Source organism: Pandoraea sp. PE-S2R-1, assembly GCF_002179865.1.
Lineage (GTDB): Bacteria > Pseudomonadota > Gammaproteobacteria > Burkholderiales > Burkholderiaceae > Pandoraea.
Genome location: NZ_NGUR01000009.1, coordinates 288,358 through 345,836 on the forward strand (window position 1 = coordinate 288,358; position 57,479 = coordinate 345,836).

Annotated in this window: 52 protein-coding genes (2 of these 52 only partly in view); 15 read left to right on the forward strand and 37 right to left on the reverse strand. The window is 62.7% G+C overall.

Features of this window, described 5'->3' with window-relative positions:
* The 19 genes from CDV44_RS27995 to CDV44_RS08440 all read right to left on the reverse strand — a co-directional run.
* Nucleotides 1-1,554, reverse strand: partial view of a contractile injection system tape measure protein gene (locus tag CDV44_RS27995; protein ID WP_087687608.1) — the start only. The gene continues 3,453 nt to the left of window position 1, outside the view; 1,554 of the gene's 5,007 nt are visible here — the first part of the coding sequence; its start codon is at nt 1,552-1,554; the stop codon falls past the left edge of the window.
* Nucleotides 1,555-1,556: 2 nt separating this feature from the next.
* Nucleotides 1,557-4,127, reverse strand: coding sequence for a hypothetical protein (locus CDV44_RS08355; RefSeq protein WP_087687609.1), 2,571 nt, complete (start codon nt 4,125-4,127; stop codon nt 1,557-1,559).
* A complete protein-coding gene (locus tag CDV44_RS08360) occupies nt 4,124-4,465 on the reverse strand; it encodes a hypothetical protein (protein ID WP_087687610.1) in 342 nt (113 codons plus the stop codon). The genes CDV44_RS08355 and CDV44_RS08360 overlap by 4 nt, the downstream gene beginning before the upstream one ends.
* Nucleotides 4,462-5,280, reverse strand: a complete 819-nt coding sequence (locus CDV44_RS08365) for a hypothetical protein (protein WP_087687611.1) — start codon at nt 5,278-5,280, stop codon at nt 4,462-4,464. The genes CDV44_RS08360 and CDV44_RS08365 overlap by 4 nt, the downstream gene beginning before the upstream one ends.
* On the reverse strand, nt 5,270-9,169 hold the full coding sequence (locus tag CDV44_RS08370) for a baseplate J/gp47 family protein (protein ID WP_087687612.1): 3,900 nt from the start codon (nt 9,167-9,169) through the stop codon (nt 5,270-5,272). Before CDV44_RS08370 ends, CDV44_RS08365 begins: the two co-directional genes overlap by 11 nt.
* A 61-nt stretch (nt 9,170-9,230) precedes the next feature.
* Nucleotides 9,231-9,668 carry a GPW/gp25 family protein gene (locus tag CDV44_RS08375; protein WP_087687613.1) on the reverse strand — a complete coding sequence of 146 codons (438 nt, stop codon included), beginning with the start codon at nt 9,666-9,668 and terminating at the stop codon, nt 9,231-9,233.
* 67 nt (nt 9,669-9,735) lie between these two features.
* Nucleotides 9,736-10,038: a PAAR domain-containing protein gene (locus CDV44_RS08380; protein ID WP_087687614.1), complete on the reverse strand. Its 303-nt coding sequence runs from the start codon at nt 10,036-10,038 to the stop codon at nt 9,736-9,738.
* Between the two features lie 58 nt (nt 10,039-10,096).
* Nucleotides 10,097-11,887, reverse strand: a complete 1,791-nt coding sequence (gene vgrG / locus CDV44_RS08385; protein WP_087687615.1) for a type VI secretion system tip protein VgrG — start codon at nt 11,885-11,887, stop codon at nt 10,097-10,099.
* 4 nt (nt 11,888-11,891) lie between these two features.
* Nucleotides 11,892-12,575 carry a peptidoglycan-binding protein gene (locus CDV44_RS08390; RefSeq protein WP_087687616.1) on the reverse strand — a complete coding sequence of 228 codons (684 nt, stop codon included), beginning with the start codon at nt 12,573-12,575 and terminating at the stop codon, nt 11,892-11,894.
* Nucleotides 12,576-12,578: 3 nt separating this feature from the next.
* Nucleotides 12,579-12,773: a DUF5908 family protein gene (locus CDV44_RS08395; protein ID WP_087687617.1), complete on the reverse strand. Its 195-nt coding sequence runs from the start codon at nt 12,771-12,773 to the stop codon at nt 12,579-12,581.
* 4 nt (nt 12,774-12,777) lie between these two features.
* Nucleotides 12,778-13,242 carry a phage tail protein gene (locus tag CDV44_RS08400; RefSeq protein WP_087687618.1) on the reverse strand — a complete coding sequence of 155 codons (465 nt, stop codon included), beginning with the start codon at nt 13,240-13,242 and terminating at the stop codon, nt 12,778-12,780.
* A gap of 66 nt (nt 13,243-13,308) precedes the next feature.
* A complete protein-coding gene (locus tag CDV44_RS08405; protein WP_039398341.1) occupies nt 13,309-13,767 on the reverse strand; it encodes a phage tail protein in 459 nt (152 codons plus the stop codon).
* A gap of 118 nt (nt 13,768-13,885) precedes the next feature.
* Nucleotides 13,886-15,655 (reverse strand): phage tail sheath C-terminal domain-containing protein, encoded by a 1,770-nt coding sequence (locus CDV44_RS28415; RefSeq protein WP_087687619.1) that lies wholly within the window; start codon nt 15,653-15,655, stop codon nt 13,886-13,888.
* A gap of 21 nt (nt 15,656-15,676) precedes the next feature.
* A complete protein-coding gene (locus CDV44_RS08415; RefSeq protein ID WP_087687620.1) occupies nt 15,677-16,612 on the reverse strand; it encodes a hypothetical protein in 936 nt (311 codons plus the stop codon).
* Between the two features lie 20 nt (nt 16,613-16,632).
* Nucleotides 16,633-17,208 (reverse strand): DUF4255 domain-containing protein, encoded by a 576-nt coding sequence (locus CDV44_RS08420; RefSeq protein WP_058378602.1) that lies wholly within the window; start codon nt 17,206-17,208, stop codon nt 16,633-16,635.
* A 275-nt stretch (nt 17,209-17,483) separates the two neighbouring features.
* On the reverse strand, nt 17,484-18,221 hold the full coding sequence (locus CDV44_RS08425; protein ID WP_087687621.1) for an aspartate/glutamate racemase family protein: 738 nt from the start codon (nt 18,219-18,221) through the stop codon (nt 17,484-17,486).
* A 23-nt stretch (nt 18,222-18,244) separates the two neighbouring features.
* Entirely contained in the window at nt 18,245-19,678 is a 1,434-nt protein-coding gene (hydA, locus tag CDV44_RS08430; protein WP_087687622.1) for a dihydropyrimidinase, read from the reverse strand.
* 4 nt (nt 19,679-19,682) lie between these two features.
* Nucleotides 19,683-20,417: an aspartate/glutamate racemase family protein gene (locus tag CDV44_RS08435; protein ID WP_087687623.1), complete on the reverse strand. Its 735-nt coding sequence runs from the start codon at nt 20,415-20,417 to the stop codon at nt 19,683-19,685.
* Between the two features lie 75 nt (nt 20,418-20,492).
* The gene (locus CDV44_RS08440) at nt 20,493-21,791 is read right to left on the reverse strand and encodes an MFS transporter (RefSeq protein WP_087687624.1); all 1,299 of its coding nucleotides are present in this window, start codon (nt 21,789-21,791) and stop codon (nt 20,493-20,495) included.
* A 221-nt stretch (nt 21,792-22,012) separates the two neighbouring features.
* On the opposite strand from CDV44_RS08440, the gene CDV44_RS08445 reads away from it, so the two are divergent.
* On the forward strand, nt 22,013-22,657 hold the full coding sequence (locus CDV44_RS08445; RefSeq protein ID WP_087687625.1) for a GntR family transcriptional regulator: 645 nt from the start codon (nt 22,013-22,015) through the stop codon (nt 22,655-22,657).
* A gap of 27 nt (nt 22,658-22,684) precedes the next feature.
* Here the strand turns inward: CDV44_RS08445 and CDV44_RS08450 are convergent, their stop codons facing one another.
* Entirely contained in the window at nt 22,685-23,464 is a 780-nt protein-coding gene (locus CDV44_RS08450; protein ID WP_087687626.1) for an IclR family transcriptional regulator, read from the reverse strand.
* A gap of 201 nt (nt 23,465-23,665) precedes the next feature.
* Here CDV44_RS08450 and CDV44_RS08455 point away from each other — a divergent pair, with 201 nt between their 5' ends.
* The 5 genes from CDV44_RS08455 to CDV44_RS08475 all read left to right on the forward strand — a co-directional run bounded on the left by CDV44_RS08455 (nt 23,666) and on the right by CDV44_RS08475 (nt 29,382).
* Entirely contained in the window at nt 23,666-24,652 is a 987-nt protein-coding gene (locus CDV44_RS08455; RefSeq protein ID WP_087687627.1) for a hydroxymethylglutaryl-CoA lyase, read from the forward strand.
* Complete coding sequence (locus CDV44_RS08460) at nt 24,649-25,929, forward strand: CaiB/BaiF CoA-transferase family protein (RefSeq protein WP_087687628.1); 1,281 nt, start codon at nt 24,649-24,651, stop codon at nt 25,927-25,929. The genes CDV44_RS08455 and CDV44_RS08460 overlap by 4 nt, the downstream gene beginning before the upstream one ends.
* A 91-nt stretch (nt 25,930-26,020) precedes the next feature.
* The gene (locus CDV44_RS08465) at nt 26,021-27,331 is read left to right on the forward strand and encodes an MFS transporter (protein ID WP_087687629.1); all 1,311 of its coding nucleotides are present in this window, start codon (nt 26,021-26,023) and stop codon (nt 27,329-27,331) included.
* Entirely contained in the window at nt 27,331-28,452 is a 1,122-nt protein-coding gene (locus tag CDV44_RS08470; protein WP_170935910.1) for an amidohydrolase, read from the forward strand. The genes CDV44_RS08465 and CDV44_RS08470 overlap by 1 nt, the downstream gene beginning before the upstream one ends.
* A gap of 210 nt (nt 28,453-28,662) precedes the next feature.
* A complete protein-coding gene (locus CDV44_RS08475; protein WP_087687630.1) occupies nt 28,663-29,382 on the forward strand; it encodes a Crp/Fnr family transcriptional regulator in 720 nt (239 codons plus the stop codon).
* 20 nt (nt 29,383-29,402) lie between these two features.
* Here CDV44_RS08475 and CDV44_RS08480 read toward each other — a convergent pair whose 3' ends face one another.
* Nucleotides 29,403-30,272 (reverse strand): slipin family protein, encoded by an 870-nt coding sequence (locus CDV44_RS08480; RefSeq protein ID WP_087687631.1) that lies wholly within the window; start codon nt 30,270-30,272, stop codon nt 29,403-29,405.
* 141 nt (nt 30,273-30,413) lie between these two features.
* Complete coding sequence (locus tag CDV44_RS08485; RefSeq protein WP_087687632.1) at nt 30,414-30,863, reverse strand: MerR family transcriptional regulator; 450 nt, start codon at nt 30,861-30,863, stop codon at nt 30,414-30,416.
* 78 nt (nt 30,864-30,941) lie between these two features.
* Between CDV44_RS08485 and CDV44_RS08490 the strand changes: the two genes are divergently transcribed.
* A complete protein-coding gene (locus CDV44_RS08490; RefSeq protein ID WP_087687633.1) occupies nt 30,942-32,177 on the forward strand; it encodes an NADH:flavin oxidoreductase/NADH oxidase family protein in 1,236 nt (411 codons plus the stop codon).
* 4 nt (nt 32,178-32,181) lie between these two features.
* On the opposite strand, the gene CDV44_RS08495 is transcribed toward CDV44_RS08490, so the two are convergent.
* Nucleotides 32,182-32,583, reverse strand: a complete 402-nt coding sequence (locus tag CDV44_RS08495) for a carboxymuconolactone decarboxylase family protein (protein ID WP_087687634.1) — start codon at nt 32,581-32,583, stop codon at nt 32,182-32,184.
* Between the two features lie 244 nt (nt 32,584-32,827).
* Between CDV44_RS08495 and CDV44_RS08500 the strand changes: the two genes are divergently transcribed.
* The 3 genes from CDV44_RS08500 to CDV44_RS08510 all read left to right on the forward strand — a co-directional run bounded on the left by CDV44_RS08500 (nt 32,828) and on the right by CDV44_RS08510 (nt 36,691).
* Nucleotides 32,828-33,445 carry a nitroreductase gene (locus CDV44_RS08500; protein ID WP_058378587.1) on the forward strand — a complete coding sequence of 206 codons (618 nt, stop codon included), beginning with the start codon at nt 32,828-32,830 and terminating at the stop codon, nt 33,443-33,445.
* Between the two features lie 135 nt (nt 33,446-33,580).
* On the forward strand, nt 33,581-34,150 hold the full coding sequence (locus tag CDV44_RS08505) for an isochorismatase family cysteine hydrolase (protein WP_087687635.1): 570 nt from the start codon (nt 33,581-33,583) through the stop codon (nt 34,148-34,150).
* 333 nt (nt 34,151-34,483) lie between these two features.
* Nucleotides 34,484-36,691, forward strand: coding sequence for a bifunctional diguanylate cyclase/phosphodiesterase (locus CDV44_RS08510; RefSeq protein WP_087687636.1), 2,208 nt, complete (start codon nt 34,484-34,486; stop codon nt 36,689-36,691).
* A 51-nt stretch (nt 36,692-36,742) separates the two neighbouring features.
* Here the strand turns inward: CDV44_RS08510 and CDV44_RS28655 are convergent, their stop codons facing one another.
* Nucleotides 36,743-38,377: a methyl-accepting chemotaxis protein gene (locus CDV44_RS28655; RefSeq protein ID WP_087687637.1), complete on the reverse strand. Its 1,635-nt coding sequence runs from the start codon at nt 38,375-38,377 to the stop codon at nt 36,743-36,745.
* A 254-nt stretch (nt 38,378-38,631) separates the two neighbouring features.
* The gene (locus CDV44_RS08520; protein WP_087687638.1) at nt 38,632-39,561 is read right to left on the reverse strand and encodes a LysR family transcriptional regulator; all 930 of its coding nucleotides are present in this window, start codon (nt 39,559-39,561) and stop codon (nt 38,632-38,634) included.
* A gap of 165 nt (nt 39,562-39,726) precedes the next feature.
* Between CDV44_RS08520 and CDV44_RS08525 the strand changes: the two genes are divergently transcribed.
* Nucleotides 39,727-40,122, forward strand: a complete 396-nt coding sequence (locus CDV44_RS08525) for a RidA family protein (protein ID WP_087687639.1) — start codon at nt 39,727-39,729, stop codon at nt 40,120-40,122.
* A gap of 64 nt (nt 40,123-40,186) precedes the next feature.
* On the opposite strand, the gene CDV44_RS08530 is transcribed toward CDV44_RS08525, so the two are convergent.
* The 4 genes from CDV44_RS08530 to CDV44_RS08545 form a co-directional block, all read right to left on the reverse strand.
* Complete coding sequence (locus CDV44_RS08530) at nt 40,187-41,290, reverse strand: porin (protein WP_087687640.1); 1,104 nt, start codon at nt 41,288-41,290, stop codon at nt 40,187-40,189.
* 226 nt (nt 41,291-41,516) lie between these two features.
* A complete protein-coding gene (locus CDV44_RS08535) occupies nt 41,517-42,602 on the reverse strand; it encodes an ABC transporter ATP-binding protein (RefSeq protein WP_087687641.1) in 1,086 nt (361 codons plus the stop codon).
* A 1-nt stretch (nt 42,603) separates the two neighbouring features.
* On the reverse strand, nt 42,604-44,319 hold the full coding sequence (locus CDV44_RS08540; RefSeq protein WP_087687642.1) for an iron ABC transporter permease: 1,716 nt from the start codon (nt 44,317-44,319) through the stop codon (nt 42,604-42,606).
* 2 nt (nt 44,320-44,321) lie between these two features.
* Entirely contained in the window at nt 44,322-45,497 is a 1,176-nt protein-coding gene (locus CDV44_RS08545; RefSeq protein WP_170935911.1) for an ABC transporter substrate-binding protein, read from the reverse strand.
* A gap of 235 nt (nt 45,498-45,732) precedes the next feature.
* Between CDV44_RS08545 and CDV44_RS08550 the strand changes: the two genes are divergently transcribed.
* Nucleotides 45,733-46,542 (forward strand): hydrolase, encoded by an 810-nt coding sequence (locus CDV44_RS08550; RefSeq protein WP_087687644.1) that lies wholly within the window; start codon nt 45,733-45,735, stop codon nt 46,540-46,542.
* A 77-nt stretch (nt 46,543-46,619) separates the two neighbouring features.
* Here the strand turns inward: CDV44_RS08550 and CDV44_RS08555 are convergent, their stop codons facing one another.
* The gene (locus CDV44_RS08555) at nt 46,620-47,513 is read right to left on the reverse strand and encodes a proline iminopeptidase-family hydrolase (RefSeq protein WP_087687645.1); all 894 of its coding nucleotides are present in this window, start codon (nt 47,511-47,513) and stop codon (nt 46,620-46,622) included.
* Nucleotides 47,510-48,385 carry a carbon-nitrogen hydrolase family protein gene (locus CDV44_RS08560; protein ID WP_087687646.1) on the reverse strand — a complete coding sequence of 292 codons (876 nt, stop codon included), beginning with the start codon at nt 48,383-48,385 and terminating at the stop codon, nt 47,510-47,512. The genes CDV44_RS08555 and CDV44_RS08560 overlap by 4 nt, the downstream gene beginning before the upstream one ends.
* Before the next feature lie 95 nt (nt 48,386-48,480).
* Between CDV44_RS08560 and CDV44_RS08565 the strand changes: the two genes are divergently transcribed.
* Both CDV44_RS08565 and CDV44_RS08570 read left to right on the forward strand, forming a co-directional pair.
* Nucleotides 48,481-49,248, forward strand: a complete 768-nt coding sequence (locus CDV44_RS08565) for an HpcH/HpaI aldolase/citrate lyase family protein (RefSeq protein ID WP_087687647.1) — start codon at nt 48,481-48,483, stop codon at nt 49,246-49,248.
* A gap of 65 nt (nt 49,249-49,313) precedes the next feature.
* Entirely contained in the window at nt 49,314-49,967 is a 654-nt protein-coding gene (locus CDV44_RS08570; protein WP_087687648.1) for a GntR family transcriptional regulator, read from the forward strand.
* 48 nt (nt 49,968-50,015) lie between these two features.
* Here CDV44_RS08570 and CDV44_RS08575 read toward each other — a convergent pair whose 3' ends face one another.
* A complete protein-coding gene (locus CDV44_RS08575) occupies nt 50,016-51,050 on the reverse strand; it encodes a D-cysteine desulfhydrase family protein (protein WP_087687649.1) in 1,035 nt (344 codons plus the stop codon).
* A gap of 43 nt (nt 51,051-51,093) precedes the next feature.
* Entirely contained in the window at nt 51,094-53,499 is a 2,406-nt protein-coding gene (locus tag CDV44_RS08580; protein ID WP_087687650.1) for a penicillin-binding protein 1A, read from the reverse strand.
* A 213-nt stretch (nt 53,500-53,712) separates the two neighbouring features.
* Between CDV44_RS08580 and CDV44_RS08585 the strand changes: the two genes are divergently transcribed.
* Nucleotides 53,713-54,690 (forward strand): LysR family transcriptional regulator, encoded by a 978-nt coding sequence (locus tag CDV44_RS08585; RefSeq protein WP_087687651.1) that lies wholly within the window; start codon nt 53,713-53,715, stop codon nt 54,688-54,690.
* Nucleotides 54,691-54,753: 63 nt separating this feature from the next.
* Here the strand turns inward: CDV44_RS08585 and CDV44_RS08590 are convergent, their stop codons facing one another.
* The 4 genes in view from CDV44_RS08590 to CDV44_RS08605 are tightly spaced (at most 43 nt apart) and all read right to left on the reverse strand, a layout consistent with a single transcriptional unit that may run on beyond the window.
* The gene (locus CDV44_RS08590; protein WP_087687652.1) at nt 54,754-55,647 is read right to left on the reverse strand and encodes a sulfurtransferase; all 894 of its coding nucleotides are present in this window, start codon (nt 55,645-55,647) and stop codon (nt 54,754-54,756) included.
* A gap of 43 nt (nt 55,648-55,690) precedes the next feature.
* A complete protein-coding gene (locus CDV44_RS08595; RefSeq protein ID WP_170935912.1) occupies nt 55,691-56,530 on the reverse strand; it encodes an ABC transporter permease in 840 nt (279 codons plus the stop codon).
* Entirely contained in the window at nt 56,523-57,329 is an 807-nt protein-coding gene (locus CDV44_RS08600) for an ABC transporter permease (RefSeq protein ID WP_087687654.1), read from the reverse strand. Before CDV44_RS08600 ends, CDV44_RS08595 begins: the two co-directional genes overlap by 8 nt.
* A protein-coding gene (locus CDV44_RS08605) for an ABC transporter ATP-binding protein (RefSeq protein ID WP_212677087.1) crosses the window boundary here: on the reverse strand, nt 57,326-57,479 show its 3' portion. The gene runs 662 nt beyond the window's last position; only the last 154 of its 816 coding nucleotides appear in the window; its start codon lies off the right edge, out of view — the gene reads right to left on this strand; it ends in the stop codon at nt 57,326-57,328. Before CDV44_RS08605 ends, CDV44_RS08600 begins: the two co-directional genes overlap by 4 nt.

The window sequence follows — 57,479 nt, forward strand, 5'->3', positions numbered from 1 at the left end:
GTCCCGAAGCAATGCGGGCGCGTCGGACATCAACTGCGGCCAAATGTCGTAAAGCGCTTGCGCTTGTCCTCGCGCCAACGCGTTCGCCAACAGCGTTCGTACGCGGGCAAGCGAGCGTGCTGCCGGTGGGCCGTATGGCAGCAACGTCTCGGCGTTCTCATCCATTGGACGCACTGCGTCGGTCTTGGTCGGCAAGACGTCGTGCGCTGCGAGATTGTCTCTGGCAATAGCGATGTCGGTGTCGGTGTCGGTGTCGATGTCGGTGTCGGTGTCGGTGTCGGCGTCAGTGTGGGTGGCCGCAGCCTCACGGCGCGTGTCTGATTTTCCCCAAGCCGTAGCGCTTCGCGATGATGGTTCCGTTTCCGCAACGGCCCGCACCACACGTGCCGGGTCGACAACACCATCGTGAAGTGAGCCACCCGGAGCATCGGTTGCTTCAGTCGCACCAGCTTGAGCTAGCGTTTCGCGGGGACGACGTTTCCCGCCCTCTGCGGCTCGCTGAATCTCCCCCTCCCGACGCGCCATAGCGTCGCGAGCAGCACTCTCCCTCTCGCCAGCTCGCGCCAATCGTCGCAGCACCGTCAGCATGGCGGGGGCATCCGAGATAGGCCTCTCACTCACCAACTGCCAGACGTACATAGCTCGCGTGCCAACGCCATCGTTCAGGCCACCGCTGTCCATCGCTCCGGTTCCGGTGACGGAAAACCCCAACACGGCCTGCCACACGTCGTGCCAAGGCATTTGCAGTGTCCCGGCGTCCAGCGGCGTCAGGCCGACCGTCAACAGCTTCTCGCTCGCAGCAACCCGTGCAGAAGCCCGCGCATCCCGCCCCCAGCCTGCGACGGCAAGCGCGCGGTCCAGTGCGTTCAAGTCCGCTAACCAGCGCTGGGCATCCGCAGGCCTTAATGCATGGAGTAGCGCTTCGATCTGCGCAGCAGGGAACTGCCGCGCCAACCGCGCCATCTGCACATCGCGGTCCCCACTGGCCCACAACAAGCGTCGTACCGCCTCCACGTCGCCCGACAGTACCCTCGCGAGCAGCGCCTCCAACGAAACGCCCGCCGCATCAGGTCTTGCCTTTCGTTGCTCAGTGCCCTGCCCGCCTGACACCGGGTCGTGCAAAGATGCCTCGCGTCCGTCGTGCGCCAGTGCGGTTGCCGTCGCCGCATGCGCCGGCAACCGGCCGTCCCTCAAGAACTGAACCAGTTCCGCAGCGTCGGCTTCCACGGCAGACGAAAAGTGTGTCACCACGGAATTGCGCTGCCCGCGCGTGGAAAATTCACGCCCCGCCAGCACCTGCTCAAGCGCGTCGGACAAGCCTTCCGCCAGCGCTTCGGGCAAGTCAGCCATCGCCACATCACCAAGATCAACTTCGAGCTGGTCAATGCGAACGACAGCATCGCCGGGCGCACGCGTGTCAAACACAGACGCCACCACCGGTAATAGCCGGTCAACCACCAGTGCGCGCAGCGCATCGCTTTGCGACATGTCCAGCCCGCCTGCCGTGAAGGTCAGGTCGAACGCCAGATGATCGATGCGATGTCGCATATTCATCGCTACACCCACAACGTCAGACTTTGATCACGCCGCTCATGCCGCTGACGCATGAGCAACGACGCGAGACTCGCGCTGGTGGCATCGAGGCGGCGTGAGTCGGTGCGGGTAATGTCTTCGCGCAGGCGCGTCCGCCACAAGTCGTAGCGATGCTCGAAGTCGCGCATCGTCACGAAATCCATCCAGTGGAATTCCGGCAGCAAGTGCGCCGGCAGATTGCGGCAAACCGTCTCCTGCGCAAGGTTTCGAAAGTCGGGATCGCTGAACCTTGCCGACCACGCCGGGAACACGATGCTCACGCGGGCATCGAAGAACGCCGCATCGGGCACCTGCCCCCGCTCAGCTGCCGCTGCCGCCGCCGCCTCAGCGTTGCGATAGCGCGGGCGAAGCAACACATGCTCGACCAGATAAAACCCCTCGGATTGCACATTCAATTTGCACAGAAAACTGCGCAACGTCTGCACATATCGATCGGCGTGCGTGACGGCCCCCGCGCGTTTGAACTTCGCCAGTCGCACGTCACCCAAGCGCTCGTCATGCGTGCGGAAATGCACATGCACTTCCTCGCCATGCTGCTCAAGCACGTAGTTTTCCAGCCGTACGCCATGCACGAGAAGCCCCACAGGCAGCAAATCTTCTTGCCGGGACTCTTCCTTTGATGGTTCCGCACCGGGAGCGCCCCGCCCCGCCAGTACCACCAACCGGGCAGCTGCGCGCTCGTAGTCGTCGGCCGTGGCCACGTTGTCGGCCCGCAGGCGCAGCCGCCATTGCAACAGTGTCACGCTCAGCGGATGTTCTGACGGCTCGGCAGGCAACCCCAGCAGAATCGCGATCTTGGCGTGGACCCCGGCAACGTTGGGCCGGCCATCAACGCGCCGCTCGGGCACGCCCACGTCGAACGCCGTTGCCCGGTCGCGCGAGAGCGTTGCGATATGGCGCAGGAATTCGAGCTTGTTGTTCACCAGCCAGTGCGTCGCGTGCTTGTCCTGATAGTCGTCGAAGCGGCGCAGCGACTTCTGCGAGAACGTTTCGCCATACATCGCGAGCAACACATCCAGCAACCGGCTGCGCCGGTCCTCCGCCCGGTCCTTGCGCGACACGATATGCGTGAGGGCTTTGCGCACGTCCTCCGGCGCCTCGACATACAACGATTCAATATCCGGCAGTGCGTCGTCGCCGATCAACTGCGAGAAGTAGGTCTGGTGCAGATCGTCAACGGAGAACATCCGTCCGACCGATTGCAGGTTCTCCAGATAGTTGGCCATCAACTGCTCGGCCAGATACAGATAGGCCTTCAGTTGCTTCGCGCTGACCTTATGCGCCAGCGGTGCGGACGGCGGCACGCCGAAATGGTTGATGCCGTAGATCGCCGGAAACTGATGCTGAATCGAGAAATAGTCGCTCAGCTCGCGCGTCTCGCCCTGCGGTGCGGGTACGATCCCCACCACCGATTGCGGCGTGTTACGCAAGGTATCGAACTCGAAGCGCGCCTTCGCCAGTGCCACGCGCGCATCGTCCAGCACCACACGTGCCTTGTCTTCGCGCCGTTGCTCGACGGCATCCGCGGCGGGTGCCGTATCGGTGCCGACGGCACTGCTGGCAAAGTGCAAACGCAGAAATGCACTCTGGGCATCCCCCGGGAATCGCAGGCGCAGCACGGCGTCCGCCGCCATGTCCGTGCCAATCGGGTGCCCGTGGGCATCGCACAGGGCGAGCCGCTGCACGTGCGCCACGCCTTCGACCTCCTGCACCAGTCCGACCAGTTTCGAGATCGCAATCGGTGAGCCGGGCGCCTGCGCCCCGGTACTCGCGATGAATCCGTGCACCGTGCGCGGACCGGAAAACAGGATATCGAGCGGTACCCCTGCCGCAAAGGCCTTGACGTAGCGCTCGACCTGAAACCCCGAGAGCACCGCCTGCGCACATCGGAAGTAGATATCTGCGAAGATCGACGCCGGGTCGCGCTCGCTGTGAATCTGCACGTCACCACTCAGGTAGACCGCCTGCGCGGGCACGACGCGCACGCCGGCCAAGTCTTCGCCAAGGTTGCGATGCGCGTTGAAGACCTCGAAGATGCGCTTGCGCACGTCGGCCTCCATCGCGGCCTGCGCCTCTCCCGACAGTTCCCCTGTCAAGGTTTCGCTGAGCTTGACCAGTACCCGGTACAGTCCGCGAGCCCCGCCCGCGCCGGCCGACGCATCGGGCTCACAACTCAGCCAGACATCCTCCAGCTCGGGAATCGAGTCGTAGAACAGCTTGCGGTAATCGTCGACCGTGAGCACCTGACTCGGCAGAATCTCGTCTGCCGGGTGCAAGGCGTGCCGCCGGTAATCGATTTCGCCCGTCGGACCGACCAGATAATCCTCAGGTGCGAAGTCCGAGCGATAGCCGAGTTCGGTGATCGCGTAGCAAAGCTGCTCGAGAATCGTGACGCCCGGATCGTGCAGGTTGTAGTCAGTCCAGCGATCCCCGCACAAGGCTTGCAGCGTGGCAATGCCTGCGCGGCGCAGCGCATCGAAATCGAGCCCATGGGGATCGGGGGCGAATCGGGCGATGGACTCAGGCGCGTTCATCGGCTGACCACACCCCGAATGCCGCGTGCGCGCGTGGCGTCGTCGCCAGCCTCGTCCAACGCGATGCGGGCGCTGTTCAATTGCGCCTTCATCGCATCGATCAGTGTATGCACCCGGTGATACGGCAGGTGCCCCAATGCTTCAACGATCAGCGCGAAGGCAGGCGCGCTCAGTGCACACGCAATGGCTTCCCCCGCGCCCGCCTCGTTGGCTTGCCGGTTCAGTGTGCCGATCAGTTCGTATACGCGCTTGAACGGCAACTCTGCCAACGCCGCCATGACCAATTGCGCGTCGTCGGCCGCAAGCACGATGTCGAAGGTGGTGGACGGCGTACTCATGCCTGCACCTTCGGTTCGGGGTCGACGGCGCTCGTCTGCATGTCCGGGTCGAACCACAGATTGGTCAGGTAGTAGGTCACCCACGTCCGGTCAGCGCCTGCACTGTCGCGCGTACTGTCGTAAGGACAGCCGACACGCATTTGCAAAATGTAGTTGTGCTTGGCCCCATCGGGCGCATCGATCCACTGCAATTGCAGCCGGTTGCACTTGCTGCCGAAGTGCGATTGACGGTAATCGATGTCGCCTTTGCCATTGAAGGCCATGACGGCATACGCGTGCATCAGCGCATATTTGCCGCTGCCTCGCTTGCCCACGCCCGCCATGATCTCGAACGCATTACAGCCGGTGAGCGTATCGGTGATGTCGTGCCACTTGCCGTCGGCGGGCACGCTGCGGCTGCCCGGGCGGCCGCGCCGTCCGTCAGCGACAATCCGCCCGGCCATATCGAGTTCAAAGTCCGGCGCATCGCTGGCCTGCCCCGCCGACTGCGCGTCCGATGCGCCCGGCAACTGGCGCAATGTCAGCACGGCGGGATTGCGGGCGTTCCCGAAGGCAAGCCCCCCGCCCGGCCCGTCCAGTTGCACCGACCAGATAGGGCTCTTCACGTCGATGTTTTGATAGAAGCTGAGCAGCTTGCCCTGATTGAGTTGCGAGACCTTGAGGCCATCCACGGGCGTCTTGTCGAACCCTTCATCGACGATGTTGAGCATCGAGTCGATCAGTTCCGAGAACGCCGTCGCGGACGGCATCTCGCCGTTGCCGAACTTGCTCCGGAGCGTGTCGCGATTACGGCGGGCCATGGGCTTATTGGTCATGGGGGTCGTCCGAGATGATGAAAGTGGTGCCGATTTCGAGGCGGCTGAGCGCAGTGGGTACGCCCGGGTAGTCAACGCCATCGTCGACCGCTTCGATGGCGTGACGGGCGACCGGAATGGCAATGCTCCACGGGTAGAGCGGCGTGATATCGGTCTGGCCCTTCGTGCTGCCGGTGTTGGCGGGGTCTGCCGTATCGAACAGCGAATACGTTTGCACATCTGCCGAGGTCCACACGACAGGCGCGGCCGGTGACGTAGCTGACGCCGGCGGTACGGCAGACGGTTTGGCGGCAATACGCAGCATCGAAAAGCCGGAGACGTTCTGCACGTAAGGCAACGAGCCGATAAACGCCTCCAGATCGTGCTGCCGGATACGCCAGCCGAAGTGCGTGCGATAGCCCACGTCGTCCTGCCACGGTGTGAGGTAGTGCGAGATCGCCGCGTTGAGCATGGCGATATAGCGCCCATTGCCCGACACGTCCGAAAAGCGCACCTTGCAACGCACCTGAATGCGTTCGTAGACGGGGTTCTCTACCGACACATGGGCCCACGGCGAGGACAGCGTGTTCACGAACGCCGCGATCTCCTGCATGAGGTTGCCGTCGAGCATCGGCATCTGCTCGTCGGCCGGTAACGCGGGCCAGTAAGGCAACGGCACGACCAGCGCACGACCGGGTCGCACGCAGTCGAACGGGCCGTGCGCCGTGGTGAGATTCGCAAAACACTTGACCTTGAACACATCGGCAAACGCTTCGAGAATCATCGACTCGTAATCGGCCGGCGAGATCGCGCGTTGCTTGTGCCGCAGGCGCTCGCTGATGCGTGTGCGCATCTGCTCACGCGTCTCGGCTGCCCGGCCGCCGCAGGATGGCAGCGGTTGCACGATGCCCGTGATGCCCGGCAACGGACGGCGGCCGCGCACGATACTGCCGGCAGGCAAAACCATCGGCACTTCGGGCGGTACATCCTGCCCACGGTGCACCTGCACGGCCTGCGCATGGATGGCATACAGGCTGCAATACTTCTCCATGTCGCGATCGGCGCTGACACGCAGCCAGTAAAGCCCATCCGGCATGACGGTGTTGTGGCAGTCGATGTCGCCCGGCACCCGCAGCGTCACGATGCCTGAGGTCATGAAGTGATGCGTGCCGTCGGCCACGATGTAGCGACGCGGCAAGGGCTTCCACACGTTGTTCGTCAGGTAACTCCAACGCAGTCCTGCGGTGTCGGCAGATCCGTCTTCGGTGTCTTCGTTGGTCGGCGGCACCGGTTGCGAGTCTTCGCGAAGCTCGAAGAGCAGCGTCAGCGTCTTGCCGAGGTCACCGGCGGCAATGCCGACGTAAAGATTACCGGCCGCCTCGAAACGCGGCAGCAGTGCGGGCGCCGGATAGCTCTTGAGGCCAAGCGTCTCCCATCCCGACGGAAACAGATGCAGGAAGCGGCCGTCGTCGTCGCCATTCGGCAACCGGTCGACACGAATCGTCCCCGTCGCGCAATAGTCGATCGAGATCGCATTGATCAACGGCGTATAGGGCGCGCGCGGCACAGCGCGCTGCCCACGCCAGCGCCGGCGGCGTGCGTTGGCCATCATCGTCGCCGACAGCGCCTGCGCATAGGTCTCATGACCGAAGGCGAAGGCCGGTGCGGCAAACGTGAATTTGAAGAAACCGTTCTTCGCGCCCGGCCCCCACGTCAGCGGCTGGGCCGCGCTCACGCCTGCGTCCGGTTCGAACAAATGTGCCAGTTGACCGGCGCGCCAGACGATCCGCGTGTCGATACGTTCACCCTGCCCCGGCTGTACCCGCGTGCGGAACATCGGCACGCTCGGACGGGACAATTCGCTGGCGGGCGTCCACACCCCCTTGGCCAATACGGCGACCGTAGCCAGATAATCCTCGTTGGCGAGGCGCACGTCGTAGCCGTCGTACCAAGCGCCGAACCCGCCCGTGACGCGCGGCAGGTCGGCCCACTCGATTTCCACGCGAAAGTCGGTGATGCGCTTCGACGCCATCTCGGTACTGCCGACGATCAGGTAGCTGCCCAGCCGGGCCAATGGCCCGAACGGTGCGAATGGCGTTGCGGCGCTGAGTTGCCCGATGTTGTTTTGCAGAACGAGGTCGCGGCAGCCTCGCGCTTCCACATCGACACGCGCCCCGGTCACTGCCAGATCGCGCAGCATGCCGTACGGGAACAGATACGCCCCCGGGTTGATCACGCAACGCAGCAACGGCGTATCGACGTCGAACTGCTCGCCATGCAGCGCCGGCGAGTACGCCACCACGCTCGGCGATTCGGGCGGCAACTCGAAGCTCAGCCTAAGCACGTCGCCGTCGAAAAACGGCACGTAGCCCGGAATGTCGATCCAGCCGAATTCGCCCGTCAGCCCGACCACGAAGATGCTGCGGAAGATTTTCAGGAAGATGTCGTTGCGGCGCAGCTCCACCGCGACCGGGCTGTTGTCGACGTCGTCTGCCGTCTGCCCCGGCGCAACACCCTCCGGGCTCACCGGCGTCATGCCGAGCATCGCGTCGGCCACCCGGTCCAGCCGCTGCATCAGCGTGTCGTCGGCGAACGTGACCGTCACCGTGATACGGCGATCGCCTTCCTTGAGTAAAAGCACCTTGCTCGACAGCGCGAAGCCAATGCGAGCGTCCCGATGGGGGCCACTTCCCATGCCGGCTTTGGGTGCACCCAGCACCGGCCAGGCTTGCGTGTGATCGGCACCGGGCGGTGCGACCGGCACCGGCTGGAACCACGCCGCCGTGGGCCACGTCCGCCCGGTTACCGGAGCGCCTCTTGGCACAGCGTCGTCGTCGGCGAGCAGGTTTTCCGGCGCGCTGTAGCCGTTGTGATCGAGGTAAAGCGTTTGCACCTGCGCCACGCGGCCGTCGGACACCTGCAACTCGTTCTCGGCAACATAGAGAATGTCGCGACTCTGGGCATCGACCCCGGCCGGGAATTCGGTGCCCGCCGGCACGACGACGTCGCGCGCGTCCGGGATACGTTTGAAAACCAGCCACGTGTGATCGGGGATGGTGGCGCGCGGCGTGCTGCCGAGCATGCGGTCGTAGTAGAAGTCGATGAAACGGCGTGTATATCCGTTGAGCTTGCCTTGCAGCTTCTGGAATTGCTGCACGAAGGCAATCAGCAGGCCGATGGCCGGATCGTGGATGCCGTTATGCAACGATGCGGGCAGCCGTGCCAGGGCCTCCCTGCGGACCATTTCAATCGCCTTCATGTACGCGTGAAAGTCGGTGCGGACATCGGCTTTGGTGAGCTGCGCCCCCGCACGTGCGATGCGGTCGGCGTCGAGGCCACCGGTATCGCTGCCGGAGAGCGTGATCGGCGTCGCCAACCCGGCCGACCAGATCGGATCGAGCGGTACGTGTCCCCCCACTGCCCGTAAGGCGCCAAGAATGCCGGACCGATCGACGCTCAACTGCACGATCACGGCGCGCAGCACCGTGCGCAAGCCCAGTCCGTTGTCGCTCTGCGCCTGCGCCAGCGCGGCATACCAGTCGTTGAGCGTGATCACCAGTTCGGTGACGGGCGAGGCTTGCAGCGTCCAGCCCGAACTGTCTCCGTTGGCGCTGACGCCGACATGCTCGGGCGTATTGCGCCACCATTGGGCGAAGCGCGCCGTCTCACGCGACAGATCGAACGCCAGAATGCGGCTCATGACCACGGTTTCGTCGGCGCGGAAGAACGGTGTCCAGTCCCCTTCCGGCACATTCTCCGCGTTGTGAAAGTGCACCAGTGAAGCAAACTCCGTCACGATCGCGAGCAACTCGTGGAACGACAGCTCATCGAGATGGAAATAGCCGTCCTGCAACGCGGGCAGTGCCCGCATCGCCTGACTGGTGCCATCGCGAATGATGAGGTTGTACATCGGGTGGTCGGCTCGTTCTTTCTGTCGGTATCAGTGCCAAGTGCAGGTCTCAGCGCAGGTTTCAGCGATCCATCTGCTTGTCCGGCAAGTTGGTCCCTTCAAGGAAGTAGAACGGGTAGACCATGTTGCTGCGCGTGTTCGTCCCGCGCACCGTGTAGTCGATGAGCACGTCGATACGCCCTTCCATGGCCGCCGACGAGTCAATGACGATCTGTTCGACAGTAATCCGCGGCTCGAAGAACAGAATGGCGCGCTCGATCGCATCGCGTATCTCGGTGAGCACGCTCTCGTTGATCTCGTCGAACACGTAGGCCTTGATGCCGCATCCGAAGGTCGGCTGCATGATCCGCTCGCCCGGCACCGTCGACAGGATGATGCGCAGGCTTTCATGGATGTCAGCTTCGGCCTCCACCATCTGCGTGCGCCCCCGGGTGGCGCTGTCGCCGAATCGCGGCGGAAACGCCCAGCCAGTGCCGAGAAACGATTTGTCGGTGCTCACGCGTGCTTTCCCCCGATCCGTTTTGTTTTGACTTTCGTTCTTGCTTGCGTTGTCTGCGCCGCCAGCCTTAGCCGCCGATCAGCACCGTTGGACAGCCCATCGAAATCGCACCGCCATGCGCACAGGTATCGCCGACGCGTGCGGCCGGTTTCCCGCCGATCAGCACGCTCGTCGACCCCATGACAATGGAATCCGGCGGCCCGACGCAGAGGCAGTTGTCGGTCACGACAGCGGCCGGCAGTTTGCCGACGAGCACCGTCGGCACGCACGGACCGAGAATCGGGCCGCCCACGTGCGGAATGGGCACCGGTACGGCCGGCGTCTGCATGGGACACACGTGCATGTCAGTCAGTCGTGCGGCGAGTGGCATGTTCCTGTCTCCTTGTGATCGCGCTATTTATCGAGCGAATGAACGCAAACGCGTCGCTTCAGTTGATCATGACCAGCGCGCCTTTGACGGTCGTCTGGCCGCTGGCCGAAAGCTCTGCCGTGGCCGAACCCTTTGCGGTAAAGCCCACCTTCGCCGTGCCGGTGATGTTGAGCGCCTCGCTCTTGATATCCGCCTGTGCGGTCTGTTCGATGTTCGATACCGCGCTGATGCTGACTTTGCCCTTGGCGTTGATCACGATGTCCTTCGGGCTGTCGAGCGTGATGCCGTCGGGCGTCATCTGGATCTTGTTGTTGTTCTGATCGGTCAGGCAGATCGACTTGGCGTCGTCGCTCATCTCGATGGTGTTCTTCTGCGGCGTGATGACGGTGATGACCTTCTTGTCGTCATCGAAAATGATCTTGAGCAGCCCCTTCGTCCACAACGCCTTGGTGTAGTTTTCAGCCGTCAGTTCGTAGGGCATCTTGCGTTGGCTGCTGTACAGACTGCCCAGCACGACCGGATGCGACGGGTCGCCATTGAGGTAGCCCAGTATCACTTCGTCACCGATCTCGGGAATGAAGAATGCCCCCACGCCCGATGAGCCGTAAAAACTCGCCAGCCGCGCCCACACACCGGCCGTCTCGGCTTGCAAGACCTGCACCGCCACCTGAATCCGGTACTGCCCCTCGGGGTCGGCATCGAGCTTCGTGACCACACCGATTTGCAGCCCGCCGACGCCCGGCACCAGCCCCGATGCCTGAACGTTGCCCGCTCCGTGACGCTCGCTAAAGCTCTCCGGCGACAGGCCGAATTCAACATCCGAAATCCAGTTGCCGTCGGCAATGCGGTGCTGCACGGCGCTCACGTAGACGTTGCCGCTAAAACGCTTGCCCACACCCACCAACTCGATCATCACGCCCGGTTTGGCGGCTGCATTGCCCTGAAACGACATGCGGCCGCGAATACACGCGAGGGCGGCGCGCATCTGACGCGCCTCGCTCCATGATTTCAATTCGTCGCTTTGCAGCGGCACCGTCGATTGCAGCCGGAAGGTGCTCGGACTGGCCACCTGAGCAAGCTTCGCCGGAGTGAGGTCGCCCTGCTCGTAGAGCGCTTTCGCAGGCGCGCTTTGCTGCACCATCGCCTGCGTTGCCGGGTCCCACGCGGCCGCTACCACGCTCTGCAACTGCGTGCGCGCGTCGACATCGGCGGAGAACGACATCATGTCGATGCCATAGGTCACCTTGAGGACCGCTGCCGTGCTGGTCTGCGGCGGTTTGACGCTCACCGTACCGTTATCGTCGGCGATCACGAGTGCCCCGTTGGCTTCCGCACGCAATGCCATGAAGTCCCAGTCGGTGCTGTAGAACTGCACAATCTCCTGATGCTGGGTCTGCGTGGTAGTCACATCTGCCGTGAGACCGGCATCGGAAATCAGTTGACTGAGGATCGCGCTGTCCTGTTTCTGGACATAGTTGGCGTTCTTGCAGCCGATCGTCATGGCCACCGCCTTGTGCCGGCACTCTACGATCAGCCGCGCGTCGTTATTGCCCGCGATCTTGATGCCGTGCCGCACGACGATGCCGTCGAAGATTTGCGCGGTCGTGCCGCCATAGCCCGCTTTGATGACAATCGCGCTGCCGGGTGCGAAGACCTCCGTGTCGCTCACCGGGAAGTCGTCGTTAGGCATATCGCCGTCGCGCAACACAAGGCGTGCGCTGCTGACGCGTCCCACCGCGCGATCGATCTCCACGGAGATCACGCCCGCCGTATCGGGAATGGGGCTGCCCGCGCTCGTGATCGAGAGCGTCAGGACACCATTGGCGTTAGCGGCGGGAGACGTGGCCATAGCGTCAGACGAGCGGCGGAAAGCGCAGCATCATGCCGGGCACCAGCTTGCGAAAGCCGGTCAGGTTGTTAATGCGCGCGACCTCGCGGTAGTACGACGGGTCGTTGTAGATGCGGTTGCACAGCAACGGCAGCGTGTCGCCCGCCGTCACTTCGACGAGATGGCTCAGATCCGGCGAACTCAGGTTGGCCCGCAGCGCGCTCTCGGTCGCGCTCATCCAGCCGACGATGCCGAGCGTCACGCGAGCGCGCAACGGCTCGCCAGTCGGCTTGAACATCGTGTAGTCGAGCGCGATCGATTCGACCCGGCCGAAAAAGATGAACGTGCCCCACAGCAGGCGGATGTAATTCGGTTCGTGCTTCTTGCCGTCGTACTTGTAGATGACCGCCAGCAGCGCGTCGATCATGTCTTTCACGCTGCGCGAGCCGGTGCCGTCGACCACGCCGGTGCCGTCGAGCACCAGGTTCTCGATGGTGATGTTCTCGGGGCGAATGGCGCTGAAACGCGGCGTCGCACTCGGCTGCCCGAGCGTCTGCTTCTTGTTGTACTCGATGCTCAGCTTGCGCTTGTAGCCAACCGGATTGATCAGCGCCTCGAACGCCGTGCGGCTGGTGTCGACCGAAATCTGACCGCCCGAGACCTTGCACGGGGCGATGTTGAATTTTCTGCGGTTCAGGCTGGTCGCCACGGATCAACGCTCCTTCGCGCGCTCGAGCAGGTCGAGCACGAGCGCACGGCACTCCGCGAGCAGCTCTGCGCGCGCCTGAGCGTCGAGTACTGGCAAGGCCTCTGTCATATCGTCGGCCGGCGGCGCGACGTCACTCTCACCGGCGGCTCGCTGTACCACGTTCGATTTGATGCTCAACTGGCCGATTTCAATCGACATCGTGTCACTCCATGCGGTTCGCGTAGGTGTAGCTCAGAACGATCTTCTCGATCGCCACCTGATTCTTCGTCGAGCCGAAACCTTCAATTTCCCATTTCACCGGATACGCATTGGCAAAGGTCCAGATGCGAATCGGAATATGCATTTCGTCGAGCAACTGCACCATCAGCGACTGCGGCCGTATCGGCACGATGAACTCGCCTTCGAACACCGAGCGGCACCACATGACGAGCGGCGACGTGAACGACGCAATACCCCGCTTGAGCTCGAGATGCGGGTGTTTGACGCCCTTCGGCAACGTGTGCACAAAGCGGTTCTCCCCGCCCTCGGGGACCGATTCGGTATCGAGTTCGGTACTGATGCCGGAGACTTCCTGAAACGACGCGTCGACCGCACCGCCGGTCGTGGCGAACATCACGCGAAAGTGGAAAGCAGCAGGCGGGTACGGATCGAAAGGCGATGACGGCATGTCGGGCGCGCGCGGGCCAGCACCGGGACGCCGTACTGCTCGCGACCCGGTGCCGGTGGCCGATGGTTAGCTGTTGGCGATGGTCAACCCTTCGTGCACGATCTCGATGGTCTCGATGGCGACTTCGTTGCCTTCGGACTTCAGATCGGTGCCCGTGATCTTGGTCGGCCACGCGTTGGCGAGCGTCCACACCATCGTCGGCTTGCCGGCCTCGTCGAGCAGGCTGATCGTCACCGGCACCCGCTTGATGGTGTTCATCTTGATCTGGTTGAACCAGTCCCAGAACTTGTTATCGGACTTGAACACGCCCTTCTTCATGGTCACGTTGCCGTACTTCTTCATGCCCGGCATCTTGATCACCGAGAACTCCGGGCTGTCGCCGTGGCGATACTTGATTTCTTCGGACTGCACGTCCAGCCCGCTCACTTCCTGAAACGACATGACCTGCGAATCCCACTTCACCTGAAAGTAGAACTTGGGAAGCGGCCAAACTGTGGTGGATTGTTTCGAACCGTCGTCTGCCATCACATACCTCGTCTAAAGATTGCATGCGAAAAATGCCGTGCCGGGCCAGCGCACTCTGCGGCGCGCCGCAACATCGTCACGAACCTGCCAAGCGGGTGATGTACCCCGATGCCCGGCCTCAGGACTTCTGCATTTGTTGTTCGAACGTCAGTTCGATGAATTCGGCCGGACGGCTCACCGCCACCAGCACCGACACCTTGAGCAGACCTTCGAGAATGTCGTCGCCGGTCATGGTTTCGCCAAGGCCGACAAAGACCTGAAACGCGTCGTCCGGGCTTGCCCCTGCCAGACCGCCACGCTTCCACACGCTGGTGAGGAAGTTGCGAACCATGCTCTTGATCGTGACCCACGTGTTGGCCGTGTTCGGTTCGAACACATAGGCCTTACACGCGAGCCGCAGCGATTCTTCGATCATGATCATCGTGCGGCGCACGCTCAGATATCGCCAGTCGAGGCTGTTGCCGTCGAGCGTGCGGGCACCCCACACCATCACGCCTTCGCCGATGAAGCTGCGAATGGCGTTGACCGACTTGCCGTTGGTCGGTGCGTTGAGGTCTTCCTGATCGGCATTCGAGATGCTCACGCTGGGCGATACCACGCCGTTCAGGCTGACGTTGGCCGGTGCCTTCCATACGCCGCGCGTGTTGTCGACGAGCGTGTACAGCCCAGCCATGCCCGCCGACGGCGGCAGCAAGTTGAGCTTCTTTTGCAGCGATTGCAGCACCTGCACGTACACATTGCTCAGTGCCGCCAGCGTCTTGTGCAGCGTTTCGATGTCGTTCGGCGACATGACCGCCGGCTTGGCGGCAGGCTTCGCTGCTGCGGCCGCATCACCACCGCCCGCATCGGCAGCGGGCTTTGCGTCGGCACCACCGGCGTCAGCGGCGGCGTCCGGTTTCGCCGCAGCGGCATCGCCCCCGGCAGGCGCTGCCGGGGCGGCCGTACCGCCGAGTTGCGTCAGCACTTCCTGAATCTGCTTGGCCTTCGCCGTCGCGGCGGGCGATGCGGGCACGGGATTGAGCACAGCCGCCAGTTCTGCCGTGATCAACGTTTGCAGCTGTGCCGGGTTCGAAATCCGCGTGAAGTCGAGATCCTTCTCGGTCACGATCGACGTGTTGACCCACGGGTAATAGCCCGCGCCGAAGTCCAGAAACTCCGAGCCCACCGAATCTCGGAATGCCGTGATGGCATCGCCACCGGGCGCCTGACGGTCCCAAGATCCGTCGAATACATCGACGATCGCGAAGCGGTTGCGCATCGTGTAACCGCAGTGCATGAGCATCGCGCGCTGCACGGTCGTGCAGTCCTGACTCGACAGGCGCACGGCTTCGGGCACCACCACCATGGTGGGTTCCTGCTCCTTGACGAGCGTATCGATACCAGCGGTCAGTTTGCCCGGGTCGATTTCGCCGTCGGCGTACGTGCCGACCGACACGATGTAGCACGGGCCGCCGCCGTTCTGGAAGAACAGCAGCATGCTGTAGTACAGCAGGTATTCCGTGCCCTGCGGTGTGAACTTGAACGGCTTGCGCGCGCCGGTCGCGCCGATGAAGAGATCGGTCACCACCGGGCGTGCCGGCTTGGCGTCGCCACCCGCATCGGCAGCCGCTGCGTCGCCGCCGTCCGCCTTCTTGGCAGCCACCGGTGCGCTCGGTGCTGCCGGCACCGCGTCGAGCGAGTAGCTCGTAGCGGGTGCGCCACCGAAGTACGTCACGAATTCCGCCATCGAGCTGATACGCCACGGCGTATTGGCCAGCGGCGTGCCCTTGTTATCGGCGAACTGGGTATAGCCGATGAATGCCGGGACGGCCGTGGCGACTTCCACCACGGAGTTGGGAAACGCATTTTGTTCGACTACGTATACGCCTGGTGTTTTGTATTGCGCCATGGTTCACCTCGGTCAACGATATCAATTGATGTAGATCTCGGACACCCGAACTGCCGGGCTCATTGCCGCCTTCTGCCGCGCCTGCCCTTCCTGCCGTTGCTTTGTCTCCATCCCCTGCTGAATCACGCTGCCAACTTCGGCATTGGGCAGTCTCCGGATCAACACGCGTTCACCCGACCGGCCCCGTTCCCGCAACTGAAAACGCTGCGGGTATTGCTGCTGCATTGCAATTTCCTGTTCGCTCTCGAACACCAGCGCACGACGGCCGCCACTGCGCGGCTCGCTACCGGTGGCCACAAAACTGACTTTCTCGTCGAGATCGACAATAGCCAACGCGTCGTTCTCGGCATCGCAAACGTAGTAGTAGCGCCAGCGGGTCGAGCGCGCGGCGAAGTTGGCGATGTAGTCGACCCCGGCCTTGTTGACAGAAGTATTCGCCACCTGATCGGCGAGATCGATCTGTACGACCAGCACCGGAGGACTGAGTCTGTCGGCGCGTTCCAGATGGGGGGCCAGCGACGGCGCGCTGACCGGCAAGGCGTTCGTCGCATCGACGGTCTCGCCGGCATGCAGCCGCTGCGTGAGTGCACCGTCGATTCGCACACTCGCCGCGCTTTGCAGGAAATAGACGGCTGCGCCGCCGGTCAACGCCGGTGCTGTGTAGCGGGAAAAGTGTTCGTCTTTCGCATACCACTTGACGGTGGCGACGGCCTCGCCGGGCTTCAGACCGCCCAGCAGAACGTCGCGGCGGCGAGTTTCGCAAAAGAACGCAACGCCGTGCCGGTGTGGAATCACGAGCAGGTCGCGGCGACGCACCCAATCGGTGGTCTCGGGTGTGAGGGCAAAACGCGCCCATGGTAGCGAAGCGTTAGGCTCCGGCCAGTAGGCGTGGGCGAGATCAACGGTGAACAAGCGCGCATACGGTAACGCGGCTGTCCCGGTGGACGTAGCGGACATAGGGCGCTCTCCGGGCCGGGTCAGTGATTGAGCGCCGGTACAGGCGTGCGCACCGTCGGCACGGTACCGACGACATCGCCGGTATCGGGGGCCATCAGGCGCACCTTGTACAGCACCGACGGCAGATATTTGCCGCCAAGCATCGTCCACAGATTGCTGAGTTCGCGAATATTGAGGTTCTCGATCTCGAGCACCAGCCGGTCGATACGCGCATCGAGCGATGGCGACGACTGATGGTCAAAGACCGGATAACGCTGGAAGAACTGGATCGCGCCGGAGATCAGTTTGAGCGAATCTTCGTAATTGCCGCCGGTGTAATTGGCGGCCACCATCACGTAGAGATTCAGATAGAGCGGCGCGACGGTGGTCGTCACGCGCGACGCGCCGGCGTCACCCGGCAAAGACTGGCGATAGGGGCCCGTGTCTCGTTCGATATGCGTGAGGAACACGACCAAACGGTTGTTCGTGTCGGCAATGGCATGCCCGTGCATATCCACAAGACCGGACATCGTCACGATGTCTTCGGTGAGTGTGTAGGCTTGTTTTAAATATTCGTTGAGCCGCCCCGCCAGGTGGCCCACAGCAGCGTTAATCATGGTTCCCCGATACCGTTCGCAATCCAGTTGCTTATCTGATTCGGTACAACACTTACGACTACCGGCACTGCTTTGTCGTTATTTTTCCTACACCGTCTTGGTTAGCGAAACGAAATATCCGATATGTTCGGCATTCCTGAGCGTTTCAGCGTCTCGCTTTCATTTTTTGCTGCGGAACTGTAGCACATGAGCACGGCGTTTTGCTCGGCGATAGAAAAACGAAGGCCGGCTACGTTTGCGCGCCGGCCTTTCACTTCCTTCCCGTCCTCTTCCTGTCACTCGAGTAACGCCCGCAATGCCGGTGGCAATCCGGCATTGTCTTTTCTCGGCGGGCGCTGGAAGCTGCCGCCCGTCGCCGTCCCCGGTTGCAGCGCCATCAACGATTCGCAGTGCCTGACCGCGCTGGAGACGCCATCGACAACGGGCACCGGAATCTGCCCGCGCAACTGGCGTGCCAGCCCGGCCAGCGGTGCCCCGGCGACGATGATGACGTCGGCCCCGTCTTGCTCCACCGCCATCTGGCTCAGCTCGATGAGCCGGGCCGCATGATCTTCCTGAACCGTGGCAATGTCGCGCAGCGGTGACGTGAGACTGCGAATGCTCGCCAGCCGCGACGACAAACCGTTTGCTGCCACGCACTCGCGGTACCACGCCTGAATGCGGTGAGAAATGGCAATGATCGAGAACCGGTTGCCGAGCAGGCAGGCACTCGCCAGCGCGGCTTCGGTCATGCCGACGACCGGTACATCGAACAACTCCTTGATGCCGCCCAAGCCGGGATCGCCGAAGGCCGCCACGACGAGGCCATCGAACTCCCCGGCACGCTCTGCTGCGGCACATGCCGTCGCATAACCGCCGGTCAGCGCCTCGAAGCGCGTTTCGATATACGCCACGCCGAATTGCGCGGTGGCAAACGACAGCGCCGTGTCAGGTGAAGCTGCCCGGCGGGCTTCCGCCTCAATCAGCGCCGTGACGCTGGTGGAAATATTGGGGTTGATCACGAGCAAGCGCATCGCGTCGTCTCCTTGTCTGTGCGTCACACCAGCGACGGGGCGTCGGCCGGCAAAAACTGCCCGCGTCCCGGCGTCGGTTCAAGGTATTGGCGATTGGCAACCAGTTGCTCGCCCCGCGAGAAACAATGCACCGGCCAGCCGGTCACTTCCCTGCCCTCGTACGGCGTGTAGTCGACGGCGTGATGCAATGCGCCGTTCGTGATCTGCACGCGGGCCTCCGGATCCCACAACACGATGTCGGCATCCGCCCCGATGGCAATCGTGCCTTTGCGCGGGTACAGGCCATACAGCCGTGCCGGACGATACGATGTCAACTCGACGAACTTGTGTAGCGACAATCGCCCCTGACGTACGCCGTCGAACAGCAGCGGCAACCGCGTTTCAATGCCGGGAATGCCGTTGGGAATGTGTTCGAACGACTGCGCGTTGCCGCCCGGCTTCTTGCCCTGCGGATCGTCGTAGTTGAACGGTGCGTGGTCTGATGAAAACACCGAGAACACGCCCTGTTTCAACGCTTTCCAGACCGCTTCCTGATTGTCGGAATCTCGCGGCGGCGGGCTGCACACGCATTTCGCACCGGCATAGCCGTCGTCGCCCGGATGCCCCATATCGTCAGCCGTGAGGTAGAGATACTGCGGACACGTCTCGGCGAGAATCGGCATGCCACGCCCTTGCGCCCAGCGAATTTGCCCGATCGCATCCTTTCCGGACACATGCACGATCAGAATCGGCACATCGACCAGCTCGGCAAATGTGATCGCCCGATGGGTGGCTTCGCGCTCGACCGCGGCGGGGCGCGCGAGCCCGTGAAACTTCGGCGCGATACGGCCTTGCCCGACCAACTTGTCCGTCAACCACGCGATGCAATCCGAGTTCTCCGCGTGCACCATCACCAGCGCACCATGCTCGCGGGCCACCGAGAGCACCTCCAGAATTTCTCGATCCGATAGCTTCAGATCGTCGTAAGTCATGTAGATCTTGAACGAGGTGTAGCCTTCCTGAATCAGCTGCGGAAGTTCTTCGCGCAGTACCTTCTCCGTGGGGTCAGCAACGATCAGGTGGAAGCCGTAATCCACCACAGCGCGCCCGTTCGCCCGCTTGTGATAGTCGTCAACGGCGGCCCGTAGCGAACCACCCTTCTCCTGCGCGGCGAACGGAATCACTGTGGTCGTGCCGCCGCAAACGGCCGCCCGCGTCCCGGTGAAAAAGTCATCGGCCATGCGTAGGCCGTCGGGCATCGGTTGATCAAGGTGGCAGTGCCCGTCGACACCACCCGGCATGGCAAGCAAGCCCGTCGCATCGACTTCACGCTTGCCCGGGCCGAGTCGACGGCCGAGGGCAACGATAACGCCGTCGCTCACGCCGATGTCAGTCTGGAAGCGATCGGACGCGGTCACCACGTCGGCATTGCGAATGACCAGATCAAAGGGTTGGTCGCCTGAATACGCATTCGTCATCGCATCACTCCCCTGTGGCGAACAGTTGTCCCCACTCGGACAACGCACGGGTATCGAGGCCGGCGATCTTCATCGATTTCCAGATCACCGTCGAAATCGTGTCGTACACCGGAATGCCGGTCTGCGCTTCGAGTGCGCGTGCCAGCGGCGCGGCATGCAGATTGGTGCAGAACGTGGTGATGGCCTGCGGACGTTGCCCGGCCACTTCATTCACGAGGCGGGTGAGCGTGTCGCCGTCGACTTCGGAGAATTCGAAATTCTTGCGCAGGTTCAGGTGGCGCTCCGCCGTGCACTGAATACCCTTGCGCGCGTAGTTGGCGATGATCCGTTGCTGCACGTCCTCCAGATACGGCGTGACGAGGCCGAGTTCCTTGACACCGGTTTGTTCGAGAATCTCGTTGAGCGCCAGCACGGACGTCGTCGCAGGAATGCCGGTCGCCTCGGTGATCTGACGGCACAGGGCCTCATCGGTCTCGAACCCGAGCCAGCCCGCCGACGTGCCGTTCCAGGCGATGACGTCGACTTCGGCATCGGCAAGCAACTTCGCTGCGTCGAGAATCTTGTCGAGATCGAACTGACCGAGCGCCGTCGACCCCAGCGAAATCTCGGTCACACGAAAGCGTGAAAAATGGACACTGACATCGGGCAGCCCGGCAACCATGGCACTGGTGATGGGTTCCAGCGCGGTGTTGGAGGACGGCGTAAGCATGCCAAGCAAAGTGCGGGAGTTTTTTGTCATTGTCGTTTCAAAGCAAAAAGCGGAAAGGCAAAGATCGGCCGCTACAAGCGCGAGCCGATCCGGCAAACCGGTGAATCAGACAGGGAGTTTTCTTTCGTAATCGATCAACGTGGAGCACACGAGCAAGCCCACGCCGGCGGCCGCAAAGAACATCAGCGCGAGAAAGTACGAGCCGGTGGTCTGCACGATCAGGCCGACGATCAGCGGCACGCTGATACCGCCGATGTTGCCGCCGAGATTCATCACGCCGCCGAGGAAACCAATCTTGTTGCGGGTGCCGAGAATCGACGGAATGCACCAGTACAAGCCGCACCAGCGAAGGAAGAAGAGCGTCGAGGACAGCAACACGACGGTCACCACGTCGCTGGTGACGTATGCCACCGAGAAGATCGATGCGGTGGCGATGACAGCGGCAATACCGAAGAGCGTGCGCATCACCTTGTTGGGCGAGCCGCCGGCCGCTTTCCACTTGTCGCCGATCCAGCCGCCGATCAACTCACCAACGAAACCGCAGAAGAAGATGATGAAACTCGCGCTGCCCATCTGCTTGATGTCGAAGCCGTGCACCTTGTGCAGATAGTTCGGCATCCACGTCAGCAAGCCGTAGAACACAGTGTTGAAGCACATCCAGCCGAGGGCCATGCACCAGACCGAGCGGTATTTGAAGAAATCCATCGAGCGGCCCGACAGGTTCTCCGGCTCGGCGCGGTGCTCGGACGCCTGCGCCATCTCGATGTAGTTGGCCTCTTCTTCGTTCACGGCCGGGTGTTCACGCGGTGAATTGCGGATGTAGCGCCATGCCAGATACCCCGCGAGCATCGTGCCGACACCAGCCACGACAAACGCGAGACGCCATGAGCCCAGCACGGTGATCAGCCACGTGATGATGATCGCGCCCAGTGCCGCCCCCAGCGGCGCGCCGCCGTCGAGCAAGGTGGCGCCGCGTCCGCGCTCGTTCTGGGTCATCCAGATGGCATTGAGCTTGCCGCCCGCCGGATAGATCGGCGCTTCGGCGGCGCCCAGCCCGAAGCGGGTCAGCAGCAGCGTGGTGGCGCTGGTGCAAAACGCCGCAGCGGCCTGAAACAGCCCCCAGAAGACGGTCGCCAGCGCAATGACGATGCGCGGCTTGTACTTGTCGGCGAGCATGCCGCCCGGAATCTGCATGACGGCATACGTCCAGAAGAAGCCGCTCAGAATCAGCCCCTCCATCGCCGGCGTGAGGTCGAATTCTTTCGAGATCAACGGCATCGCCACCGACAACGACGCGCGGTCGATGTAGTTCACGGCGATGAGGAACAGCATCAGAAAAAAGATCTTCCAGCGAACCGTGCTCTTCGCGCCGGTCAGCGTTGCGGCCCTGCTTGTCGACTGCATGGTGAATCTCCCGATTAGATGACTTGAGTACCGTCGTCGCGCAACTTGGGAGTGAGTATAGAATCTGTAATCTGTAATTACAACGTCGGTAAATAATTGATTTTATTGAGATGATACGTAGGGATTTCCCTATATGGTAGGATCTTTTCGACACTGATAATTGATAACGAGACACCGTGGCCCTCCCGCTCCAGCACTCCCCCAGACTTCGCACGCTCGGTATGTCCGCCGAGATCGCTGCCCGCCTTCGCGTGATGATTGAAGAAGGCGAACTCCCGCCCGGCGAACGCATCGATGAGAAGGCGCTTTGCGAGCTTTTCGATGTTTCGAAGACGCCCTTGCGCGAGGCGTTGAAGACATTGGTGTCGGAGGGACTGGTACTGCACCGGCAGTACATCGGCTACCGCGTGGCACCGCTCGATCTGGAGGAGTTGCGCGCCACCTTCGAGACGCTGCATGGACTGGAGCGCACCGCGGGCGAATTGGCCGCGATACGCCTGACGGATGTGGCGCTACGGACGCTTGAAAAGAAGCATCTTCAGATGCTCGACGCGCACAGCAAGGGGAATCGCACCGACTACTTCCGCATCAATCAGGAGATTCATCAACTGATCGTCGACGGTGCGGCCAACCCGGTGCTGTCATCGATTTACGCGGCGTTGATGAGCAAGGTTCACCGCGCGCGTGGCGCGGCAAATGCCGATCATTTGCGTTGGCAGGAATCGCACGAAGAGCATGAGCAGATCATGCGTGCGCTGAGAGAGGATGGCCGCCCGCGTCTGGGTGCAGTGCTCAAGGCGCACTCCGAGAATACGGCCACGGAGGTGCTCACCGTCGTGGCGGAGGCGATTCGCAAGGGCGATTAACATCGCCGGCCGTTCAGGGGCAGGCGCTCAGGCGTTTGCGCCCTGCCCCGGCACCGTAAATCCCGATTGGCGCGTCGCCGCAAGACTTGCGTCGTAGCGCTCGCCCATGCCACCCAGCGCGACCGTTGCGCGACGTGCCCCATCGAGTAACGCCGTCAGCGCCTGTTTAACCGCTGACGCCATGTCGAAGCGCGCTTTCGGTCCCGAGAGCGTCAGCGCACCGACGAACTCACCGCTCGCCCCAAACACCGGCACCGACACCGAGGCTGTTTCCGGATCGCGTTCGCCGAACGAGACGGCCCAGAGACGCTCGCGCACGTCGTCCCAACGCGGATCGTCGCTCGCCGTGAACGCGAGCAACACCTTCCCCGAAGCGCCTTTCGAAATCGGAAACTCTTCGCCGATTCGGATCGACACGCGCACCGCGCGCGTCGGCTCCACCCGGTACAGCACCAATCGTTGGTCGCCCTGACGGACATACAACGAAGCGGTTTCGCCCAGTTCGCGGCTCAACTGCTGAAGGACCGGCTCGATCACCGGCCCGACTTGAAACGACCGCTGATAGCGCGCTGCGAGGCGCAGCGGCTGTGGCCCGATGGCATAGCGCCCGTCGCCGAGCTTGCGAATGAAACCACCGTGTTCAAGCGCACCGAGCAATCGCAACACCGTGCTCTTGTAGAGATCGGTGCGCAGCGAGATTTCGGTGAGCGTCAAACCATCCTCAGATGGGCCGAACGCGTTGAGGATCGCGAATGCTCGATCCAGCACGGCCACCCCGCTGCCACCGTCCGACGCTTGCGCCGTCATGTCCGATTCCTCGTGTGCCACTCGCGTCCCCTGTCATGAATTCGTTGAATGCGGCCACTCTACAGTTCTACCGGATAGAACACAAGTTCCATAAAATGAGGAAAATACGGGTTTACCCAACTTAAACGCCGCCGATGATGCCCGTATAGTTCTATCAAATAGAACGTAGTTCTTTCTGATAGAACTAACAGGAGTCTCCGAATGACACAATCTTCCGCCCCGCGAGTCCTCGTGAGCGAAGTCGGCCCTCGCGACGGACTGCAAAGTTTGAAGCGCGTGATGCCGACCGCCGCCAAGCTGCGCTGGATTTCCGCGCTTGCCGCCGCCGGTCTCAAAGAAATCGAAGTCGGCTCGTTCGTGCCGGCCAAGTTGTTGCCGCAGATGGCCGACATCCACGACGTCGTCGCCCATGCCCTGTCGATTCCGGGCCTTCGCGTGGCCGTGCTCGCCCCAAACCTGCGTGGCTCCCAAGCGGCATTCGAAGCCGGCGTGCATAAGTTGACGTTGCCCGTCTCGGTCACCGACGAGCATTCGATGGCCAACATTCGCAAGACCACGGCGCAGATGATCGAAGAAGTGCGCGAAATCGTGGCGCTGCGCGACGCGCGTTTCCCCGGCATCGAAATCGAAGCCGGGGTTTCGGTGGCATTTGGTTGCACGATTGCGGGCAACGTCACCGATGACCAGACCCTGCGCATGTGTCTCGCCATGGCCGAGTGCGGTGTCGACGAAGTGGGCTTGTCGGATACCAGCGGATACGCCAACCCGGTGCAGGTCCGCCGGCTGTTCCGTCGCTTGCAGGCCGAAGTGGGCAGCAAGGCGGGCGGCGCGCATTTTCACAACACGCGCGGCCAAGGGCTGGCCAACGTGGTTGCCGCACTCGATGCCGGCGTGACGACCATCGACGCGAGTCAGGCCGGGCTTGGCGGATGTCCGTACGCGCCCGGCGCGACCGGCAACATCGTGACGGAGGATCTGGTGTTTCTGCTCGAAGCGATGGGCTACGACACCGGTATCGACGTCGACGCCCTTGCCGCAGCGCGTGCCGTGCTGGCCGAATCCCTGCCGGGTGAAGCGTTGTACGGCCACGTGCAGGATGCCGGGCTGCCGAAGGGTTTCCACTACGCCGACGGACGCGCCCCCAGCGCACCGCAACCGGAAGGCTGCTTGCTCGGAGACGCGCAATGAGCGGTGTAAAAAGCGAACAATCGCTGCCGTACAGCGGCGTGCGCGTCGTCGAGATGACGCACATGGTGATGGGCCCGACGTGTGGCATGGTGCTGGCCGACCTCGGCGCGGAAGTCATCAAGGTCGAGCCGATCACCGGGGACAGCACGCGCAATCTGCGCGGGTCCGGCGCGGGATTCTTCAGCACGTTCAATCGCAACAAGAAGAGTCTGGCCGTCGATCTGAAAGACCCTCGCGGCGTCGAGATCGTGCACCGGTTGCTCGCCAACGCGGATGTCTTCAGCGAGAACTTCAAGAGCGGGACGATGGACAAGCTCGGGCTGGGTTACGACACGCTCTCCCGGCTCAATCCGCGACTCGTCTACGTATCGCACAAAGGCTTTTTGCCGGGCCCGTACGACCACCGCACGGCGCTCGACGAAGTCGTGCAGATGATGGGCGGCCTGGCGTACATGACGGGGCCGGAAGGCAAGCCGTTGCGAGCCGGTGCGAGCGTCAACGATGTCATGGGCGGCATGTTCGGTGCCATCGGCGCGATGGCAGCACTGGCGCAGCGCGAGCGCACTGGCCAAGGACAGGAAGTGCAGAGCGCGCTGTTCGAGAACAACGTCTTCCTGATGGCGCAGCACATGATGCAGTTCGCCGTGACGGGGCGCCCCGCCGCACCGATGCCGAGCCGGATCTCCGCGTGGGCCGTGTACGACGTCTTCACCGTCAAGGATGGCGAACAGATCTTTCTGGCGGTGGTCTCCGATACGCAGTGGGCACTGTTCTGCGACGCGTTCGGCTTGCCTGCGTTCAAGGCGGACGAACGGCTCGCCACGAACAACCAGCGTGTGCAGGCGCGTGAGTGGCTGATGCCGCAACTTCGCCAGCATATGGAAGCGTTCAGCGCGGCACATATTGGCGCCGTCTTCGAGCGTGCCGGGCTGCCTTATGCGCCGATCACGAAGCCGCAGGCGTTGTTCGACGATCCGCATTTGCTGGCCACCGGCGGTCTGGCTGAAGTCACGTTGCCCCCTGACGCCAGTGCCGCAGGGGAATCGGTCACAACGCGCACCGCGCTGCTGCCGATCACGCTGGCGGGCGAGCGGTTGCCACTGCGCGCCGCGCCGCCTTCGCTTGGGCAAGACACACAGGCTTTGCTGACCCAACTGGGCTACTCGCCGGACGACATCGGGCGTCTTGCCGATGCCGGTGTCGTCCGATGCGCGGCATCACACGCCGACGCAGTGTCGGCAGCGCCGCCATCACCGACTGAACTTGCCAGCGCCTGAACCCCTGATTTCGTGAAGTGACACACAAGAACGCCGGGCCGTGCCGACCGCAATAGCGGCACGCACGCCCGGCAATATGCAGGAGACAACCATGACCTCGTTATCACGTACGACACCGGCGGCTATGCCGCTGGGCGACTCCCTGGAGCAGAGCGCGGTGCAAAAAGCCGCGTGGCGCTTCATTCCGTTGCTTGCCCTCGCCTATTTCTTCAACTATCTGGACCGCACCAGCGTCGGGTTCGCCGCGCTCACGATGAATCGCGATCTCGGCCTGACGGCCACGCAATTCGGTTGGGGTGCGGGCATCATGTTTGCGGGTTATTGCCTGTGCGAAGTGCCGAGCAATCTCGCGCTCTATCGCTTCGGCGCGCGCCGCTGGCTGGCGCGAATCATGATCACGTGGGGCATCTTCGCGGCGGCCACGGCGCTCGCTACCGGCCCGATGAGCTTCTATGTGATTCGGCTGTTGCTGGGCATTGGCGAAGCCGGCTTCTTCCCCGGCGTGATTTTCTTCCTTGCGGTCTGGTTTCCCGCGAACTACCGCACGCGGGTGCTGGCGTGGTTCACGGTGTCCACACCGTTGTCGTCGCTGGTCGGCGGCCCGTTGTCGACGTGGTTGCTGCAAATGGACGGGATGCTCGGTCTCGCGGGCTGGAAGTGGATGTTCATCATCGAGGGCTTGCCGGCATGTTTGCTCGGCTATCTCGTGTTGAAGCTTCTCGCGGACAAGCCTGCCGACGCTAAGTGGCTCACACCCGACGAGCGGCAGGCGCTGCAACAAGCCTTCGAACGTGAGGGCTCGGCCAGCAAGAAAAAGAAGGACTTTGGCGCGGCGCTCAAAGACGTGCGTGTCTATCTGCTCGCCTCGATCTCGTTCGGCTTCACGATGGGTTCGTACGGCATCGGTATCTGGCTGCCGCAGATGCTCAAGGCGCACGGTATGAGCGTCACGCAGACGGGCTGGCTCTCGGCGGTGCCGTACTTCTTCGCCACGATTGCGCTGCTGTGGTGGGCCAAGCGTGTGGACCGTCGCGGCGGGCACATCGCGAATCTGGCGGCGGGGTTGCTGATCGGGGCGGTGGCGTTGGGCGTATCGACGTATTTCAATCAGCTCCTGCCTGCCATGACCGGCATCACGCTTGCGCTGATTGGCACCATCGCGGGACGCACGATTTTCTTCACGCTGCCGGCGCGTTTCCTGTCGGGTCAGGCAGCTGCGGGCGGGCTCGCTCTCATCAATTCGATTGGTGCGCTGGGCGGCTTTGCGGGGCCATATCTCGTGGGCTATCTGAAAGACAGTTTCGGCACGTTCACAGCAGGCATGTTGGGTCTGTCGATCGTACTCGGCGTCACCACGTTGCTCACACTCGCGTTGTTCGCGTTTCCGCAGGAGGAGAAATAATGCGCGGTATTCAATCACCGGCGCGCCGCATGCTCTTGCAGGTCGCGGCGGCGTCGGCGGCACTGTCGGCCACCCGTGTTTTCGCAAAAGAGGAATCCCGCCCCATGTCGGCGACCAGCAACTATCTGCCCGTGCGTGCCGAATGGCTGGCCGCGGGCAACGAAGCGGCCCTTGAGCCAACGATGCCCATCATCGATGCGCACCACCATTTTTACGAGCGCCCGGGCTGGATCTACCTGCTTGACGAGTATCTGGAAGACGCACGCGGCGGGCACAACATCACGGCGTCGGTGTTCATGCAGGCGTTGACGCGATATCGACAGTCGGGACCGGAGGCGCTGCGCCCGGTCGGTGAAACGCAATACGTCGCAGAAATCACGGCGCCGCTGCAACATGCCGCGCCGCGTGTGGCGCAGGGCATGGTCGGGTATGCCGATTTGCGACGCGGTGCTGCGGTGCGTGAGGTACTGGAAGCGCATCTCGCCGTGGGACAAGGCCGCTTTAAGGGCGTGCGGCATCTGGTGACGTGGGACGCGGACCAGACGCTGGTCAATCCGCTCTCCGCAGCACCGCGCGGGTTGTTGCTCGACAAGGACTACCGTGCCGGTGTCGCGCAGTTGGGGCCGCTGGGTCTGTCGTACGATGCGTGGCTGTTTTTCCCACAGTTGCCGGAGTTGTTCGATTTGGCAAAGGCGTATCCGGAGACGCGGTTCGTCGTCAATCACTGCGGCGGCGTGGTGCGTATTGCCAGCTACGAGAACGCACGCGACGAGGTGTTCACGCGGTGGTCACGGTCGATGCGCGAGCTGGCCCAGTTGCCAAACGTTTACGTGAAAGTTGGCGGATTAGGGATGCGGATCAACGGCTTCGACTTCGAGAAGGGAAAGCGTTCGCCGTCATCGGAAGCCCTCGCCGAAGCGTGGAAGCCGTGGATGCACACGTGTATCGAAGCCTTCGGCGCCGATCGCTGCATGTTCGAGAGCAACTTCCCGGTCGATAAGGGTTCATACACGTTCAACAACGGCTGGAACGCTTTCAAGCGCCTGACGGCACAAGCCAGCCCCGCGGAACGCGCCGCCCTGTTCCGTGAGACGGTGGCGAAGGTTTATCGGTTGGGGTAATGGTCGCGGGGAAGAGGCGGCGTTGACAGCGCCGCCCTCCGCCAACCCATGCCTGCTTATCCATCGAATGCAGCAGCGGCATGTTCGTAGCACTCCCAAACCGCACGCCTGACCAGCGAGACCGGCGGTATACGCAGGATTGACACGCCCACGCTGGCAGACAAGAATGCACAGGCATGAACCCGCTTGCGTTCATGAAGGGGAAAACGAATGTCGCCGCAACCGAATCAGGGTGCGAACCGTCTGCTGGCTGTGCTGCCTCCGAACGAGTGGAATCGGATTGCGCCTGAACTGATGCTGGTTGAGATGCCGCTTGGCAAAGTGATTTACGAGTCGGGCGATCAGTTGGCTCACGTCTATTTCCCGACGACCGCCATTGTTTCCCTGCTCTATGTGATGGAAGACGGCGCATCCGCCGAGATCGCCATCGTGGGCAACGACGGACTGATCGGTATCGCGCTATTCATGGGCGGTGAAACCACTCCAAGCCGCGCTATCGTGCAAAGCGCCGGTTATGCCTACCGCCTCAGCGCGCGAGTACTCAAAGACGAATTCAGACGCGCCGGTCCCTTGCAACGCTTGCTATTGCGTTACACACAGGCATTGATTACGCAAATGGCCCAGACGGCCGTCTGCAATCGCCATCACTCCATCGATCAGCAACTCTGCCGCTGGCTCTTGTTGAGCCTCGATCTTCTGCCGTCCAACGAGCTTCAGATGACGCAGGAGTTGATCGCCAACATGCTCGGCGTACGCCGCTCCGGCGTCACCGAAGCTGCCCTGAAACTCCAGACGGCGGGGTTGATTCAATACAGCCACGGCCATATCAAGGTGCTCGATCGGGAGGGTCTCGAGAAACGCGTCTGCGAGTGCTATAGCGTGGTCAGACGCGAATTCACACGACTCCTCCCCGATACGATCGCCACCTGACGGCTCATCACATCCAACGTTCAAGCCGCCGTCTTCAGCGTCGGCGCCGTCGTGGACGGATCGGTACTGCCCACCGCGAAGGCCAGCACTGCCGGATTCATGCTGTCGACCATCGATGACGGCATCAGGATGGTAGCCCCACGCTCCTTGGTCGTCTCGTAGATGATGTTCATCGCCCGCAACTGCAAAGCCTGCGGATGGCCTTCGTAGATCGTCGCGGCTTCGACAAATCGCGCCGCAATGACCGCTTCCGCCGACCCGAGAATCATGCGAGCCTGCTTCTCCCGCTCGGCCTGCGCCTGTCTGGACATCGCGTCCTGAAGCGCCACGGGAATCGCGACGTCCCGTACTTCCACCGAAATCACCGCAATCCCCCACGCCGCTGTCTTAGCGCTGATATCGGCGCGCAACTGCTCGTCCGAGGCTTTTCTGTCCGAGAGCAGCGACGACAGCATCGACGCACCGATCATCTCGCGCAGCGACGTCTGCGCGACCCGGTCGATTGCCTGCCGGTAATCCGTAATGGCGAGCGCCGCCCGCTCGGCGTCGTGCACATGCCAGAAGATGATGGCGTCGACGTTCACCGGCACCGTGTCTTTCGTCAGCGCCTGTTCCGCGTTGAACGCCGTGGTTTGAATGCGGGTATCAATGATGGCGGTCACGTTGTCGACGACCGGCAGAATCATGAACAGCCCGGGGCCCTTCACGCTCTGAAGTTTGCCGGCACGCAAAATGACGAACTTCTGCCACGCGTTGGCCATCTTCAACGTCGACGCGAGCAGCATGGCCGCGACGACGAAACATGCCGCCAGATAGGGGCTGACATACACACCGGCCACCGCGCCCATCAGCAGCAGGACCAGTACGAGAAATGATGTGATCGGATTCATGAAGAAACGCCTCCTGCGGGCGTCTCGTCATCAGAATTGGTATCGGTTCACCCGCGAAACGGAAACCGTTGCAAAAACAGCTCCCAATTCATCATAGGTCGCGGCTTCGATAGCGTTGGCATAAGTGCACCCGCAGGCAGCTCAGGCCCGCTTGCGTGTCCGCCCGTTCTTGAGCGGCGGTTCCACCGGGGTGTTGCGCAGCGATGTCAGCACGCGCTGCGCCGCCTCCCCACATCCCTCGCCTTCCCCACGCTGCTCGATCGCGTCGATCAGCGCCGAAATGTTGTGTTTGCTCTGCGCTAAGCTCTGTTCCAGTTGCTCGATCTCGCCGACCTTGCGGCGTAGCACTTCGAGCAGTACGTCGTGCGGCCATGCGCTGAGATCGGGCGGCAAAATCGAACGAATCTCGTCGAGCGAAAAACCGGCATTCTGGGCGCGGCGAATGATATCGAGCCTCGTCAGGGCATCGTCTCCGTAGTCGCGGTAGCCGTTGGCCTGCCGTTGCGCGTCGGGCAGCAGCCCCTCGGCCTCGTAAAAGCGGATCTTCGACGCCGCCAACCCGCTGACCTTCGCCAGCTCACCAATCTTCATCATCCGTCTCCGGGCACTTGACATTAAAGCTTACTTTAAGGTTATCGTCCCCTCATCGTCAACTGAGGAAGCGACGCGATGAAGCTCTTCACTCCCCTTACCTTGCCCAACGGCACCACGATTCCGAACCGGCTGGCCAAGGCCGCCATGGAAGAAAACATGGCCGACGCCGACCACGCGCCATCCGACGCGCTGTTGCGCCTTTATGACGCGTGGGCGCGCGGCGGCGCGGGCTTGATCCTGACGGGCAACGTCATGATCGACGCGCAAGCCATGACCGGTCCCAATGGCGTCGTACTGCAAGACGACGCTCACCTTGAGCGCTTTCGCCGCTGGGCGGACACGGCGCGCGCGCAGGGTGCGCAAATCTGGATGCAACTCAACCATCCGGGCAGGCAGATGCAATCGGCGCTTGGGCAGCCGACGGTCGCCCCGTCGGCAGTTGCGCTGGATCTCGGCTCGCTGTCCAAGCGCTTCGCCGTGCCCAGAGAATTGACCCCGGCCGACATTGCTGACGTGCAGGCCCGTTTTGTTCGCAGCGCCGAGCTTGCCGAGCGGGCTGGCTTCAATGGTGTGCAGATTCATGCGGCGCACGGTTATTTGCTCAGCCAATTTCTCTCGCCACTAACCAACAAGCGTCAGGACGCGTGGGGCGGCAGTCTCGAGAACCGTGCCCGCCTGTTGATCGACGTCGTGCGGGCGGTTCGACAAGCGGTGTCCCCCGGCTTTGCGGTGGCGGTGAAACTGAATTCGGCAGATTTTCAACGCGGCGGCTTCAGCGCGGACGACGCCAAGCGTGTGGTCGAGTTGCTCAACTCGCTGGGTGTCGATCTGGTCGAGATGTCTGGGGGAAGTTATGAAGCGCCTGCCATGCAGGGGCAAGCGCGCGACGGGCGTACGTTGGCCCGCGAAGCCTATTTTCTGGAATTTGCACGAGATATCACGGCCGTGGCACGCATGCCGCTGATGGTGACGGGGGGCGTGCGGCGCCGCACCGTGGCCGAGCAGGTAATCGATTCCGGCGTGGCGATGGTCGGCATTGCCACGGCCTTGTCCATCGACCCTGCGTTGCCCCGCCACTGGCGTGATGGCAAACACAGCGAGCCGAATCTGCGCCCGATCACGTGGAAGAGCAAGACACTCGGCTCGCTGGCCAACATGGCCGTCGTCAAATTCCAGCTCAACCGGTTGAGCGCCGGGCGCACGACGAAACCCGACGTGTCGCCACTCAGGGCCTTGATCTTGCAGCAGATCGCAACGGCATGTCAGACGCGGCGCTATCGCCAGTGGATGGAACGAAGCGCCGCGCGATGACGCGTTACTTGGCTGGCAGCTCGAACGCCGGGTCGATGGGCACCCGGTAGCCAACCGCCAGCCGATTGGTCTCGTTGGCCATGCCGACCACCGCCAGCAACTCGCCGAACATTTCGTCGGTCATGCCCGCGCGCCGGGCGGCGGCGGTATGGCTGGCGACGCAGTACCCGCAGTTGTTCGTCACGCTCACGGCAACGTAGATCAATTCCTTGATCAGCGGGTCGAGCGCCCCCGGTGCCATCACATCCTTGATGCTGTCCCACGTGCGGGCCAGCGTGGGCGGGTGTTGGGCGATGAATTTCCAGAAGTTGTTGACGTCGGGGACACCGCGCGTCGTCATGATGTCTTCAAAGACCGCCTTGACTTCCGGCGTGGCGTTGGCGTACTCGACAGGGGCTTGGCTCATGGATAGGCCTTTCAGTGGGCGGCTGGGCAAAGCGCTAGATTACAAGCTTTTGCGCCGGACATCTGGCCAGCTAACTTGCCTGACGCCTGCCACGCTCCACCGCGCTTCATTCCGGCACGCTCCCCGCAGATCCCCCGCACAGGCGGTCTTGCCATAAACGCAAGACATAATCGCAAATGAGAATCATTTTGCTTTTTGGAGAAGAATCGGGGATGATGGCTCATCTGTTTCTGGAGAGTTCTTGATGGGTACGTCCACCGATTTTGCCGCCCCGGTTACCGCATCGCGTCAGCTGGCGCTCGATGCCTTGCTCTCGCGCCAGTCGCACTGGCCGCTGGTCGAACCGGCACCGAACGATGTGGAACTGAATCTGGTTTTCGATGCGGCGTTGCGCGCGCCCGACCATGGCCGCCTGCGTCCGTGGCGCTTTGTCATCGTGCGCGACGAGGCGCGTGAGGATCTGGGCCAGGCACTGGTCGAGATCGCTGCCAAGCGCAATCCTGATGCCCCGGCGGAGACTCACGAGCAACGTCGTCGCAAGGCATTCGCGGCGCCGGCAATCATCGTGATCGCGGCGTCCGTCTCGACGCAAACGAGCGTGCCGGAAGGCGAGCAACTGCTCTCGGTCGGTGCCGCGACCATGAACATGCTCAATGCGCTGCACATTCTCGGCTACGGCGGCTTCTGGGCGACCGGCCCCGATGCTTATGACGCCGACCTGCATCAAGTGCTCGATTTCGAGCCGAATGAAAAGATTCTGGGTTTCCTGTTCGTTGGCTCGCCGCCCGCCGACGCCGAAGTCAACCCGCGCGCCGAGCGCGCGGACCACGTGCGCGAATGGCTGGGACGCCTCTCGATTTGATCAACCGGGATTAACAACATAGACGGGCGCTTCGGCGCCCGTTTTACATTCCGCCCTCGTCGCCGAACCCATAACCGGCGTGCTAAAGTCGCGCATCATTCCTTGCAAGGCGCATGCAAAGCGCCCAACGCGACTATGCCGATGCCGGACATTCTTCCCGAGAAAACCGCGCTAGTGGTCATGCATTATCAGACCGACATTCTGGCGTTATTCCCTTCTGTCGCCCCCACCCTGCTCTCGAATACGCGCAAGCTATGTGACGCTGCACGTGCAAAAGGTGTCGCGCTCTATTTCGCCAAAATTCACTTTAGCCCCGACTATCCGGAAGTCAGTCCGTTGAACAAGAACGGACAAGGCATCAAGCAATTAGGGCTTTTCGTGGAAGATCGGATTTCACCGGAACTGGGCCAGCAGGCCAATGAACCGCTGATCATTGCGCATCGTGCCAGCGTGTTCCACGGCACCGATCTTGAAGTACGTCTCTGCGCCAAAGGAATCGACACCTTGATCATGGTCGGCATCGCCTCGACCGGGGTCATGCTGTCATCGATTGCCTATGCAAGCGATGCGGACTTCCGGTTACTCACCGTGAAAGACTGCTGTTACGACCCCGATCAAGTCGTGCACGATCACCTGTTCTCGACCGCATTCGAATCGCGAACTCACGTGCTGTCGCTCCCCGATGCCTTAGCGTGGCTTGCGTAAGCCACATTGATATTGGTTATTAATATCATCACGATTCAAACAACAGTATGGAATGCCGTAACGCAACATCGCATTGCAATACGGTTCGCATACCGAATCAGCACGGATGCAAAAGAAATTGTCTTGGCACTATAATCCGCCTAATCGGAAACGAATTATCCGATTTCGACCGGATGACTATCCCGATCGATATAGTGAAAAGCATCATTAACGGGGCTTCCTTTGCTCGAACGTACCTCACCGGCATTAAGACCGGGACGTTTCGTGTCTGAACGCATGCATATACAGCCCGAGGTTTGTCGATAAAGCCGCTTTCAGGCGAGGAGACCACTGATGAAGTGTCCCCCTGTATTGCCGATGGAAACCGAGAGACTCGCTGCTTTGGCTGAATACGGACTGGGTAGTGACCGTCCGCTGCCCAGCCTTGATGTCGTCGTGCGTATCGCCGCGCACATGTTTGACGTGCCGGTGGCGGCGGTCAACATGGTCGGCAACGATCACGTGTTCTTTGCCGCGGCGGCCGGGTTTGCAGGCGGCGATGTCGACATGAGCCGCGATGCCTCGTTCTGCGCCCATGCCATTCTCCAGGATGCGGTGCTGGTCGTGCCCGACGCGAGCCGCGACGACCGCTTCCACGACAACCCGCTCGTCACCGGTCCCTCTCAAGTGCGCTTCTATGCGGGCGTGCCGCTCATGTCCGTCGGCGGGCATGCGCTTGGCGCCCTGTGCGTCATCGACACCAAACCGAATCACAACTTCTCCGCCGTCGACGGCGAACGCCTGCGCGAACTGGCGAGGATGGCGTCCGACCGGCTGGAGCTGCGGCGCGTCGAGCTATTCGTCGAGCGCGACCGGCGCACTTTCGCGGAACCCGAGCGCCGTTCGCCGACGGCGATGATCCGTTTTGACGAAAGCGGCAAGATTCTCGAGTGGAATCTGGCGGCTGCCACCCTCTATGGCTACGACGTCGCCGATGGCCCGGGCCTCACGCTCGAGACGCTCGTGCCCGAACATGGCCGGCCCTCGTTACGCGACCGGATCGCACAAGTGGTGGCGGCAGGCTCGGTCGACGGCGTCACGATGCCGTCTGTGGTGTATGGACTGCGCCGCGACGGCGCCGAGTTTCTGCTGAGCGCTTCGCTGTTCTGCTGGCACGAAAACGGCGTACTGACGTTCAATGCCCACGTGCACGATCTGAGCGCACTGCGCGACGAGAAGGACGCGCTCAAACGACTGGCCAGCACCGACGTGCTTACCGGGGTGGCGAACCGCGCAAGCTTCTACCGCAATACGGAAATCACGTCGGCGTCCATGACAGGCGCAGCGGTTGTGATTATCGATCTCGACGGATTCAAGGACGTCAACGACACCTTGGGGCATGAAGTCGGTGACGGCATCCTTTGTGAAGTCTCGCGACGACTGACGGCCCTCGCCCGGCCAGACGACACCGTAGCGCGCATCGGCGCAGACGAGTTCGCCCTGTTGCTGCCGGGTGTGACGAAGACGGCGGACGCGCGTCTCTTTGCGGATGCCGCAGCGGCGGCCATCGCCGAGCCGATGGTCATTGAGGGCTTCGACGTCCGTGTGACCGCATGTTGTGGCATCGCCGTCGCGCCGCAGCATGCGCATGAGGCCCTGAGCCTGATCAGCAACGCGGATCTCGCGCTGTCGAGGGCCAAGCATCACGGGCCGAGTCAGGTGTTCGTGTTCGTCGAGTCCTTGCGCATGGAAGCGGTCGAGCGCCGTGTGTATAACATCGAGCTGCACCGCGCCGTCAACGACGGCGAGTTCGTGTTGTTCTATCAGCCGCAGGTGGACTTTGCGGATGGCTCGCTGACCGGTGCGGAAGCGCTCATTCGTTGGCGGCATCCACAGCGCGGATTGCTGTCCCCGGCGGCGTTCCTTCCTGCGCTGGAACGGGGGCCTTTGGCGGCTGCCGTGGGCGCGTGGGTCCTCGACGAGGCGTGTTCACAGGCTGCCTTCTGGCGCCGTCATGGGGCGCCGGCCTTCCGGATCGGCGTGAATCTGTTTGGTTTGCAGTTCCGCATCGGGAGCGTCGTCGACGAGGTGATCGCGGTGCTCAACCGGCATGGCCTGCCACCACAGGCGCTAGAACTCGAAGTGACCGAAAGCATCGTGCTCGATGACGACGTGGTGCTCGATGCGTTGCAACGTTTGCGCGACTATGGCGTCGGCATTGCTTTTGACGATTTCGGCACCGGCTACGCGTCGATCAGTCTGCTGAGGCGCTATCCGCTCAGCCGCATCAAGATCGACCGCTCGTTCGTGCAGGCGATGGTCGAGTCGCAGCGAGACGCGTCAGTCGTGCGTGCGCTCGTGGACATGACGCGAAGCTTCGATCTGAGAACCACAGCAGAAGGTGTCGAGACAGCCGAGCAACGAGACAATTTGCGCCAGCTTGGCTGCGATGAAGGACAGGGCTACTTGTTCGGAAAACCGATGCCGGCCTCGGAGTTCGGCGCCATGTTCAACATCGGGCGGAGTCGCGGCTGGGGCGAGTGGAATTTGAACCGCGCGTAGCGAGTGACAAGGGTGATGCGCACATGCAGCGACGCATCACCCCGCATCAACTCAAGAAACCACCGAATGCAACCGCCCGCGCGCCGCAGCAGCACTCGCACCACCTTGCCCAAGCGAATCGAAGCGGCCCATGTGCGGCTCGTCGGACTGCGCCAACTGGAACACCGCCACGGCCTGCTTTAGCGATTCCGCCTGTTCCGCAAGCGATTGCGCGGCCGCCGATGCCTGCTCGACCAGCGCGGCGTTTTGCTGCGTGACTTCGTCCATCTGCGTGACCGCGCGTGCCACCTGATCAATTCCCGTCGTCTGTTCTTCCGACGCGGCAGAAATCTCCGCCATGATGTCGGTCACCCGGCGAACGCTGCCGGCGATCTCCTGCATCGCTGCCCCCGCCTCGCCGACGATGCGGCTGCCTGCGGCGGAGCGTTCGGCCGACGTCTCGATCAACGTCTTGATATCGCGTGCCGCGCTCGCCGAACGCTGTGCCAACGTCCGCACCTCGTTAGCCACCACAGCAAAACCCCGACCCTGCTCACCCGCCCGCGCCGCTTCCACCGCCGCGTTGAGTGCGAGGATGTTCGTCTGGAAGGCGATGCCGTCAATCAGCGCAATGATTTCCCGGATCTTGGCCGAACCGGCGTCGATCTGGCGCATTGTGTCGGTCACCTGCGCCATCGCGCTGTCACCCGCGCTCGTCTGCTCGCTGGCCTGACGCGCCAACTGATTCGCCTGATGCGCGTGCTCCATATTCTGACGCACGGTACCGGTGAGTTGCTCCATGCTCGCGGCCGTCTCTTCGAGCGACGCGGCCTGCTGCTCCGTACGCGACGACAGATCGAGATTGCCCGCCGCGATCTCGCGAGCGCTTGCGGCAATCGCCTCGCCACTCTTGCGCACGCGTGCGACCGTATCGCCGAGCTGCGCCTTCATGGCGGCAAGCGCCTCAAGCAGCCGCCCCATTTCGTCGGTCGACGTGATTTGGACCGCCCGGCGCAGATTGCCGTCCGCGATTTCCTGAAAGTGTTCGAGCACGTCGTCGAGCGGTCGCGTAATCGCCCGATTCAAGGCACGCGCCGTCAGGAATGCCGCGATGATCGCGAACCCGATGGCGCACAGCGTCAGCACCAGTTGGCGGTCGTAGGCCGACTCGGCCGACTCGAAGCTCGTCTTTGCTCGCGCGTCGTAAAGTTGCTTGAGCGCTTCATTGGCATTCACGTAAGACGTATAGCGCTTGCCGAGGACCGCCGCCTGCTCGTAATACACATCGGTCTGACCGGCCGAGATGCCGTTCTGCACCAACGTGAATGCGTCTTTCAGCGCCTGTCGGGCACTGGTCACCTGCGCGGCCAGCCGCTGCTCGTCAGCGTCAGCCGGCAAGGCCAGATACGCCTGCCATGCCTTCTCCGACTCGCCCCAGTAGGTCGTGCCCTTCTTGATGTCGTCGGACTTCAGATCGGCCGTGGGTGCCTGCGGTGCTCTGAGCACCACCGCGCGGGCGCGGCCAATCTGAATTTCCGCCTCGCCGAGCAACCGGGTACTGGCCAGTTCCTTGTTGTAGACCTCTCGCAGACTGCCGACCGTCTCGCGCAACCCCGCGAGTGTCAGGCCGCCCACCACCACGACCAGCGTGGCGAGCCCCGCCACAGCCAACCGTAACCGCCACCGAATCGTCCAATTCTTCAACATTTGCGCTTTCGCCTTTCTTTCGGAATGGCGGTATCCGACCCCGGAATCCGCCGCCCGTCATGCTGCCCGAAATGCGTGACAAACGCACGCGTGTCATTGTTGTCTGGGCTAGCCCGGAGACGGCCTCGTCGCCGCGCTGACATGACGGGTCAAAGGGCCGCAAAGGCCCCTAAGGGCTCCAACGGCGAAAACGTAAAAAACTTGAGAAAACAGCCGGTTACGGTACAAACCTCCTTATTTCGGGGGTGGAGTCGTCAAACTCGCACCGTCCTGACCGGCGCCATCCCATGGGTCTCCATTACCTCGACGATCCAGTCGATGAACACCCGAAGCTTGGCGCTGACGTGCCGATTGGGTGCAAACGCGACGTACATCGGCATGGACTCCAGCGTCCAGTCCTCGAAAAGAGGCGCTAGCACCCCTCGCGCCACCGCATCCCTCGCCATGTATTCCGGCAGCCACAACACCCCCATGCCCGCCAATCCGGCGGCCAGATAGGCATTGCCGTCATCCACCGCCAACGCGTATTTGCCATGCACATTGACCTGCTCGGCACCTCGGTGCATGGCATAAGGCAGCGGCTTGCCGATGCGCGACCAGCGGAAGCCGACGATCCGATGGTGCGAGTCTTCCAGATCACTCGGGTGAAGCGGCGCACCGGCGCGCGCGAGATAGTCCGGTGCGGCATAAACCCCCAGCCGCAAGTCGCCAACATGGCGCGCCATCAACGACTGGTCGGTTAATTCGCCACCGCGCACCACACAATCGACGTTCTCTCCGATCAGATCGACCATCCGGTCGCTCACGCCCATATCGAGTTGAATGTCGGGATAGCGCGCGTAAAACGCCGGCAGCGCGGGCATCAGAATCAGGCTGGCAAAGGGGCTCGGCACATCGACACGCAAACGTCCGCGTGGCAGCGTCGACGCATCGGACAGACTGGTCTCCGCGTCGTCCATATCCGCCAGCAACCGCACCACACGGTCGTAATAGGCCGCGCCGTCGGCGGTGACGTTGACCTTGCGCGTGGTCCGGTTGAGCAGCTTCACGCGCAACCGCGCTTCCAGTTGCTGGACCAGTTGCGTCACGCTGGTCTTGCTCATGTGCAGCGTCTCGGCGGCCTTGGTGAAACTGCCCGCCTCCACCACACGCACAAACGCCTGCATGGCGTCGAATCGGTCCAAAGGCACCTCCTGAGCGATCGGGATCGAGATATTCGGGACTTTCGATTGTTTGCATTTTACAAACAGTGAAGGATGCAGTTGCCCGTTTATCGCGTTCGCCTGCCCGCTTAGAGTGCCTTCATCACATAACCCGGGCCGCCTGCGGCCCATCGATGGAGTGGATGAATGACGATTCGTGACGTGGTATTTCCTGCCGGCCGTCAGGCCCTGTATGACCGCAACCGTTACTCCCCGGCGATTCGCGCCGACGGTTACCTGTTCGTCTCCGGACAGGTCGGCAGCCGGGAAGACGGGTCGCCGGAGCCCGATCTCGAAGCGCAGGTACGCCGTGCTTTCGATAATCTCAACGCCATCTTGAAAGCGGCCGGCTGCACCTTCGACGACGTGGTCGACGTGACGGTGTTCATGGTCGACCCGGCGGCGACGTTCGAGCGCGTGTGGAAAATCGTGCCCGAGTACTGGGGCGAGGCACCCCACCCGACACTGACCGCCGTGGGCGTGACGTGGCTGTACGGCTTTCAGTTCGAAATCAAGGTAATCGCGAAGTTGCCCGCAAATTGATGACCCGCGGGACGGCACCCGTGATCTCAAGAGTCAAAGGTGCCGCCACGAGTCACACGCGCACTCAGAAGCGGTGACGCACACCAACACGCAGCAGCCCTTGCCCATTGCTCGACGACGCTGCCACGCCATAGATCTGCGCAACCGCAGGCCCGGCCGTCGAATCCCGGCCGGTGGCGCGCTGGTAAATCGCCAGGGCGTACACGTCCGTGCGTTTCGACAGGAAGTAGTCGTACACGGCACTCAGTTGCTGATACCGCGCGTTTTCGGCACGCGTGTACGTGTAGGCCCCGGAGATCACGACCGCAGGCGACCACGTGTACTGGGCGTTCAGCTCGTAGTTGTTCATCTTCGCCGTGCCCCTGAACGGCGTCGTGCTCGAGAAGCTGACGTCCTTGAACTGCGTGTTCGTGTAGAGCAGTCCCAACTTGACCGGCCCCAACTGGTACGAGCCCCCGGCCCCGATCACCTGCAACGACTTCGCGTTCGAATAGCCACTGGTGACAGGGCTCGTCATGCTGCCGTCGTACATCGACGTGAGCGGGTTCTGTGCATTCAGGTAACCGAAGCCCAGATGCAGCGGCCCGCGCAGATAGCTGGCCCCCAAGCTGTAGATCTGATTCGTGCGGTAGGACCCGGCCACGCCGCCGAAGCTGTACACGCCACCAAACGTGAAGCCCTTGTAGTCGGCGCTGTTAAAGCGCACCGAGTTGTTCACACGGGCGGTCGAATCGACGTTATCGGCATCGCCCGGGTGAGAGCTCATGAAACCGACCAGCTTGTTGCTCGATGCCAGCGGCCCGAGGAAGGTGCCCAGCGAGTCGTAATGCCGGCCGATCGTGACCGAGCCGAAGTCACCGGACAGCCCGACGAACGCCTGCCGGCCGAACTCCCGGCTGTTGTTGGCGAGCTTGCCGTTAGTGATGTCGAACCCGTTCTCCAGACGGAAGATCGCTTGCAGCCCGCCGCCCAGATCCTCCGTGCCCCGCAGTCCCCAGCGGTTGCCGTTAAGCGCGCCGCCCGCCACCTGAACATTGTGTGACCCGCCCTGATTCGTCGTGTAGTTCACGCCGTTGTCCAGAATCCCGTAGATCGTCACCTGACTCTGCGCCGCCGCATACCCGCTGAATGTGAGCAGAGCGCCAGCCGCGATACTTCTTTTTTTCATAATACGCAGTCCTAATTGATAAAAACAATCGATCGCCGTGCAAACACCACGGGTCACGAGCGAGAAGAGAAATGCGCCTGCCAACGCCCCCGACAGGGCGCCCTGATGTCGGGAGCGAAGGCATGCGGCACCTACTGCCAAAACAACTACCCCTACCCTACCCGCGCCTGTCGCCATCGCTGGCGGCAAGCGCGAATATTGGTTGCGAGAACACAGTCCGTGCCCATTAGGCGGGCACGGCCGGCGCATCGAAAAGCATGCAGCGGTCTTGCGGCAAGTGCAGCCAGACCCTGTCTGCCTGAATCTCTCGCGCCGCGCGCACACGCACCTCGGCACCGCCGATGGCGACGAGATACTCCATGTGCGTGCCAAGAAAGTCGCGTTGCAGCACGTTGCCGCGAATCACGTTCGGCAGCGCGTCGTTCGTATCGACGATCTCCACGTGATCGGCCCGAATCGCAATTTGTGCTGCACTCCCCTGTGCCACCGTGCCGGTTTCCGCACGCAACAACTGCCCGTCGGCCAAGCGCACGGTCCGGTCGCCCGCAACACCGACCGACTCGACGGTGCACGACAGCAGATTGCTGTGCCCGACAAAGTCCGCCACAAACGGGTTGCGCGGGGCTTGATAGATATCGCGCGGCGTACCGATTTGCACGATCCGGCCCGCGCTCATGACGGCGATGCGGTCGCTCAACGAAAGCGCTTCGTCCTGATCGTGCGTCACATACACGGTCGTGATCCGCAGCCGGCGCTGCAATTCACGCAACCAGCCGCGCGCGCGCAGTCGCAACGTCGAATCGAGATTAGAGAGCGGCTCGTCCAACAGCAACAACGTCGGCTCGTAGACCAGCGTGCGGGCCAGTGCGACGCGTTGCTGCTGCCCGCCGGAAAGTTCGTGCGGATAGCGCTGGGCCAGCGACAGCATTTCGACCAGCCCGAGCGCGTCGTCCACTTTCTGATCGAGCACGGCCCGGCGCACGCCGCGCAAGCGCAGCGGATACGCCACGTTCTCCCGCACGGTCATGTGGGGCCACAGCGCGTACGACTGAAAGACAAGGCCACAATTGCGGGCCTCGGGGGCAAGCTCAATGTTCTCGTCGCGATCGAAAAGCCGCACGGCACCGAGCGTGATGCGCCCGCTCGTCGGTGTTTCGAGTCCGGCAATCGAGAACAGCGTGGTGGACTTGCCGCAGCCGCTGGGGCCGAGCAGCGTCAGGAATTCGCCGTCGCGAACTTCCAGCGAAACGTTCTTGAGAATGTCGACATCGCCGTGACGCTTGCACAACGATTCGATTTGCAATGCAGCCATGTTATTTACCCTTTCCAAGCGTCTTGGCGACCATTACCAGCGCCAAGGTCAGCAACAGTTGCACGATCGACAGCGCCGCCACAGGTCCGAAATCGCCATTGGTCCACAGCCGCAACATGGTCGGCCCGATGACCTGACTCGTCGGCGCGACCAGAAACACGGCAGCGGCGTACTCCTTCAGAAAACTCACGAACAGCAGCAGATAACTGCTGGCCATGGCGCGGCGTCCCAGCGGCAGCACGATGTTGCGGCTGGTCTGCCACCACGTGGCCCCGCAGGCGCGCGAGGCCTGATCGAGTTCGCGGCCGATTTGCATGAACGTGGGCGCCATCGCGGCGAATGCCGTCGGCAGGTTGCGCATCGAAAACGCGATGATGAGCAGCCACAGGGTGCCGTAGAGCACGCCCATGCCGGGAAGCCACAAGGTGAGCCAGAGGAAACCGATGCCGACCACAATGCCGGGCACGGCGCGCGGCGCCAGACACAGCACTTCCAGCGAACGCCGCCAGCGGAAGTTCGAGCGCTGCACACAAAGCACCACCAGCGCCACGAACGCCGTCGCCAATGCCGCGCCGATCCCGGCCACAAAAAGGCTGTTGGTGATGGCGTGCCAGTATTCCGACTGCGTGAAGAGCTGCTGGTAGTTCGATGCCGTCAGATAATCCAGCGGCGATACCAACGGACTCAGGAACTGCACCGCAGAGCGTGCCACCAGCCCGGCAATCGGCAACAGCACGCTGATGGCGAGGTACAGCCACCACAGCATCGCGATCACGAAACGCCAGCCGCCCACGCGCGTTGCCCGGTGACGCTGCGCTTTGCCGCGCAAGGTGACAAAGCGCTGCGTGTTGCCGAGCATGCGTTGCTGCACGATGACCAGCAGCGCCACACAGATCAGCATATAGACCGCCGCCGCCCCCAACATGCCGTAATTTGGGGACGTCTGGCCCAGCGCTTCGCGGTACAGGAACGTGGTGAAGAACTCCAGATTCGACGGTGCGCCGAAGATCAGCGGAATCGACAACAGCTCCAGCCCGCCCACGAACGCCAGCAGCGCGCTGTAGAAGATCGACGGACGCATGAGCGGCAACGTGATCGTGGTCATTACGCGCCACGGCTTCGCCCCCGTAGTGCGTGCGGCATCTTCCAGCGAGCCGTTAGAGAGAGACAACGCGCTTGAACACAGCACCGTGACGTATGGCGCCTGCGACACCCCGGCCAGCACGCCCATGCCGAGAATCGAGTACAGATTCCATGGCGTATCTGACAGCCAGCGCTGCACAGCCAATGTCACATAGCCCGACGGCCCGTACAGCACATACCAGCCGAACGCCAACACAAGCTGCGACAAATAGACAGGCAGCGCCATCACGCCGCGCAGCCAGCGCTGGCCGGGCAGTTCGAGCCGCGTAAAACAGAACGCGCCTAGCACGCCCACGACCGTGGCGACTATCGTCGACACGACGGCCAGATAGAACGAGTTGGCCGCCGCCTCAAGAAATGCGCGGCTGGTCAGCAACCCACTGTAGTTCTGCGAAGTCAGCACGCCGTGCCCGTCGTACAACGGGCGGTCGATCAGCGATTGATAGACGATCAGGCACAGCGGCGTTGCCACGAGCAACAAGACGGCGACAAACACGAATCGCGGCACCCAGCGCTCGGGGTCGACGCGACGGCGTGCGCTGCCTTCCGGCAACACATTGGCGAGCGATGCCATGCTCACTTCCTCCCGCCGGTAAACGTGGCTTGCCACTTGGCGATGAAGGCCGGCTGCTCACGCAACATCTCGGGTGGGTAGCCAATCTGGATGACGTTCTTCGCCCCCAGTTGCTCGACGATCTGCGCGTAGGTAATCACCGGCACTTCATTCGGCTTGACGTCGCTGCGGTACGGCACGAGGCCACCGTTCGCAATGCTCACCTGCCCGTCGTGCGACAGCAGCCAGTTCATCACCAGACTCGCGGACGCCTTGCTTTGCGAGCGTCGCGTGATCGCCATGCCGCGCGGCATGAGCGGTGTGCCGTCCTTGATCAGGTTCCAGCCGAGAATGTCGCCGCGCTTTTCCTGCCGCAACCGTTCGAAGAAGGTGGCGCCTGACGCGAAGTACACCACCGAGTACTCGCCGGTGGTCACCTTCTCGATCATCGTCGCCCCGCTGCTCTCCAGTCGCGTGGCGCGGGCTACGCCTTCCAGCGCCGGCCAGCCGCGCTCGCGAGCATAAGTCCATTGCAACACGTAGGCGAACGCATGCTTGGCAGCGTCGTACGTGGTGATCTTGCGATTGAACAACCCCGGGAATTGCTGGCTCAGGCGTGCGAGATCGGCCATGGACTGGGGACGCTTGTCCGGCGGCAACAGCAGCTTGTTGTAGACCATCACCAGCGGATCGGTCGAGAACGTGTAGAGCCCGGGCAGCGGCTTGCTCCACGCGGGCAGAGCGCCCGCGTCAGGCACGTTGTACGGCTCGATGCCGTCTTTCTCATGAAAGCGCAGCCAGGCATCCGGCGCGGCCGTGATGATCAGGTCGGCGCTACGGCGTCCGACCGACGACTCGCTGTAATAGCGCTCGAACACCTCGGCCGGTCCCAGATGCAGCGCATCGACCTTGAGCCACGGATACTTCGCACGCAATCCGGCGAGGAACGGCGCCATGTTGGCGTTCGACAAATTCGAGTAAATCAGCACGCCCTGCTCGCTGCGCGCCTTCGTCTCCAGATCGGGGGCGGCCGGTGCTGCAAATGCCGTGCCGGTGCCCACCCAGCCGAATCCGCTGACCGTGCCCGCCACGCCCACCATGCCCGCCGTCAACAGGCGGCGGCGCGTGACATCGGGCATTGCCTCCTGCACAAGCCCTTCCGGCGCCGTGCCGTTCTTACCTTCGTTATTCGCTTTCAACTGCTCCTCCAATCGATTGCCAGCCAAATTCCAGAACATCCCAGAACTTCGAGACCCTGCCATTTCACCGCAAGATCACCTTGATGCAAATAGTAGCCAATTTGAGATACACTCACAACCGTTCAATAAGCGATGCGACCCCGGGGTATCCCTAATACGTGACGACGCGTATGGCCATGCTTCGGCGACGCTGCCCTGTTTTTCCTTCACCCTCCCTCGGAAAGGATCACCGTTCGTGAAGATCACGCCATATCACGTCGGGCCGACGATGTCGTTCTCGTGCCGCCTGGACCCGCGCTTTTCATACTGCCTGTATGTGCCGCGCGGCTATGCCGACCCGGCGCGGCCGCGCTGCCGGATCTTGCTCGCCGTACACGGCACCGAGCGCGCCAACCAGCGGCTGCGCGATCGATTTGCCGACTTTGCCGAGCGCGACAATTGCATCGTGCTGGCGCCGTTGTTCCCTGCGGGCATGACGGGCGACGACAACATCGATGCCTACAAATATCTGGCGCAGGGCGACCTTCGCTACGACCTCATCGCCAAAGACATGATCGACGAGGTGGCCTATGCCTACGACGTGTCGGCGGATCGCATGCTCGTGTTCGGGTTTTCCGGTGGCGCGCATTTCGCCCATCGCTTTCTGTATGGGCACGCCTCGCGCGTGCGGGCCGCGTCGATTGCAGCGCCCGGCGGGATCACGTTGCCCGATGCGGAGCATCCGTGGTGGATCGGCTTGCAGGATTTTGAAAAACGCTTCGGCCGGCCTGTTGACTGGGCCGCGCTCAAAAGCATCGTCATGCATCTGGTCGTCGGTGCCGAAGACACCAACCCTCAGGGCATGATTCAGAGTCCTTCGCATCCGTACTGGATGCCGGGTGCCGATGCCCTCGGCAAGACGCGCGTCGAGCGACTGCGCCGCCTGTACGATGCGATGGTCGCGCTCGGCGTCGACACACGATACGAAGCGTTGCCCGGCGTGCGCCATGAAATGGAACCACTGGTCGACGCGGCGCAGGCATTCTTCGCCACGGTCTCGCGCTGACACACGCATCGAGGCCTCGTTTCACGGCCCCTTCCGGCAAAGACCGAAGGGGCCGTCAATCGACGGCCCCGATATGCTTACTCCCGCTGCGCCTTCAGAAACGTACCGACCACGTGGCGGTACACCTCGGGGGTTTCGTAGAAAGGCATGTGCGACGCGTCTTCCAGCACTTCCAGCTGCGCATTCGGCATCGCCTCATACATCGCGCGCGAACAAGCCGGCGTCAGTTCGTCGAACGCGCCGCAGATCACCAGCGCCGGCGCCGTGATGCCGTGCATGTCCGGCACCCGGTTCCACTCGCGCATATTGCCGGTATAGGTGAACTCGTTCGGCCCTTGCATCGTGCGGTATGGGCCTTCGTTCCACTGCGCCAGCGAACGCGTCAGTGCCTCAGGCCAGACGGGCAGCCGGCACACGTGGCGATAGTTCAGGAGGGTCAACGCGGCGGCGTATTCAGGATGGGTCAGCGTGCCCGCTGCCTCGTGATGCCGCATCATCGCGACCGTTTCCGCACCGAGCGCTGCGCGTAGGCGCTCCAGTTCCGTGCGCAGATGCGGGATGTCGCAGGCCCCGTCGGCAACGATATAGCTGGCGACGCGTTCGGGATACGTCAGGCAGTACTCGGTGCCAAGCCAGGTTCCCCACGAGTGCCCCAACAGGTGGAACCTCTGGATGCCCAGCGCCGCACGCACTTGTTCGACTTCTTCCACATAGCGGGCCAACGTCCACAATTGTTCATCGTCCGGACGATCCGACGCGCCGCAGCCCAACTGGTCGTAGAAAACCAGCGCAAATCCCTCGTCGGCTAACCACGCATGGCCTTCGCGCAGATACTCGCTGGGCAGGCCCGGTCCGCCGTTCAGGCCGAACAATATGCGCGCGCCAGCGGCAGACACATCGCCGCAAACGTAAGCCTGAACGTCATACCCCTCGGCAAGGCGCACGCGCACCGTTTCGAATGGCTGCGTCATGCACCCACCTGCACATCGAAACTACGGTCTTGCCCGAGGCTCGGAATGCTCGTGCGCGCCCAATCGACCCGTGCGGGATCGATGTCGGCCATCACGATGCCCGGCGCAAGGCCGCCATCGGCCAGAATTTCGCCCCACGGGTCAACGATCAACGAGTGCCCGTAGCTATACCGCTCGCCATAGTGGTGCCCGCATTGCGCCGGCGCGATGACATAACAGCCGGTCTCGATGGCCCGCGCGCGAAGCAGCGTGTGCCAGTGCGCTTCTCCCGTGATTTTCATGAAGGCCGCGGGCACCGCGATCAGGTTGGCCCCTGCCTGCGCAAGCGCCCGATACAACTGCGCAAAGCGCACGTCATAGCAGATCGAGAACCCCAGACGGCCCCACGGACCGTCCCAAAGCTGCGCACGGGCGCCGCGTTTATACAGGTTGGATTCGGTAAAACTCGACGACCCCGGCAGTGCATCGAAGAGATGGATCTTGTCGTAATGGCACACCACCTCGCCCTGCGGCGAAATCAGCATGCTGCGATTGACGAGTTCGCCATCGGTGTCGCGCGTCGTGATCGACCCCACGAGAATCCAGCAGCCGAGATCGAGCGCCGCGGCCTTGTAAGCCGCCAGCGCGAAATGCTCGGACGGCACCCGGGCGTAGTCCCGCGCGCGCTGAAAGTCGGCATCGAGATAGTCGACCGCTTCGGGCAGCGCGATGAGTTGCGCGCCGCCGAGCGCTGCCTGACGAATCCACGCAAGGGTATCGGCAACGTTCTCCTTCACGTCATTGCGGGCGCAAACCTGCACGCAGGCAACGCGCAGGCGCTCGGCGACCGGGCCGCCAGGGGGAGTCGAGAGCGCAGAGGAAAGCACAGACATGGAAATCTCCGGTGTGAGGAATTTCCAAGGATAGACGAGCGAATTGTTAAAGGCTACTATTTTGGCTACTATTTGCCATCTTCAAGGAATCCCTCATGTTTCGCCCCAACCGCTTGAAGCAACGCCTGTCCGAAGGACACCCGTGTGCGGGCGCGTGGCTTTTCGTCCCCAGCGCGGACACCGCCGAGATTCTCGGCACGTTGGGCTACGATGCGCTCATCATCGATCACGAACATACGGTCGGACACGTTCAGACCGCCGTTGAACAGATCCGCGCTATTCGGGCTGCCGGGGCGAGCACGGTACTCGCGAGAGTGCCCGCCCATGATGCCCATGTGATCAAGCCATTGCTCGACGCCGGGGTCGAAGGCCTGTTACTGCCGAACGTGGAATCGGCGTCACAAGCGCGTGCGTTGGCGAACGCGGCATGGTATCCGCCGGACGGCACACGGGGAGCGCATTACACCGTGTCTCGCGCGGCGGCATGGGGCGGGCAAGCCGCCGACTATCGCGCTCGGGCAAAGCAGGAATTGTTGTTGATCGGCATGATCGAAAGCCTCCGTGGCGTCGACGCCCTGCCCGAGATCCTCGCCGAGAACGTATTCGACATGATCTTCGTCGGCCCGCTCGATCTCGCCGAGAGTCTCGGCTGCGGCAGCGACATGGCGAGTGCCGCGGTGCAGGCTGCCATCGACACGGTGGAGCGACAGGTGCGCGCGAGTGGCGCCTGTCTGGGTTTGGCATTGCGCCCGAACGAGTTGGCGGCGCACGCGTACGCCCGTGGGCACGCTTTTGTCACGCTGGGCTGTGACGTCGGATTTCTGCGCCAAGGTGCCACGTTGTTGGCACACCAAAACGTTTAAACCGACATCGGAACGGCTTCGGCCCGATGCTATAATCCGCGAACAAAATTGGCTACTAAAGGCGAATGGAAACGACCCCGCTCACATTTGATTCCCTCAACGATCTCAGCCGCGAGATCCGGAGCGACCTTTTCGCAGGCAAGTACTCGCCCGGCGACTGGCTCAAGCAAACGGATGTCGAGCAGCGGTATGGGGCCAATCGCTTCGAAGTGCGCATGGCACTTAATGAGCTGGCGGTGCGCGGCCTGCTGGAACACATTCAGAACCGCGGTTATCGCATTGCGAGCCATTCGTCGATTCAACGTGACCAGCTCTATGAAGTCCGCACCATCATGGAATTGGCGGCGTGCCGCTTGATCGTCGTGCGCGCCACTCAGGAGCAAATCGACAGCTTTGGCGTTCTGGTCGCGCAGTTCGACACGGCCGTCGAGGTGGGCAGCCGCGAGGAACTGCGCGTCATCAACTTCCGCCTGCACGAGGCGTTCTACGCCATGGCAGGCAACACGTTGCTTGCCGAAGAAATCCGTCAGAACCGCGAGCGCGGTATTCCGGGACGCACGGGAACGTGGGACACCGTCGCCTCGCTGCGCGCGAGCAATGCCGATCACATCGCCATGCTCGACACGCTGCGCAAACGCGACGCCGAAGGCCTGTGCGCCGTCGTCTATCGCCACCTGAACCAATGGCGTGCTTTCTCGACGTCGGCAACAACAGAGTGAGGTGATTGAAGTGAAAAGGGCCGCACTCGCGCGCCCCTTCACTGTCACTTACCCGGCAAACGCTTCCCGATAGGCGAACAATCCCGGCGTGCCCCCCGTCATCACGTAAAGCACGCTAGTGCCCGCGGGCACCGCCCCGGCACGAATATCGGCGAGCAGTCCGGCAAAGGCTTTGCCGGAGTAGACCGGATCCAGCAGCAGCCCTTCGCTGCGCGCCAGCAAGCGCACGGCGTCGAGCATCCCCTGCGTCGGAATGCCGTAGGCCGCGCCACGGTGCGCACCGTCGATCACTACATCGTCCGCTGAGAGGGCGGACGCCGAATGCCCCAACAGCGCCAACGTCTCCCCGGCCAATTGCACCGTGCGCGCATGTGTCGCGTCTCGATCTGCCAAAACCGAATACGCGTTGACCGTCTGCGCGCCCCGCCCTGCCAAATGAAACCCAGCGACCAACCCCGCCTGCGTGCCCGAGCTTCCGTTCGGCACGACCACGCGATCGAACGTCGTCCCGAGGACCGATTCCTGCTCAATCACTTCCAGTGCGCAGCGAACATAGCCCAGCGCACCTAGCGGCGACGAGCCACCTGACGGGACCACCATCGCCCGCCGCCCTTGCTCACGTAACGCCACCGCACGGTCCTGCGCCGCCGCGAGCGCATCGACTTTCGGCGCAAGGCGATGCACCTTCGCGCCGAAAAGATCATCCAGCATGACGTTGCCGTTGTTGCGATAAGCCACGTCATGCCGGGGCACCATGTCCGCCAGCATCAGTTCGCAGGCAAGACCATGTCGCGCACAGGCGGCCGCTGTGAGCCGCGCATGGTTGGACTGAATGCCACCAATCGTAATGACGGTATCTGCGCCGTCTGCCAGCGCTGCGCCCAACAGGAGTTCCAGTTTCCGCAGCTTGTTGCCCCCGCCGCCGATCTCGCCCAGATCGTCACGCTTCACGTAGATGGCGATGTCCTGCCGGTCCGCGCCGCACTGGCTTTCGAGCCGGGACAAGCGCCGGATCGGCGTCGGTCCCTCGATCAATGGAACGGTAGGAAAGTGGCTGGCGATTTGCGAGCTTGTGTTGATCATGTTGTCTCCGTGGTCCGGCGGCACCCTCGCCGCGACGCGTCATTCACTCGTTGATGAAGTACTGCAAGATGCGATCGCGCTCGGACTTCGCGGCAGTCGCGGCTTGAGCGTCATCACCCTCCTCGTCATCCCCGCTAGCCGGTTGCGACAGCGCCACGCCGTCGGGACTCAGCTTCTCCACGAAGCCATTGCCCGGCTGAAACGCCTTGTCGTAAGCGACATCGCCGGCAACGGTAATGTCATCGGGCACGACGACAGTTGCCTGCGGAACGCCATCGAGAGCCTGCTTCATGTAATCGATCCACACCGGCAATGCCGTGCGCGAGGCCCACTCGCTGGGCCCCAACGAGCGTGGCGTGTCGTGCCCCATCCAGACCACCGTCGCAGCGCTTTGCTGGAAACCGGCAAACCAGCCGTCGCGATAGTCGTTGGTGGTGCCGGTCTTGCCGCCGATGTCGCTGCGGCCAAGCACGCGCGTGGCCGATGCGGTGCCGTGTTGCGCAACTTCGCGCAGCATCTGCGACGTGAGATAGCTGGTCGCCGGCGACATCACGCGCACACGTTCCGGACGCACATGGAACAGCTCTGCCCCACGGCTATCGACGATGCGCGACACGAGATACGGCGCCACGCGCTCGCCACCATTGGCAAACACGGCGTAGCCCACTGCCATCTGCAACGGCGTGACGGCCCCCGCCCCCAAAGCCATCGGCAAGTTGGCCGGAATCTTGTCCTTGTCGAAACCGAAGGTCTGTACGGCAAAGTCGCGCGCGTAAGCCGGACCAATCGCCTGCACGAGACGAATCGCGACGAGGTTGCGAGACTTGGCCAAGGCTGTCTGCAACGACAACTCGCCGAGCGGCGCGCCACCCGCCTTGGGTCGCCAGATCGGTGCACCGGGGGCCGGCCGGATCTCCAGCGGCAAGTCGAAGACCTGCGTCGAAGGCCCGTACCCCTTGGCAATCGCTGCCGCATACAGGAACGGCTTGAACGCCGAGCCCGGCTGACGCCACGCCTGCGTCGCGTGATTGAGATGCTGGCCCGACATGCCGCTGTCGCCGATCATCGCGAGAATCGCGCCATCTTCGGGCGAGATCGAAATGAGCGCCGCCTGCACGGTGGGCATCGCGCTCAATTGGAAGGTGCCGTTCGCAAGTGTTCGCATGCGCACGACGTCGCCGACGTGGACGCGTTGCTTGGTCGAAGCCTGCGCAGCGGTGGCGTGCTGGCCATCTTCCATCAGCACGGTGACGCGGCCAGCGTTCGCGCCTTTGGCCGTGCCATCGACATGGGTCACCACGCCGACGCTCAAGCCCGGATAGTCGGGCCGCTGCTTCAGGTACGCCGCGAGCGCCGGTGTCAGTCCGGCGCGAAGGTCGAGTTGTGCGCGCAGGTCTTCCGGCACCCGCGTTTCTGCGCCGGGATACGGCTGGCGCGCCTGATATGCCTCGACACCGCGCAACACGGCATCGGCCGCAGCGCGCTGACGTCGCGTGTCGACCGTTGTCCAGACGCGCAGCCCCAATTCGTAGGCTTCATCGCCGTAATCTTTCACGATCATCTTGCGCACCGTCTCGGTGACGGCATCGGCCGGAATATCGCGGCCGGTCGCGACCCGTGGCGAGAACGGCGGCGCAGCCGACGCAGCGGCAAAGTCTTCGCGCGAAATCACACCGGATTGCAACATGCGGCCGAGCACGTAAAGCTGCCGCGTGCGTGCCCGCGCCGGATCGACGATCGGATTGAACGCTGCCGGGGCTTTGGGAAGCCCTGCGAGCATGGCGCATTCGTCGAGCGTCAGTGCTTCGACCGGCTTGCCGTAATAGACGCGCGCCGCAGCCCCGAAACCATAAGCACGTTCGCCCAGATAAATCTGGTTCATGTACAGCGTCAGGATCTGCGGCTTGCTCAACGTGCGCTCGATCTTGATGGCGAGCAGAATTTCGTACAACTTGCGCGCGTAGGTCTTCTTTCGCGTGAGAAAGAAGTTACGTGCCAGTTGCATCGTGATCGTGCTGCCGCCCTGCGCCTTGCCGCCGTGCATCGCGTTGGCAACACTGGCGCGAATCAGACCGGGGAAATCGACGCCACCGTGGGCAAAGAAATCGGCGTCTTCGGTGGCCAGAAGCGCATCGCGCAGATGTGCGGGAATCTGGTCATACGTCAGGGGAATACGCTTCTCGATGCCGTATTCGGTCAGCAGCTGGTTGTCCGCCGAATAGATGCGCAAGGGTTGGGCCGGGCGATATTCGCCAAGCACGGCCACGGGCGGCAGTTCCGGGTACACAACCACGATCACATAGGCCGCAAGCGCACCGAACGCCGTGATTCCGGCCACCATCACGAACAACAACCACTTCAGCCAACGCCGGGCCTTTCGCGCCGGGGGTGGCGTGGGGCCACCGCCTTCGGGGCCCTGCGGGTGCGCGTCGAAATTCCTTTCATTCATCCGTGAACCATTCCTTCAATAACCGAACCAATCGACAAGTCTGGCTAATGTATGGATGTCACGAGAACACCGATGGCACGCCATACGAGCGCGAGAGAGGTGCTCTACAATCCGCATGAATCGCCAAGAATCAGCCAGACCCGGCAGCCATACTCTGCGAAGCGCCGGGCGACGGACAAGCGATATTTCCTTACTCATGCATTAATCACGCTAATGCGAAAACCCATCGACGCCGCTTTGCTCGGCGCCCTGCGTTGCTTTGCCACGGCCGCCCGGTTGCTGAGCTTCACCCGCGCGGCGGATGCGCTCAGCCTGACCCAAAGCGCTATCAGTCAACAGATCCGGCAGTTGGAAAAGCGGCTGGGCTATGCGTTATTCGTGCGCGGCCATCGCAGCCTGACGCTCACTCGAGAGGGGGAAATGCTGCTGGAAGGCACGCAGCGGGCCTTCGACGAGATCGAGACCACGCTCGTGCGGATTGCCAGCACGGACGAGCCGGTGCGCGTCGGTTGCTGCCCGTCGTTCGCGCTGCATTGGCTCGTGTCGCGACTGCCGGATTTTCATCAGCACTTCGAGCGAAACCCGGTGCAGCTCAACGCGGAGTTCACTGCGGTCGGCATGCCTGACGACGACACGACCGGCGTAGACGTCGCCATTCGTCACTCGGTGGACGATTTCCCGCTGACCGACGTGCATGCGCTGTTGCTCGACGAGTGGTTATTGCCCGTCGCCACGCCGACCTATCTGCAACGCAATCCGGCAGCGGCCAAGGGGCGCATCGACAAGTCGTGTGTGTTGTTGCATGACGCCGCCGCGTGGACCGGGGCGGATGCCTCTGCCGAATGGCGGGCATGGATGACGGCGGTGCAGCCCGCAGCGATTCGCCACGTGGACGGGCCCCATTTCAATCTCGCGAGCATGGCGTTCAGCGCGGCGCTCAACCATCAGGGCATTGCGATTGCCCGGGTGTCGCTCTTGACGAATGAGTTGCGTGACGGGCGGTTGGTGCCGGTTGTACCGGTCGCGGTGCGCTCGCCCGCCTCGTACTGGATGATCTCGCGCAGTGCAAATTCCCCGGCGGCGAGTGTGTTCAACGCGTGGCTCTTGCAGGAATGCCGGCAGTTTGCCCGCCGCCGCGCGGTTGATATCGGCAAGCTCGGCATTGCACGCCCGGCGGACGCGATGTTGTGAACGCGCGAGTCCGGGGTGCGATGACCGCCCCCAAGCTCACGACCCACTCGCGCCAGGCTGCTCTTAAACGTCGACCTGCATCGGCAACTCGGGCGCGCTCCCCCACTCGCCAAGCGATGCGTCGTACAGGCGCACATTGGGATGCCCCAGCTTCATCAGCGCGAAAACGACAAGGCTTGCCGACACACCGCCGCCGCAGTACGCGATGACGGCGCGTTCCGGCCCGATGTCTGCCGCCGCGAAGCGCGCCCGCAACCCGGTGTCGTCAAGCAACTGCCCCGTCGAAGCATCGAGCAGGCTCGCCGCAGAGACGTTGATACTGCCGGGAATGTGACCGGGACGGCCCTTGCGCGGCAGTTCCTCGCCGCTGTACTGCGCGGGGCGCAGCGCATTGATCAGCCGAACATCCGGTGCATGTAGTGCCTGCACCACGTCGGCACACTCGGCCACATAGGGCAACGGCGGCGCCACCGTGAACTCACCGCGCGCCGGGGCAGCCGCCGCGCCTCGCTCTACCGGATACCCCTCGGCCTGCCACGTGGCCAGACCGCCGTCGAGCAGATGCGCATTGGTAAATCCATAGACACGCAGCATCCACCACACACGCGTGGCCCACCACGGCGTGCCGGTGCTGTAGATGACGACGAGGCTGTCGTTGCGAATGCCCAGCGCTTCCACTGCTGACTTGAAGGCTTCCGGCGGCGGCAGCATCAGGTGAATTGGGTGATTGCGATCCGACAGCTGCGCATCGATGTCAATGAACTGAGCGCCCGGAATGTGAGCCGCGTCAAACGCCGCACGCTCCGGCTGTACACGTTGTTTGATGACGGGATCGACCACCATCGTCGCGCTGCAATCGAACAAACGCAGGTCGGCACGATGCAGATTCTCGGCGAGCCACGCCGTGTTCACGAGATAGCCCGGTTCAATGACCGGTGTTAGGGATGTGGCAGTCATTTTCAAATCGAAAGTCAGAATGCGGTCGCGGCGGACCGAAAATTCACTCGGTAGCCCATGCGGCAAACAGCCGTTGCAACCACGCGATGCCCGCGTCGGCGAAATAACCGACGACCATCGTCACGATCACATAGGCATATACCTGCGGCGACTGGAAGTATCGCTGCGCTTGCACAATCGCCTCGCCAAGCCCGCCGCCCGTGACCATCTCGGCGGTAAACACCGTTATGAGTCCGATCGGCAGCGCGATACGAAGCCCCGACAACATCGACGGTACCGTGGCAGGCAACAGAATCAGCCAGAACAATTCGCTGCGCTTCGTGCCGAGCGAAAACGCCGCCCAGCGCAGTTTCTGCGAAATCAGCGATGCCCCGGACTGCGCCGCCACGATGAACGGGAACACGCAGGTGGCAAACACCAGAATCACCTTCGAGACACTATCCATGCCGAACCACGCGGTCAGCACCGGGATCAGTGCAATCTTCGGCAACGGAAAACCAAACGCGACATAGGGCGAGAGCCACCAGCGGCAGAACCGGGACTCCGCCATCAGGAAGCCCGCCGGAATGCCCACGAGTGCCGCCAGCGCAACGCCCGCGAAAGCTCGCCAGAGACTGGTGCCCAGCGTGCTGAACAACTCCCCGGTCGAGACGAGTTGCCACAGCGTGCCGAACACGACTGACGGTGACGGCAGAAAGACCGCCCTCACCCAGCCGTAATGCGCCGCAATTTGCCATAGCGCCAAAAGCACAGCGAGCGCAATCCAGCGCTCAATCCAGTGAAGCAGGCCCACGGGGCGCTTCCGCCCCGGGGCGTCGCCCTTCTGCGCCGCCTGTGCCGCCTGTGACGCCACCGGACCATTCAATACGGTCGCCTTAGTCATGATGTTGTGTCGTTTCATGCCAGCGCAGCCAGAACTGACTGGCCCGCCGGAGTGCAAGATCGGCCAGATAGGCAATCACTGTCGTCACCAGTAGCGCGGCAAACAGATAGTCGTAACTGCCTTGGTCGCCGTATTGCGATATCAACTTACCGATGCCCTGATTCGCCACGATCATCTCGCACGAGATGGCGACCAGCAGCGTGAAGCCGAACGCGACGCGAACGCCCGTGAGAATCTGCGGCATCGCCCCCGGCAACACCACACGCCAGAGCAACTCGGCCCGCGACGTGCCGAGCGAACGTGCGCTCCACAGCAGCACGTGCGGCACCTCTTGCGCACCACGCAAGGTGTAGACGATCAGCGGCAGCGTAGTGGTCACGGCGATGACAACGATATTGGTCATGCCACCCACGCCGAACCACAGCACGAGCAACGGAATCAGCGTCGTCTTCGGTAAGGCATAAGTGGAGCGCACCACCGGCGATACGATGCGCTCGAACACGCTCGATGTTGCCATCAGCAAGCCCGTCGGCACGCCGATCAGCAACCCGGCAGCCAGCCCCCAGACACTCGCGCGAAGGGTCGCGGCAAGGTTGTCCCAAAGTTCACCCGTGCGCGCGAGATGCAACATGGCACGCCAGACGTCACCCATCGGCGGCACGAAACCCTCCGGCAACCACTGCCAGCACGTCGCGGCGTGCCACAGGACGAACAACAATGCGACCGACACCACGCCCGTCAGCGTGCGCGCGCCGGGCAAGCGGCGGACGGCCAGCGCCGGTAGCGTTGCCCCGCTCATGCGATCTCCTCATGCTCGGTGCCGCGCACTTGCTCACGGACAGTCAGCCAGACATCGTTGCGCAACGCCGCGAAGCGCTCGGAAAGCATGGTGGTCTCGCGGCCCAGCGTGCGGTCCAGATCGACGTCGATGCGTTTGACGATCCGCCCC

Excerpts from the sequence above, each read along its gene's own strand:
- CDV44_RS08525 (WP_087687639.1), top strand. The coding sequence starts at position 39,727 with ATGACGATTCGTGACGTGGTATTTCCTGCCGGCCGTCAGGCCCTGTAT.
- CDV44_RS08490 (WP_087687633.1), top strand. The coding sequence starts at position 30,942 with ATGAAGCTCTTCACTCCCCTTACCTTGCCCAACGGCACCACGATTCCG.
- CDV44_RS08600 (WP_087687654.1), bottom strand. The coding sequence starts at position 57,329 with ATGAGCGGGGCAACGCTACCGGCGCTGGCCGTCCGCCGCTTGCCCGGC.
- CDV44_RS08440 (WP_087687624.1), bottom strand. The coding sequence starts at position 21,791 with ATGCAGTCGACAAGCAGGGCCGCAACGCTGACCGGCGCGAAGAGCACG.
- CDV44_RS08510 (WP_087687636.1), top strand. The coding sequence starts at position 34,484 with ATGAAGTGTCCCCCTGTATTGCCGATGGAAACCGAGAGACTCGCTGCT.
- CDV44_RS08485 (WP_087687632.1), bottom strand. The coding sequence starts at position 30,863 with ATGAAGATTGGTGAGCTGGCGAAGGTCAGCGGGTTGGCGGCGTCGAAG.
- CDV44_RS08565 (WP_087687647.1), top strand. The coding sequence starts at position 48,481 with ATGTTTCGCCCCAACCGCTTGAAGCAACGCCTGTCCGAAGGACACCCG.
- CDV44_RS08535 (WP_087687641.1), bottom strand. The coding sequence starts at position 42,602 with ATGGCTGCATTGCAAATCGAATCGTTGTGCAAGCGTCACGGCGATGTC.
- CDV44_RS08465 (WP_087687629.1), top strand. The coding sequence starts at position 26,021 with ATGACCTCGTTATCACGTACGACACCGGCGGCTATGCCGCTGGGCGAC.
- CDV44_RS08435 (WP_087687623.1), bottom strand. The coding sequence starts at position 20,417 with ATGACAAAAAACTCCCGCACTTTGCTTGGCATGCTTACGCCGTCCTCC.
- CDV44_RS08475 (WP_087687630.1), top strand. The coding sequence starts at position 28,663 with ATGTCGCCGCAACCGAATCAGGGTGCGAACCGTCTGCTGGCTGTGCTG.
- CDV44_RS28415 (WP_087687619.1), bottom strand. The coding sequence starts at position 15,655 with ATGGCGCAATACAAAACACCAGGCGTATACGTAGTCGAACAAAATGCG.
- CDV44_RS08355 (WP_087687609.1), bottom strand. The coding sequence starts at position 4,127 with ATGAACGCGCCTGAGTCCATCGCCCGATTCGCCCCCGATCCCCATGGG.
- vgrG (WP_087687615.1), bottom strand. The coding sequence starts at position 11,887 with ATGGCCACGTCTCCCGCCGCTAACGCCAATGGTGTCCTGACGCTCTCG.
- CDV44_RS08395 (WP_087687617.1), bottom strand. The coding sequence starts at position 12,773 with ATGTCGATTGAAATCGGCCAGTTGAGCATCAAATCGAACGTGGTACAG.
- CDV44_RS08425 (WP_087687621.1), bottom strand. The coding sequence starts at position 18,221 with ATGCGCTTGCTCGTGATCAACCCCAATATTTCCACCAGCGTCACGGCG.
- CDV44_RS08580 (WP_087687650.1), bottom strand. The coding sequence starts at position 53,499 with ATGAATGAAAGGAATTTCGACGCGCACCCGCAGGGCCCCGAAGGCGGT.
- CDV44_RS08505 (WP_087687635.1), top strand. The coding sequence starts at position 33,581 with ATGCCGATGCCGGACATTCTTCCCGAGAAAACCGCGCTAGTGGTCATG.
- CDV44_RS08480 (WP_087687631.1), bottom strand. The coding sequence starts at position 30,272 with ATGAATCCGATCACATCATTTCTCGTACTGGTCCTGCTGCTGATGGGC.
- CDV44_RS08400 (WP_087687618.1), bottom strand. The coding sequence starts at position 13,242 with ATGCCGTCATCGCCTTTCGATCCGTACCCGCCTGCTGCTTTCCACTTT.
- CDV44_RS08590 (WP_087687652.1), bottom strand. The coding sequence starts at position 55,647 with ATGACTGCCACATCCCTAACACCGGTCATTGAACCGGGCTATCTCGTG.
- CDV44_RS08415 (WP_087687620.1), bottom strand. The coding sequence starts at position 16,612 with ATGTCCGCTACGTCCACCGGGACAGCCGCGTTACCGTATGCGCGCTTG.
- CDV44_RS08595 (WP_170935912.1), bottom strand. The coding sequence starts at position 56,530 with ATGACTAAGGCGACCGTATTGAATGGTCCGGTGGCGTCACAGGCGGCA.
- CDV44_RS08470 (WP_170935910.1), top strand. The coding sequence starts at position 27,331 with ATGCGCGGTATTCAATCACCGGCGCGCCGCATGCTCTTGCAGGTCGCG.
- CDV44_RS08420 (WP_058378602.1), bottom strand. The coding sequence starts at position 17,208 with ATGATTAACGCTGCTGTGGGCCACCTGGCGGGGCGGCTCAACGAATAT.
- CDV44_RS08560 (WP_087687646.1), bottom strand. The coding sequence starts at position 48,385 with ATGTCTGTGCTTTCCTCTGCGCTCTCGACTCCCCCTGGCGGCCCGGTC.
- CDV44_RS08585 (WP_087687651.1), top strand. The coding sequence starts at position 53,713 with ATGCGAAAACCCATCGACGCCGCTTTGCTCGGCGCCCTGCGTTGCTTT.
- CDV44_RS08555 (WP_087687645.1), bottom strand. The coding sequence starts at position 47,513 with ATGACGCAGCCATTCGAAACGGTGCGCGTGCGCCTTGCCGAGGGGTAT.
- CDV44_RS08365 (WP_087687611.1), bottom strand. The coding sequence starts at position 5,280 with ATGACCAATAAGCCCATGGCCCGCCGTAATCGCGACACGCTCCGGAGC.
- CDV44_RS08575 (WP_087687649.1), bottom strand. The coding sequence starts at position 51,050 with ATGATCAACACAAGCTCGCAAATCGCCAGCCACTTTCCTACCGTTCCA.
- CDV44_RS08405 (WP_039398341.1), bottom strand. The coding sequence starts at position 13,767 with ATGGCAGACGACGGTTCGAAACAATCCACCACAGTTTGGCCGCTTCCC.
- CDV44_RS08460 (WP_087687628.1), top strand. The coding sequence starts at position 24,649 with ATGAGCGGTGTAAAAAGCGAACAATCGCTGCCGTACAGCGGCGTGCGC.
- CDV44_RS08445 (WP_087687625.1), top strand. The coding sequence starts at position 22,013 with ATGTCCGCCGAGATCGCTGCCCGCCTTCGCGTGATGATTGAAGAAGGC.
- hydA (WP_087687622.1), bottom strand. The coding sequence starts at position 19,678 with ATGACGAATGCGTATTCAGGCGACCAACCCTTTGATCTGGTCATTCGC.
- CDV44_RS08455 (WP_087687627.1), top strand. The coding sequence starts at position 23,666 with ATGACACAATCTTCCGCCCCGCGAGTCCTCGTGAGCGAAGTCGGCCCT.
- CDV44_RS08540 (WP_087687642.1), bottom strand. The coding sequence starts at position 44,319 with ATGGCATCGCTCGCCAATGTGTTGCCGGAAGGCAGCGCACGCCGTCGC.
- CDV44_RS08530 (WP_087687640.1), bottom strand. The coding sequence starts at position 41,290 with ATGAAAAAAAGAAGTATCGCGGCTGGCGCTCTGCTCACATTCAGCGGG.
- CDV44_RS08370 (WP_087687612.1), bottom strand. The coding sequence starts at position 9,169 with ATGTACAACCTCATCATTCGCGATGGCACCAGTCAGGCGATGCGGGCA.
- CDV44_RS08570 (WP_087687648.1), top strand. The coding sequence starts at position 49,314 with ATGGAAACGACCCCGCTCACATTTGATTCCCTCAACGATCTCAGCCGC.
- CDV44_RS08450 (WP_087687626.1), bottom strand. The coding sequence starts at position 23,464 with ATGACGGCGCAAGCGTCGGACGGTGGCAGCGGGGTGGCCGTGCTGGAT.
- CDV44_RS08500 (WP_058378587.1), top strand. The coding sequence starts at position 32,828 with ATGGGTACGTCCACCGATTTTGCCGCCCCGGTTACCGCATCGCGTCAG.
- CDV44_RS08360 (WP_087687610.1), bottom strand. The coding sequence starts at position 4,465 with ATGAGTACGCCGTCCACCACCTTCGACATCGTGCTTGCGGCCGACGAC.
- CDV44_RS28655 (WP_087687637.1), bottom strand. The coding sequence starts at position 38,377 with ATGTTGAAGAATTGGACGATTCGGTGGCGGTTACGGTTGGCTGTGGCG.
- CDV44_RS08495 (WP_087687634.1), bottom strand. The coding sequence starts at position 32,583 with ATGAGCCAAGCCCCTGTCGAGTACGCCAACGCCACGCCGGAAGTCAAG.
- CDV44_RS08380 (WP_087687614.1), bottom strand. The coding sequence starts at position 10,038 with ATGCCACTCGCCGCACGACTGACTGACATGCACGTGTGTCCCATGCAG.